The sequence below is a fragment of the Hymenobacter terrestris genome, assembly GCF_013377905.1.
GTDB classification, from domain to species: Bacteria; Bacteroidota; Bacteroidia; order Cytophagales; family Hymenobacteraceae; genus Hymenobacter; species Hymenobacter terrestris.
Genome location: NZ_JABKAV010000030.1, coordinates 1 through 40,939 on the forward strand (window position 1 = coordinate 1; position 40,939 = coordinate 40,939).

Genomic DNA, 40,939 nt, shown 5'->3' on the forward strand with positions numbered 1-40,939 from the left:
TTCAGCAGCCGCAGGGCGCGGTACTCGAAGGGCAGAGCCTCGCGCAACTGCCCGGTGCGCAGCCGCAACTCCGATTCCCACATCTGGGCCAGTACGGCCTGCAGCTTGGTTTTCACGGCAGGCTCCAGGAAGTCGGCCGTTTCCGAGTCGTCGTGGCGGTGCATGTAGGGCTCCATTAGCTCCGCTGTGCGCGCCTCGGCAGCCGACTGCCCGGCCCGCGCCGGCAGGCCGGCGCTGTGGTCGTGGCCGTCGTTTTCGTGGTGCTCGTCCTCCTTTTTGGCAGTGGCGGCGGTAGGTTCGGGGGTGGTGTGGTCTTCGGCTACCACCGAGCCCATGCCGGGCGGGTCGGCGGGCTTGGTGGCCCGGTCCTGCTCATCAGGGCGGGTGGCGCCGCCGATGCTTTCGTCGGTTTCCTCGCCCAGAAACTTGCCGTAGCGCATGCGCAACAGCTTCTGGTCGACGCCAATACTGTTGGCGCGCTCCTGCACTGTGGCGGCGGGTAGCTTGCTTTGCTCGGCCAGCAGCTTTTCGGTGTCGATGATAATCTGGCGCTGGCTGCGGAAGTAGGCTGGGGCCGTGTTCACGCCCAACGAGGCGTCGAGGGCGCTGGTCTGCACCGTGGTGTCCTCCCACTGCACCAGGTAGGTGTCAGAGCGGGTTAGCTGCTGCCGGTTATCCCAGGCCTGCAGGTAGAAGTACACTTCGTCGCCGTAGCTCAGGCCCAGCGCCCGCAAGTTGAGCACCGGGCGCAGCGTGGCGGTGCTGGGCTGACTACCCAGGCCGTTACTCAGTTCAGTTACCACTTCCGTAAACTTCACGGCCTCGCCCTGGCCCTGGGCCACGGTGGCTACCAAGCGGGCCCTGCTCAGGCCGTAATCGTCCTTCAGCTGGGCCTCAATGGCCACCCGCGGCGGCTGGCCAAACTCGACCAGCGTGTAGGCTTTGGGTTGAATGAGGCGAATAACCGGAGCCTGGTCGGCTACTACTTCAATCGAGTAATCGTCGGAAACCTGCCCACCCAGCCGCAGCCGGTACAGCACCGAAGCCGCCAGCACTTCCTCCCGACTGAAAGCCAGCGAATCGCCCGGCACCGGCTGCAATGGCAGCTTGCGGGCACCCAGCTCCAGCACCGGCGGCGCTTTCGAGGGTCGGCTCAGGCGCAGCTGCCAGCGCACGCGGCTACCCGCCGGGCACCGGAACGAGCCGGATTCGGGCGTAAATGCCGCCTGGCGGGTGTAGGCCGGCGGCTGCACCCGCACCCGGGTTTCCACGATGCGCGGGGCCGCCGCTGGCTGAGCGGGCGTTTCCTGGAAACGCAAGGCCACGGGCGCGCCAACTGCGGCCGTAGCCACGGCCGCGCCGGGCCGCTGCCACCACATCAGCGCCGCCAGCAGCAACAGCGCCACCGAAGCAAACAAGGCCGGCTGGAAGCTAACGGGCAGCAGTGGCCCGGTGGCGGCCAGAGCTGGCAGCCGCTCCTGCAGCCGTTGTTGCTGCAGGTGCTCCAGCAGGTTCAGGTCGGTGTTCGGGCGCAGCAGCAGCGCGGCACTGTCCTCCAGAGCGGGGTGCTGCTGGTTGAGGCGGCGGGCAGAAGTGGCGGGCGACTCTTGCCAGATGTGCCAGAGCGCCCAGCCAGCCAGCCCGAGTAGCGCCACCGCTACGCCCGCCACAGCGTAGCCCGTGCGGGGCCAGCCCGCAGCTACCGTCAGCAGCAACGCAGCGGCGGCCAAAACGGGCAGCAGCAGGGCCAGGGTGCGGCGGCGGGCCCGGCTGCGGCCGGCGGCCAGCACCAGCCCGGCGGGGGCAGCCGCTTCGGTAGCGACGGAGGCAACGGCTGGGCTCATGCGGGCTGGCGTTGGGTGGATGATGATTCGGAAGAACGTGCGCTAACTGGTGCAGAAAGGTTGCGCCGGGCAGCCAGTAGCCGCTCCAGCGCAAACAGCAACCCCGCAGCCAGCACCAGCCAGGGAGCCAGCTCCCAGCGCGGGGCTGTTGGTTCCATACCATCGGCTACCGCTGCTACCGGCCCGCGCAACTGGCTCAGGGCCAGCTGGCGCGAATCGGGCTGAAAGGTGGGCGGAGCAGTGGGCTGCAACAAGGGCAGCAGCAGTGCGGGTAGCTCAGGGCTGTCGGCCAGGGTGCTCCAGGCGGCATCGAGGCGGGAGTGCAGGCGGTAGCGACCAGGCAGCTGCCAGCTCAGCAGCGGCCGGCCGGCGGCGGTAATCCATACCGGTACGGCTCCCGGATCGGAAGTAGTATCGAGCCGGGAAATGGCGCTGGTTTCGGCGCTGGTGATGGGCTGGAATTCGGTGGCGAAGGCCTTAGTATCTGAACTGGCTTCCTGCCAGATGCGGACCGATGAATCGGTTGCCCAGCGGGCGGGCAGCGGGGCGTCGCGCAGCCAGAAAAGCCAGTCGAGCGAATCGGTGGGCACCGTTTCGGAAGTAGAGACTACCAACCGGGGCCGTAGGGGTAGGGTAGGGGCCACGGCCCGTAGCGCGGCCGCCAACACCCGGGCCGAGGCGGCGTGGGCAGCATCGTGGCTCATGTGCCAGCGCGCCGCCCGGCGCAACAGCGGCACCGTGCGGTGGCGGCCATTTTCGGTTATCAGTAGCTCGTTTGGGCTGCTTAGTATGATTTCAGCCCCGCCCCAGTTGCCCCCCACGAGTTGGTCGGCTGCCGGCCGCCGCACACGCACCTGCTGGTACGCAATGGCCGATTCCGAGCCGTTGGCCATCAGCACCAGCAGGCTATCGGGGTGCGGCTGCCAGGCTGCTACTGGCCAGCGGCTGGAATCGGGTGGGGGCAGCGGCAGCCAGCGCACGGCGGCTGGCAGCGCCGGCCGGGTCCCGCGGAAGTAAGCCACGCTCAGCGGCGCAACCACCACCAGCGGCCGGCCAGGCAGCGAATCGGCGGCCAGCTGCACAGTGCTCCAGAGGTTAGGGGCGGCCGCCAAAACGGAGTCGGTAGCCAGGCGCGCCGAGGGTTGCGCGGTGGTATCGCCAAGGCCCAGCGCCGCCCAGGGCCGGACCGCACTAACGGGGCGAGAATCGGAGAGCTGCCGCAACTCATAGCCGCGTTGCCGCAGCGAATCGAGCAGGGGACGCACCGGAGCCAAGGCTTCGGCCGATACGCCAGCAGCCAGCAGTACCTGACCGCGGGTGGGCGGCACCGGCAGCAGCTGCAACGGTTCGGCTACGGCCAGCCCCAGCAGCCCCAGCACGGCGGCCCGCAGCAGAAATAGCAGCAACTGCTCGGGCTTGATGTTGCGCAGGCGCTGATTGGCGGCCGCTTCCAGCCACCGCACACTGCCCACCTGCACCACCCGGCCCGGCCGACGGTTCCAGAGGTAAATAGCCAGCGGCACCGCCAGCCCCAGCAGGGCCAGCCAACCAGCGGCGGCGTTAGGGAAGAAAATCGGCGGCAAAAGGGTGGGCGCTACAAGTGGCAAGCCGCAAGCTACAGCCTTTGGACTGCCGCTTCGGTAATTGTCAATAAGTGGGAAATGCGAAAATACAGACGCGAAACGGTGGCAGTAGTTGCGGCAGATTATTACGCCTCTACGCTCCCCGGGCGCGGTGGCGCAGGAATTCGCGAAGGGCATCGGTGAGGGGTTCGGCGGTGCTTAGCAACTGGTAGTCGAAGCCGAGGGTGCGGGCGCGACGGGCGGTGGCCTGCAGCCAGGGTTGCAGCTGCTGCTGCCACACCTGACGCTGCTGGCCGGCATCGAGCTGGAGCTGCTGACCGGTTTCGAGGTCCTCGAACGTTACGGCCCCGCGAAACGTGAATTCCAGCTCGTTGCGGGCCATTAAGTGCAGCACCAGCACCTCGCCCGAGGCCGCCCGTAGCCGCGTCAGCAACTGCTCGACTTCGCCGTTTTCCTCGTACCAATCGGTCAGGCAAATAGTGAGGGCGGGCTGGCGGCGGGCGGTGAGGGGCGCGAGCGTGGCCGTATCGGGGAATTGGCCGGTGGCGTCGGTGGTAGCCAGGGCGTGGTAGAGGCGGGGCAGCTGGCGGGCATCGGCACGGGAGGGCAGGTGGCGCAGGCCGCTGGGGTGCAGCACCGTCAGGGCCACCGCGTCGCCCTGCTGGGTGGCCACGTGGGCCAGCGCAGCGCATAGCAGGCGGCCATATTCGAGCTTGCTCAGGCCGTTGTCGTCGCGGTGGTTCATGCTGGCCGTGGCATCGAGCACGAGGTGTACCGTCAGGCTGGTATCCACCTCCGATTCGCGCAGGTAGTAGCGGTCGGAGCGGGCCGCCAGCCGCCAGTCGAGGCGGCGCAAATCGTCGCCGGGCTGGTAGGGGCGGTATTGGCTGAACTCCATGCCCGCGCCCTTGCGGCGGCTCAGGTGGGCGCCGTGCAGCAGCCCCTCGGCCGCCTGCCGGGCAGCCAGCGGCAGGTTATGCAAAGCGTGCAGGTGTTCGGGAGTCAGCATTTTTGGTGGGTGATTTTTGATTTTTGACCTGTCATGCTGAGCGAAGCCGGAGGCGTAGTCGAAGCATCTCTACTGCAATAGGTAAACCCAACGACAAGATTAGCATTGCAGTAGAGATGCTTCGACTACGCCTCCGGCTTCGCTCAGCATGACATAGCCCTTGTTGCCCTTCTAGAGCCAACCCTAAGAAACTGCCTCCAGCAGGGCTGCTACGGCATCTTCCGTCGTCAGGCCCTCGGCTTCGGCGTTGAAGTTGAGCAGGATGCGGTGGCGCAGCACGGCTGGGGCCAGGGCCCGCACATCCTCCTGCGTAGCAGCGAAACGACCTTGCAGCAGGGCGCGGGCTTTGGCGCACAGTATCAGGGCCTGACCGGCGCGCGGGCCGGCGCCCCAGCGGCCGTAATCCTGGATAAACTTGACCTGCGACGTGGCCGGGCGGGTGGCGCGCACCAGCCGGTTCACGCGCTGCACCAGCTCCTCGCTGATGCTCACCTGGCGGGTCAGGAGCTGCAGCTGGCGCACATCGTCGCCGCTGAGGATGGGCTGCACTTCGGGGCGGGCGGTGCCAGTGGTGCCCGTCAGCACGGCCAGCTCCTCCTGCTCGGTGGGGTAGCCGATGCGCACGTAGAGCAGGAACCGGTCGAGCTGGGCTTCGGGCAGCGGGTAGGTGCCGCTTTGCTCAATCGGGTTTTGGGTGGCCAGCAGAAAGAACGGCTTGGGCAGCGCGTGCTCCTGGCCGGCGTAGGTTACGTGGCCCTCCTGCATGGCTTCGAGCAGCGCGGCCTGGGTTTTGGGCGGCGTCCGGTTGATTTCGTCGGCCAGCACTAGGCTGGCGAAAATGGGGCCGGGGTTGAACTTGAACGAGCGGTGCCCGGTGCCGTGGTCTTCCTCCAGAATCTCGGTGCCCAGAATGTCGGTGGGCATCAGGTCGGGCGTGAACTGGATGCGGCGGAAGGGCAGGTCGGTGGCCTGGGCGAGCGTGCGCACGAGCAGAGTTTTGGCCAGGCCCGGTACGCCTTCCAGCAGCGCGTGGCCGCCGGCCAGCAAGGCCACCAGCACTTCTTCCAGCACCTGCTGCTGGCCCACAATTACTTTCCCGATTTCGGTTTTCAGCAGCGGGATTTTCGCCAGCAGGCGCGTTACGTCTTGTTCGGTCATGGACAGCTAAAAAGCGTGGATGCGGGGTGGTTAGGATAAAGTCAGGTAAAAGGTAAGAAGGATGCGTTGGGAAGGTAGATTACAAACTGTTTTTCCATTTCCGTGAAGTCTGATTCGGTAGAAAGATGGTTGGGACTCTAATAAAATAAGGGCTTGGTTTGAGCTATGAAAGCACGCCTGTCTTTTGCCGTTCTGTTTTCGCTGCTGCTGAGCAGCAGCGCAGCCTTCGCCCAGACGCAACCCACGCCGCCCGATTCGCTACGACCTGCAGTGAGGGCGTACCGCAACGTAGTGCGGCTTGATGTCCTCGTATTACTGGTGCGCAATCTGTCTTATCTACTTGATGGAGGCACGGCGCTACCCCTGTTGGTGGGCTACGAACGGCAACTGGGGCCACATGTGAGCGGCAACGTGGAGGCACTGCTCGATGCGGGCAACGCCAAGGAACGAATAACGGGGCTGGCGCTGCAATTGCGCCATTACGTCGCCACGCCCCGCCACCCAACCGGACTTACGGGCCTCTACGTGGCTCCTATGGTTGGTGCGCGGCTGGTGAAGCGGGACTACCTGGCTTCCTTTGTATGGTATACGCCTTCCGGGTACATCCAACGTCGGGTGCTGGGCGGGGCGGGTGGCGCAATAGGGTGGCAGGCAGCATTTGGTCCCCAAAGCCGCCTAGTATTCGATGCTTCACTGGGGTTAATGGGTTGGAAGCAGCTTAATAATTCGGCTGTCCCGATCGGCTGCATTAGCTGCTCCGACGATCCGACGCATTATGAGAATAGCATTATTATGCCGGATGCCCGGTTCAGCCTGGGCTACCGTTTTTAGCTGACTATCGGCAACGCCATCAGGCCGTGAGGGCGTACAGGATGATGTTGACGCCGAACTTGGTGTTGTCTTCGGCCAGGAAGCGCTTATTGCGGAAGTCGTAGTCCCACTCGCAGCCGTAGTCTTTGTTGGAGTAGAGCACCCGTAGGCGGCCGTCTATTTCGATGCCCTTGAGGTAGTCGTGCACTAGGTCGTCGCCCCAGCCATTGAGCTCGAAGCCCGTGTTGGGCGGCCCGTCGGGGAAGGGGAAAAACTGTGAGTAAATCGGGTGCGACTTCGGCAGCTTCTTCAGCGCCCCGGCCCCGAAACACACGCGCATCTGCTCCTCAAACGAGCGCGCAAACAGCCCGTCGATGTCGTGGTTGCAGTCATCGACAAACACGAAGCCGCCGCCGCGCACGTACTGCTCAAAAATCTTCTTTTCGGCGGCCGAAAACTGTACCAGCCGGTGGCCCGAGAGGTAGCAGAAGGGGTAGCGAAACAGCTCTTCCGAATCAAGGGCCACTACTTTCTCTTTGGGTGCCACCGGTACTTTAGTGTACTGTACCAGTGAGTGCAGCAGGTTGGCCGGCATCCGTTCATCCACTGCATCCCAGTCGCCAGACTGATATTTAAGGCGCACGAAGGTAAAGGCAGCAGCGGGCATAAGAAGAGATAGGAGCGCCATAAGGCGACTGTTGGTAAAGGAAGCAGCGCGGCCCCCGGGGTTGCACTGCCGGGGGTATTTTCGCGGCCGGCTGCAGCAAAAAGCCCATCCGGCCAACTGCCGGATGGGCCCTTACATACGTAGGCAACGCGGCATCGGCTTACACCGCGTCCGAGAGGCTGGTAAACGTAAAGTCGCGGATTTTGAGCGGGGGCACCAGGTTGCCACCGATGCGCACCGGGCGGCCGATGGCCTCCACGTTGTTGAGCATAATCACGGGCGACTCGTTGAAGCGGAAGTTCTTCACCGGAAACTTGATCTGGCCGTTTTCGATGTAGAACGTGCCGTCGCGCGTGAGGCCGGTGTAGAGCAGCGTCTGCGGGTCCACGTCGCGGATGTACCACAAGCGCGTGACCAAGATGCCCTTGGCCGTGCCCTTAATGAGGTCCTGTACGCTCTGGGTGCCGCCTTCCATGATCCAGTTGCCGGGGAAAGCCGTGGCGGGCTTGCCGCTTTTCTGGCCCCAGTAGCGCGAGTAGTAGAGGTTGGAAACCTTCCCCTTATCAATCCAGGTCATGCGTTTCACGGGCAGCCCTTCGCCATCGAACACGCCGCTGGGTACCTCGGCATTCAGCGGGTCAGAGTAGATAGTGATGCGCTCATCGAAGAGCTTTTCGCCCACCTTATTTCCTCCCCCCTTTTTGCTCAGAAACGAGCGGCCTTCGTCGGCCTCGCGGGCCCCCAGGCTGTACATGAGGTTGTTGAGCAAGCCTTCATCCGAAGCCAGCGCGGCGGGCTCCAGAATCACGGTGTACTTGCCAGGCTCCAGGGCGCGGGCGTTGCGCGAACCGGCGGCTTTGTCGGCGGCCAGCTGGGTCAGGTTTTTGGCGTTGAACTTGGCCGCGTCGGTGTAGTCGGCCGTGGCGTAGCCCGAGCCGGTACCGTCGGGCGTGCGTACCGTGATGCTGAAATCGACGTTGGTGCTCTGCTGATAGGCTTCGAGGCCCTTATTGTTACGGATGGCCTGGAAGTAGGCGCCGTCTTCGAGGTAGCCGGCGGCGGTCAGGTTTTTGGCCGTGCATAGCGCGATACTGTCGCCGGCCGCTTGGGCCCGGAAATCGGGGCTAATGGCGGCGGTGCTGGCGGCGTAGGCCTTGGGTGTGAGGTACTGCTGGGGCCCGAGCAGGGGCATATACTCGGCATCTTCGGGGGCAAGGCGCGCAATTTCTTCGGCCCGTTGCACGCAACGCTTCAGCGTGGCGTCGTCGAACTCGTTGCAGGTTGCCACGCCCGAGCGTTTGCCGAAGCGTGCTTCCACGGCCAGGCTCACGTTGTCGGTGGCCCCGGCGGTACTCACCGAGTTACGGGCGTAGCGCACGTTGCCGGTGGTGCGCCCGCTCAGGTTAGCCTGGCACTCATCAGCTTTACTGAAGCCCAGCACCTTTTTCAGGATGGCCTGGGCTTCGTCTTTGGAAAGGATAGCCATGATTCTAGATTAAGCTGTTATATGACAGATGTTTTGAAAGGTGTCAATCGTAAGCAGCACGTCATACTGAGCATGTGGCGCTTAGAGCCAGTGTCCGAAGCATCTCTACCGCTTCTTTGCGGTAGTAATCCAACGAAGCGGCAGAGATGCTTCGGCAAACTCAGCATGACGTGCTTGAGACTTTCTAAACAGCTTAAATTTTCCGGGCGACGTTGATAACGTTCACGTTGTTGAAGCGCGTGGTGGCCGAGCCGTGGCTTACGGCCGAGCTCTGGCTGGGCTGGCCCTTGCCGTCGTTGAAGAAGCCCGCGAGCCGGTAGTCCGATTGGTCGCAGGAGCCGGCGCAGGAGTTCCAAAACTCGAGCGTGTTGGTCTGGTAGGCCACATCTTCGAGCATCTCCGTGATTTTGCCTTTGTCGATGGCGTAGAATACCTGGCCGCCAAACTGCGAGTTATAGCGCTGCTGGTCGATGGAAAACGAGCCGTTGCCGGCAATGTAAATGCCCTTGTCCACCTTGCTTACCATCTCATCCACGCTCATCTTGCTGGTGTTCGGCTTGAGGCTCACGTTGGGCATGCGCTGGAACTGCACATCCTGCCACGACTGCGAGTAGCAGCAGCCATCCGACTCCTTCTGCCCCACAATATGGGCCTGGTCGCGGATTTTCTGGTAGTCCACCAGCTTGCCGTCGTTGATGAGCATCCACTCCTTGGTCTTTACGCCTTCATCATCCCAACCTACGGCACCCAGCGAGCCGGGCTGCAACTTGTCGGCCATAATGTTTACCTGCTTCGAGCCGTAGGGCTGGCCCTTGGCTTTCCATTCCAGCGTAGCGAACGAAGTGCCGGCGTAGTTGGCCTCGTAGCCCAGCACGCGGTCGAGCTCCAGCGGGTGGCCTACGCTTTCGTGGATGGTCAGGCCCAGGTGGTGCGGGTCGAGCACGAGGTCGTACTTGCCGGCCGTTACCGACTTGGCGGTGAGCTTCTCCTTGGCCTGCTTGGCGGCCAGGGCAGCATCGGCCAGCATGTCGTAGCTATTGCGGTAACCGATGAGGCCGGTGCCGGCCGGGCCGGCAATCTTGTCTTCGGCTTTAGGCTGCAGGTACTCGTAGCCCAGGCCCATGGGGGCGCTGAGGGCCGAGCGCGAGCGGAATTTGCCCGAGGCGCGGTCCACTACCGTGACGCCGAACGTGGGGAAGATGCGGTGGATATCTTGGTCGATGTAGGAGCCGTCGGTGGAGGCGAAATACTTCTGCTCGTTCACCTGAAACAGCACCGAATTCACAAACGAGGCACCGTTGCTCAGGGCCGCCGCGTTGGTCGCCAGCAGCAAATCCACCTTGTCTTTGATAGGTACTTCGAAGGCGTTGACCTTGATAGGGGCCTTCCACGAAACCTCGCCGAAACCCTTCTGCGGAGCCAGTTGCACCTGCTCTTTCTGCACTTTGCTGTTGGCCTTGGCAATCTGCACGGCCAGCAGCGTGGCCTTGGCAATACCGGCCTCGGTTACCGTGTTGGTGGCCGAAAAGCCCCAGGTACCATTGGCAATGACGCGCACGCCCACCCCGAAACTCTCGGAGCTAACGATGTTCTGCACCTGCTTTTCGCGGGTGAACACGCCCTGGTTGAGGTAGCGCCCAATGCGCACGTCGGCATACGAAGCACCGGCCGATTTGGCTGTGTTCAGGGCCACATCGGCCAGGCGCTTTTTGGCGGCCACATCGAGGCCCGGCTCCAGCAGGCGCATGGGGTCTACAATGTCGCCGGCAAAACCCGGAATAGCGGGCAGCCACAGGGCGCTGGCCGCCAGGCCCGTGAGGCCCACAAAATCACGTCGTTTCATAAATCACAGATGGTGCAGATGCTGCAGATGAAAAGGATTTGTTCTGGTGATGGCGGCGCGGACGGGCCAGGGTCAGGGGGTAAGCAGGGTCCCGAAGGCACCTTTTTGTTCAAAAGCTTTAATGGTGGCGTCTTCCAGCGGAGTGCGCTTGACTACCGAGTTGTTCTGCCAGAAAGCCGCGTCGTAAGGCAGGGCTTTGATGGCTTGCAGGTCTGTTCCATCGCCCTTTTTGCCCCGCTGGTAAGATACGTTGGCCGTTGGTTTCAACTGGCCATCATAGAAGATGGTGAAGGCGGAAACCTGCACAGCTACATCCGGTTTTAGCTTCCGCTCCAAGGTTTGCTGATGGTCTATTTTGTAGTAATCTAGTATGGTAGAACCGTCGTCCAATGGCTTAAATACCCATTCGAGCGAGGTTCTACTGTCTTTGAATTTGAAAAGTGGGTTTTTAGTCCGCGAACCGAATGCTGGTGTTACAAAGCGGCAGCGTAACAACTGGTAAGTCTCGGTGTCAATCAGAAAGCTGCCAAACACCTTTTCCGGGTGGGTTTTAGAAGCAAAGCCAATATCAGCTAGCTCCCGTTTTCCGTCGGTGCTTAGCCCGATTAATCGAAGCGTCATATCAGCTGTAGGATTTAAGCTCAATATGGCGTCAGTTGCAGTAGAGTCAGTGCCTTGACTGATGAAGTTAATTGCGCGGGTGTAAAGTGAGAAGTCTTTGAACTTTAGGAGTGCCTTTTTCTCCGCGTACCGCCCCTGGTTAGGGGCGGTTTCCTCGATGCCCACCCCGTTAGCCTTGGTGTGCCAAACCATTTCCAGCACTTCGGCGGGCTCGTTGTCGAGGCGAGTGATTTGGCGGTAGAAGGCCTGTCCATAGCGCGGGCGGTTAACCCGTTGCAGGTGGCGATAAGCCTTTTTGAGCAGCTCGACGGTGTAGGCTCCCGGCACCACGTCGGGCAGTTCCACGGCCGCGGGCTGCAGGCGTACCACTAGTTGCTTCTGGCCGACGGCTACGGCCAGCGTATCAGCCCGGTGGCCCAGCTCCGAAACTATAAGCCGCACCGGCAGCTTCAGCGCCATTTCAAATTCACCTTCCGCGTTGCCGGTCGTGCCCTGGCTGGCGCCCGGTACGCTGATGCTGGCGTAGGGCACTGGCTGGCCGGTAACCGCGTCGAGCACCCGTCCGCTCAGTCGTTGGGCCGAGGCCCCAAAGCCGCCCAGCAGCAGTGCCAAAAAGAAGGGTAAACAACGGTAGCTTTTCAGCATATAGATTGATGCACGGACGCCGTAAGATACAGAACCGTTAGCGGTTGCGAAACACAGCAGTTTGCGTCCTGTAACCGCTAACGTAAAGCAGGCTCAACGTCTGCATCTGCGTAACGCGCGGTTTCATCTGCACCAGCTGTGATTTAGACGGCATCGGAAAGGCTGGTGAAGGTGAAGTCGCGGATTTTGAGCGGGGGCACGAGGTTGCCGCCTACGCGCACGGGCTTACCGAAGGCTTCGAGGTTGTTGAGCATGATAATCGGGCTCTCGTTGAAGCGGAAGTTCTTCACCGGAAACTTGATCTGGCCGTTTTCGATGTAGAACGTGCCGTCGCGCGTCAGGCCGGTGTAGAGCAGCGTCTGCGGATCCACGGCGCGGATGTACCACAGACGCGTCACCAGAATGCCTTTGGCCGTGCCTTTGATAAGGTCCTGCACGCTCTGGGTGCCGCCTTCCATAATCCAGCCACCGGGGCGGGCAATATCAGGAATGCTGGCTTTCTGGGCCCAATAGCGCGAGGAGTACAGGTTCTTTACCACGCCTTTTTCAATCCAGGCAGTCCGCTGCTGCGGCCGGCCATCGCCCGAGAAAACCAGGTCGGGTAGTTCGGCATTAGCCGGGTCGGAGTAGATGGTCACGCGCTCATCAAAGAGCTTTTCGCCTTTGCGGTTGCCCCCGCCTTTTTTGCCCAGAAACGAGCGGCCTTCGTCGGCGTTGCGGGCGTCGAAGGAGCCCATCATGTTGTTGAGCAGATCCACGGCCGCGGCGGGCTCCAGAATCACGGTGTACTTGCCGGGCTCCAGGGCCTTGGCGTTGCGCGAGCCGGATGCTTTGTCGGCGGCAATGCGGGTCAGGGTTTTGGCGTCGAACTTGGCCGCGTCGTTGTAGTCGGCCATGGCGTAGCCCGAGCCGGTGCCGTCGGGCGTGCGCACGGTTACGCTGAATTCCAGGCCCGACTGCTGCTGGTAGGCCTCCAGACCCTTGCTGTTGCGCTTGGCCACAAAACCGGACGAATCGTTGAGGAAAGCCGCCGAGCTGAGCTTGCGCTCGGCGCTGATGGCCATGCTGTTACCCACCTGCTCGGCGCGGTAATCGGGCGTAATGGCGGCCGTGGCCTTGGCGAAGCTGTTGGTGATGGGCAGGTACTTCTGGGCCCCCAGCAGGGGCATGTACTCGGGGCTTTCGGGGGCGAGGCGCGCAATTTCTTCGGCCCGCGTTACGCAGGTGCGCAGCGTGGCGTCGTCGAACTGGTTGCAGGTGGCCACGCCCGAACGCTTGCCAAAGCGGGCTTCCACTGCCAGGCTTACGTTGTCGATGCCGCCGCTGGTGCTGATGGCGTTGCGTGCCGAGCGCACGTTGCCGCCCGACTGCCCGCTAAGCGTGGCTTCGCACTCGTCGGCTTTGCTGAACCCGAGCACTTTGGTAAGAATCGCCTGCGCTTCGGTCTGAGAAATAATGGCCATGTTTTTTGTTTAAGCTGTTAGCTAATGGCTATTAGCTGTTAGCTTTTGACCTAGCCTCCTGAACAGAAAGCTAACAGCCAGCAGCTAACAGCTAACAGCTTAAATTTTACGGGCGGTGTTAATCACGTTCACGTTGTTGAAGCGCGTGGTAGCCGAGCCGTGGCTTACGGCCGACACCTGGCTGGGCTGGCCCTTGCCGTCGAAGAAGGAGCCGAACATGCGGTAGTCCGACTCGTCGCAGATAGCAGCGCAGGAGTTCCAGAACTCGAGCGTATTGGTCTGGTAGGCCACGTCTTCGAGCATACCCGATATCTTGCCTTTGTCGATGGCGTAGAATACCTGGCCGCCGAACTGCGAGTTGTAGCGCTGCTGGTCGATGGAGAATGAGCCGCGGCCGGCAATGTAAATGCCCTTGTCCACCTTACTGATCATCTCGTCCACGCTCAGCTTGCTGGTGCCGGGCTTCAGGCTGATGTTGGGCATGCGCTGGAACTGCACCGTGCTCCACGAGTCGGCGTAGCAGCAACCGTCCGACTGCTTCTGGTTTACTATGTGGGCCTGGTCGCGGATTTTCTGGTAGTCCACCAGCTTGCCTTGGTCGATGATGTTCCACTCTTTGGTCGGCACGCCTTCGTCGTCGTAGCCTACCGCGCCCAGCGAGCCGGGTTGCAGCTTATCAGCCACAATGTTCACGAGCTTCGAGCCGTAGGGCTGGCCCTTGGCGCGCCACTCCAGGGTGGCAAACGAGGTGCCGGCGTAGTTGGCCTCGTAGCCCAGCACGCGGTCCAGTTCCGTCGGGTGGCCTACACTTTCGTGGATGGTCAGGCCCAGGTGGTTGGGGTCGAGCACGAGGTCGTACTTGCCGGCCGTTACCGATTTGGCGGTAAGCTTCTCCTTGGCCTGTTTGGCCGCCAGCGCGGCATCGGCCAGCATGTCGAAGCTGTTGCGGTAACCGATGAGGCCGGTGCCAGCTGGGCCAGCTACTTTGTCGGCCGCCTTGGGCTGCAGGTACTCGTAGCCCAGGCCCATGGGCGAGCTAAGCGCATCGCGCGAGCGAAACTTGCCCGAGGCGCGGTCGATGGCCGTCACCGAGAAGTTGGGCCAGATGCGGTGGATATCCTGATCGATGTAGGAACCGTCGGTGGAGGCGAAATACTTCTGCTCATTCACCTGAAACAGTACCGAATTTACAAACGACGCGCCGTTGTCGAGAGCGGCGGCGTTGGCGGCCAGCAACAGGTCCACCTTGTCCTTCACCGGCACCTCGAAGGCGTTTACCAGAATCGGTGTTTTCCAGCTTACCACGCCCTGGCCCTTCTGGGGGGCCAGCTGCACGGGCTCTTTCTGCACCTTGCTGTTAGCCTTGGCAATCTGCACGGCCAGCTTGGCGGCTTGGGCAATGCCGGCCTCGGTTACCGTGTTGGTGGCTGCAAAGCCCCAGGTACCGTTGGCCAGCACCCGTACGCCGGCTCCGAAACTCTCGCCGCTGGCAATGTTTTGCACTTGCTTTTCGCGGGTGAATACACTCTGGTTGAGGTAGCGCCCGATGCGCACGTCGGCGTAAGTAGCACCGGCCGATTTGGCCGTGTTCAGGGCCACATCGGCCAGGCGTTTTTTCACGGCCACATCGAGGCCCGGCTCCAGCAGGCGGGCGGGGTCTACGAGCGAGCCACCGAAGCCCGGCACGGCCGGCAGCCACAGGGCTCCGGCAGCCAGGCCAGTCAGGCCCACAAAGTCACGTCGTTTCAAATCAGTACGGGTTTGGGTGAGTGGAGGAAGGAATTCGGCAAGAAGGTACAGCCTTCCTTGCGTTTGTTGCAACCCACAGACAAAAAACCCGTAGCGGGGCTGCATTTTGGTTGAAGTCAAATAAAAAAAGAACTGTCATGCCGAGCGAAGCGAGGAATGACAGTTCTTTTTTCTCTATATCTATCTACGCCACCAGGGCCAGCAAATCAGCTGCAATGCCTTCCCAGGATTGGTTTAAGTCGATGGTAACCACGCGCACGGGGTGGCCGCCGAGGGTATAGCGCAGGTCCACGGCCTGGGCCGCTGCCGGGTAGAGCAGGATGCCTTCGAGGGCCTGGCCGGGTTGCAGGGACTGGTTTTGCAGGTAGGCGTAGAGCTGGTAGAGGTGGGGCGAAATAAGCCGGGCCTGGTCGTGGTGGCGCCTGAGGGCGGCGGCGTAGTACTTGGTGTCGAGGATGATTTTGCGGGCTGGGCTTTCGAGCGAGGTATCCGTAATCATGGCCGGCAGCAGCGCCAGCGCCTCGGGCGTTTCGGCCGCCGCCTGCCAAGCAATTATTTCCGACGACACCCGAAACTGCCGCTGCTCAAGCCGGTAAAAGTTGCGCACAAACTGCTCGAACAGCCGGGCCATCAGCGGCTCGTCGCGCCGGAAGTCGCGGAACTGGGCCCGGCCGGCGGCATTGGGCGTGGGCAGAGCGCTCAGGTGCAGCAGCTCGCACACTTTCAGCAGAAACCCACCCAGCCCGGCCGGCCGCAGCCGTCGGGTCGCCCGCAGGCTGGCCGCGCCCAACGGCCGCGCTACCACCGCCGCCGGAAACCGCCGCAGCACCTGCCGGATCTGCTGGCGCTGCTCGCTTTGCAGCGCCCGGCTGCGGCTCAGCTGTTGCAAGGTGCCCAGTAGCAGCCCGGACAGCGGCGCATCCGGGCTCAACTCATCAAAAGCGCACACGGCCCGGCCCCGGCGCGGCAAATCCTGGCTGAGCGTGGGCGTGAGCAGCACCCGGCCGCGCAGCTCCGGCAGTTCGGCTACGCGCTCGGTATAGGCCACCGCCAGGCCCTGGCGCAACAGCCGGCGGGTGCCGCTCAGCAGCACCTGGGCCAGCAGCGGCAACGGCCGCTTAAACTCCTGCCCGCTCACCGCCCGTACCTCCGCTTCCTCGGGTAACCGGTTCCAGGCGTAGCACAGCAGGTAGTACAGGTTCTGGATGGGAATCATGGGAAAATCGTCCGTTTTTAGATGTCAGTACAGGACTGTCATTCAGAGCGTAGCGAAGAACCTCGCGGGCAGCCGTTGAATTGAAGACAACATCAGCCCGCGAGGTTCTTCGCTACGCTCTGAATGACGGTCCTGTACCAACCGCTACAGCCCGGCCAGCAGCTTCTTTTTCTGCTGGGTGGCCTTGGCGGGCTGGTCAAGCCAATAGTCGTCCAGCAGCGGGCCGATTTCCTGCTCCAGAATCAGGCGTAGCCAGGTGGCGGCTTCGGTGGGGTTGGTGGGGGGCTGGCAGAAGTAGCTGTGGCCCACGCAGAAATCGGGGCCCAACTCGGGGTCGTCGGCAATGGCTTGGTTGAGGTCGAGGAGGCGGGTGGTGAGCAGGACGACAAGGTCTGCCGGTACGCCGTGGGCCGCCAGCAGTGCCCGCAGCGGCTCGCCGAATTCGGGCCGCAGACGCACGAAGGCGAAGCGGCGGCGCAGGGCGTAATCGAGCGGGGACAGACTGCGGTCGGCCAAGTTCATAGTGCCGATGACGAACACGTTTTCGGGCACGAAAAAGGGCGGGCTACCGGTCGGAGCGTAGGGCAGGCGCACGGCGTGGGCGGGGCCGCGCTTGTCGGCTTCCAGCAGCAACAGCAGCTCGCCGAAAATGCGGGCCACGTTGCCCCGGTTCAGCTCGTCAATCAGCAGAAAATACGGCTGCTCGGGCTCCTGCGCGGCGCGGCGGCAAAACTCCACCAGCAGCCCGTCGCGCAGGCGGAACCCGCCCTGGCTGTCGGGTCGGAAACCCTGCACAAAATCCTCGTAGCTGTAGCTCGGGTGAAACTGTACCAGTTCGACGCGGGCTGTATCGGTGCTGCCCTGTGCCAGCCAGGCCAGCCGCCGGGCCAGGTAGGTTTTGCCCGTGCCCGGCGGGCCCTGCAGCAGCAGGTTGCGCCGCCGCGCCAGGGCTGCCTGCGCCGCCGCCAGCTCCTGATCAGCCAGAAACAGCTCGGCCCGCGCCATTTCCGGGGGGTAGGGCATAGGGGCCGGCCGCTCGTAGGCTACCGGCGGCTCGTGGGCCTCGGCCGCTTCCGTAGAAACGGGTTTGACGGGTGCTTTTTTGGCTGGTGCGGTTTCGCGGGGCGAGCCAGTGTACAGGTCCTCCGCCTGCTGCTGGGCCGTTACGTCGCCGTCGAGCAGCGGCGAATTTTCGAGGGTGGGGCGCTTGGTGGCAATCGTGAAATCCAGCGCCTCCAAGGCTTGGTTGGTGGGCGCTCCTGCCCGTAGCGGCCACTGTGCTTCGGGCTGCCCGGTAGCCAGCCGGTAAGCCAGTTGTGCCACCTGCCGCGGAGCGTAGCGCCGGCCCCGGTACACGAGGTCATATACGGTGCTCAAGGGCATCTGCAGGCCGTTCTGGTCCAGCTGGCGCAGGGCCCGGAGTACTTGGTCGCGGGTTAGAAGGGAAGCGGAAGGAGTGACCATGCGGTTAAATGTACGGGCAAAACCACTTGCCGGCCCGAGCCACAGGTTTCTTGTGGGCTGTGTGGTGGTGCTAGTTTTTGAGTTTTCCTTGTACTATTCGGCGTTACGAAAAGATGAATAAAATACTATTTTTGCGATAGTCGTTTACCTGGCTTGCAGTCTGCAATAAGCCACTGGCTTTCCCCAATGTATCATTTGGTTTACACGAGTATTACCACTGTTGCCTTCAATCCTGCCGATTTGCAGCAATTTTTGGTGTGGTGGCGGGCCAATAATAGCCAGCTTGGCCTAACGGGAATACTGCTCTACAGCAGTCAGGGAGATATTATTCAGGTACTAGAGGGTGTTCAGCCACAGGTAGAAGCCCTGTTTACCAAGATCGAGCAAGACTTGCGGCACCGCCAGGTTATTAAGCTGGCGGCCGGCCCCATCGAGCAACGGCTGTTCGGCGAATGGTCTATGGGCTTCCGGATGCTGGATTCGGCCGCCTTGCACTGCCTGGCCGGCTACGCCAACCCCAACGCTCCCGATTTCCTGGCCGCCGCCCTCGCCAATGCCGACGCTGACAACGAACTGCTAAGCCTGTTGCGCGAATTTGCCGACTCGCGCCCCGATGAGTTACCGCACTGAAACCCTGCTGCTGCCCAAATAGCTCCTAAAAACAAGCGCCCCCAACGTATCAACGTCAGGGGCGCTCAGTTTAAATAGTGCCGAGGGCCGGATGGGCGCCACTCTCACGTGGTGGTTCCGGTCGCGCCGGTTCACGCATTTACCGCTTACTGATACTGAATGTAGAGTGGCGAAGGCGTGAGGGCAATAACCTCCGAGGGCGTCATGATGTGGTGGGGCTTGGGCCGGGCGTCGTACTCGTAGAATATTTTGAAACCGGTGTACTGCACGGGCTCGTTGGCAACGTACGCCTTGTAAGAGTCCTTTTTGAGGGTAGGCTCGCCGTGGCCGTCCATGTGCATCACCACCTGCACGCGCGGGTCGAGCTTGATGTTTTTGTAGTTGCTCACCATCTTCCGGGTGAAGCGGTGCACGGTGAGCACCTTGGGCGGGAGCTTGTTTTCGCTCACGATGCGCGCCAGGAAGTTGATGGTGAAGTTGATATCCTTAGCGTCGAGCGTGCCGATTTTCTGGTTCGGGCGCACGCCGGGCATGGTAGCCAGCGAGAATTCGGGGTCGATGCCCAAGTGAACCATGGGGTCTTTGAGGTACTGCTCCAGCTTGGGCAGCTCGGCCTGCAGGGTGCTGTGGCCCGGCTGCACATCGAGGAACACAATGACATTGTGCTCCTTGCCCCAGCTGATAACCTCCTCAATAGTGGCTTTGGAGTTCATCAGGCGCCACTTACCGTCTTTGCCGGGTGTGCCCTGGGCCGTGATGGTTACGTTGTGGATGGCACCCTGCACGGGGCGGCTGGGGTCGGCGGCCTGCCACTCGCCCAGCACCTTTTTCAGCTTCCGAAACATCTGCTCCTTGGGCTCGCGGCCCAAAATGCCCATGCCTTTCGAGCGGATGTTGCCATAGAAAGCCACAATGCGCTTGCCCGGCAGAATGGCACCCGGCAGCTGCCCGCTCACCTTCACAATCGAGTCGGCCTTGAGCGAGTCGCGGCGCATAGCCAGGCGCTGCATAGCCGCCGAATCGAGCGGAGCGGGCTGCTGCACCGAGTCGGCGGCCAGGGTGGCAGCTTCGGAGTCGGTGGCCGAGCGCGAGCCGCAGCCGGGTAGCGCAGCAAGGGAGAAAGCGAGGCCCAGAGCAGCCAGTGCGGGGGCCGTGAGGCGGGTAAGGGTCGAGAGGTAAGCCACTAAAACAACGGGAATTGAAGGCGAATGGAACTACGAAGGTGCGGCTTTTGCGGCTTACTTTCAATTTCAATTGAACTTCCAGCCAATACGGCTACAAACAAAACGCCACCCGAAGCATTTCGGGCGGCGTTTTGGGCTTCTTGGATAGCAGGATACTACTTAACTGAAAACGTAATGGGAATCGTGTAATACACGGGCACCGGCTTACCGTTCTGGCGGCCGGGCGTCCATTTGCCGGGCAGGTTGCGCACGGCGTTTAGGGACGCCTCGTCGAGCTGTTGGGCCAGTGCTTTAGAAACGCTGGGTTTGTCTTCCCCCGCGCCCTTCTGCAACTCAGCCGCCTGAATTATGCCATCGGCACTTACCACGAATTTCACGAAGGCCCGGCCTTCTACCTTGGCCGCCGCCGCGGCGGGTGGGTATTTAACCAACTTGCCAATGTCGGCCAAAAGCTGCTCCTGACCACCCGCATACTCGGGCATCTGCTCCACGTAATTGTAGGGGTCGCCCGGCTGATGTTGCGCTGCCTCAACAGTAGAAGCAGCGGAAATTAAAGCGGGAGGGGGAGGAGGTGGTACGGAGTTGTCCAGTTCCTTCTCGCAGGCAACCAAGGTGAGCAGCAGGCAGGCGCTTAAAGGCAGTGGCAGCCAGCGTTTCCAGCGGCGTAAGGGGGCGGAGGTAGTCAGCATACGGATACGGGTTAAGGTGAAGGATTGCGTGAACGAATGAGCGAGGGGTAAATCGGGCTGGAACTGGCCCAGCGCCAGCCGGGCCAGTAGCGTGGGGTAGGCTGCCGGGGCGGTTTCGTTGCGGCCGGCCGGGGTACCGGCAGTTGCCTGGATTGCCGCCGCGTCGGCCAGAAACTCGTGAATTTGCGCCAGGGCTGGGGGCAGCAGATGCGCGAAGGGAACCGGCCAGAGCAGCGCCCGCGCCACTTCCAGCAGCAGCCGCTCGTAGGTGTGGTGGCCGCGCACATGGGCCAGCTCGTGGGCCAGCACCGCCCGGGCCTCGGCAGCCGTCAGGGGCGCGGTTTCATCCCAGAACACCAGCCGGCCAAACGAGCTGATGGGCCGCCGCCCGCCGGTGCGCACCAGCACGTAGCCAGGCCGGTCCTCGCGGGGCAGGTGGCGGGTGCTGCGGTGCAAGTGAAGGAGTTGGCCAGCCAGCCGCAACAGCAGCAGCGCTACTCCGGCCCCGTACAGCCCCAGCAACCAGGGCAACGGCCCGGCTAGCGGTCCGCCGCTCAGCTCGCGCACTGTTATGGCCGGCAGCAAACCACCGTTCAGCAGCCCCGAACCACCGGGCGCAGACTCCGGCAGCCAACTGCTCAGCCACGTGCCCGGCTCCGTGGCCGAAAGCAGCGGTGGAATCAGCATGGCCACCCAGGGTAGCCCCAGTAAAAAGCGCCGGTTGAAGTCGAAAAACCGCTCCTGCCGCAGCGCGTAGCGGTAAAGTAGCCAGCCCGCGCCCAGTAGCAACGTGCTTTGCAGGCCCCAGCTAAGCAGGGCGGCCGTCGTGGTCGGAAGCAGGGTCGGAGGCATCGGGCAGGTCGTTGAGGGTGGAGGGTTGGGCGTGGCGCAGCAGCTCTTCCAGCTGCGCGGCGTCGAGGTTTTCTTCCTGAGCGAAAAACGATACCAGCCGGCTGAACGAGCCGCCGAAGTAGCCGCCCAGCAGCTTGCCCAGCGAGAAGCGCCGGTACTCGTCGCGGGCTACCAGGGCGTGGTAACGGTGGGTCCGTCCGAAGGCTTCGTGGCCCACAAAACCTTTCTGCTCCAGAATGCGGATGATAGTGGACACCGTGGTGACGGCCGGGCGCGGTTCAGGCAGCGCGGGCACCACGTCCTTCACGAAGGCGGGGCCTTGCTGCCAGAGCACCTGCATCACTTGCTCCTCGGCGCGGGTCAGTTCGGGAAAGGTAGGGTCGGGCATGGGTTGATTGTTGTTCGGTTCTCGTTTGCCGGTGGCGGTCAGGCTCGATGCCAGCGCACAGCCTCAGTATGGGTAGCAGGTAAACCAAATATGAAACTAAATTTTTAGTTATACAACTAATATTTTGGCTGAGAGATAAAAAAGCCCTGTCCAGCTGCGGCCGGAACACAGAGGCAGTGGGCGGCGTTGGATAGATTCGTTTGATAATCAACCCGCTTATTTGTGCTGAATAAATTTATCTCCCGTCTTACCGCGCCCGGTTGGGCCGTAGCGCTGCTGTGGCTGACGATGCTGGGCGTAGTACCCGGCTGCAACAGTAGCTCGCCCGCGCCTTCCGTTGTAGCACCACCCACTACTCCGCCGCCAGTGGCGCAGCCTGCGCCGGTGCTGGTGAGTAGCAGCCTGATTGGCGAGTACACCCCAGCCGTGTTGGCAGCGCGGGTAGCCGATATTCCGCTGGTGGGCGCGCTGGCCCGCTATTCGGTGAAAGTGTACCGGCTCACCTATACCACCCAAAACACCGACGGGCAGGCGGTAACGGCCTCGGGCGCGGTGCTGGTGCCGGTAGCTCCGGCGGCAGTGCCCGTCATCAGCTACCAGCACGGCACGCTGCAGCCCGACGAGGAAAACCGCTCTCCTTCGTACTACAGCTCCCGCAGCGAAATCTGGTCGGCCGTGTCGGTGCTGGCGGCCACGGGCTACGTGGTTTCGGCCCCCGACTACTTGGGTTACGGCGCCTCCAAGGCCCTGCCGCACCCCTACGAGCATGGTGCCTCGCTGGCCTCGGCCTCGGCCGATATGCTACGGGCCACCCGCGAGTTCTGCGAGCAGCAGAAAATCAACGTCAACCAGAAAAACTTCCTGCTGGGGTACTCCGAGGGGGGCTACGCGACCATGGCGCTGCACCAGCTGCTGGAAGAAAACTACGCCGCCACGCTGCCCGTTACGGCCAGCGCCCCCGGGGCCGGAGCCTACCACAAATCGGCCTTCGCCAAGTACATCCTGAACTCGACGGAGCCGCTGAATTTCCTCAGCACCTACGTGTGGGTACTGCGCACCTACGACCGGGTGTACCAGCTCAACCGCCCGTTTAGCTACTACTACCAGCAGCCCTACGCTACCCGCCTCCAAGCCAACCCGTTCAGCGCCGTGCCCCAGCAGGCCGCCGAGCTGTTCGCCCCTGCCTTCCGCCAAGCCGTGCTCACCAACTCCGACCCAGCCCTTTCGGCCTCGCTCACCGCCAACGACGTGTACGACTGGCAACCCCGCGCGCCACTGGCCCTGTTCCACGGCACCCAGGACGACTACGTGCCCTTTTTCAACTCGGAAGACGCTTACAACGCCATGCGCGCCCGCGGGGCTACCAAAGTCGAACTGCGCCCCATCCAGGGCGGCACTCACTTCAGCGCCGCCCCGGTGTACACCCTGCAAGCCTACGCGTTTATCTCGCAGTTTTGAGTGGATAAGGGAGAACGAGTCATGCTGAGCGCAGCGGAGCGGAGTCGAAGCATCTCTACCGCTTCATTGCTAAACTGACCTAGCGTCGGATTAGTAATGCGGTAGAGATACTTCGACTTCGCTCCGCTGCGCTCAGTATGACTCGTTTTTATTCCCTCACCCTCAACCACGCGCCGGCCAGGGCCGCCAGCCCGCCTACCAGCCCGGCGAGCAAGCCGCCGAGCAGCACCAGCAGCCAGGAGTTGCCGCCCAATGGCAGAAGTGTGGCCACGCGGCTGGCCAGCAGGCCCGCGCCGTGCCCGTTCAGCCAGGCGGCGGGTAACCACCAGCTGAGCGCCACGCCCAGCAGTCCGGCCACAAAGGCGGCCCCGGCCGAGCCACCCCGCCACGCGGCCAGCCCCAGGCATATCGGCAGCACCACCCACCACGGCAGCAGCAGTTGGGCCAGGCTGGCCAGCACGAAAATCAGCAGGAAGAGAATAAAGAACGATTTCATAGAGATTGGGCTGGCCTACTTCTCTAGCCGCCAGGCGGCTTGTAGGCGGGGGTGGTTTTCGTCGGCGGCCTTCAGGAACACCAGTTCGTCGAGCTGACCGGTGCGCCAGCTTTCAAGCATGTCGTCGTAGTACACCGAGGCCGGGTTGCCGCTCTGGCCGCCGGGGAAGATGCCGTAGGCCCGCACCGGCGTGGCTAGGTCCACCACCATGCGCCAAGAGGGGCCATTGCGCGCGCCGGTAGCATTCACGCTGCCGGGGCTGCCGCCGCTCCATACGTCGGCGTGGCCGAAGCCGGGTAGCTGGGCCAGGTGGTTGATGTCGGTACTTTTCTGGTTGGCCCAGGCCCATTTCGGCCCCAGCGGCCCAAACTTGCGGGTAAGCGAGTCCATGGTGATCTGCAACGAAGCCGTGAGCAGGTTGTGGACGTTTTCCTGCTGGGCTGTGCGTCGGTCGTCAACCCAGAAGCTGGCTCCTTTAAAGCAGTTGGCACCGTCGCCCGACTGGTAGAGCAGCAGCCGGTTGGTCCGGTCGCGGGAAGGATAACGCATATCTAGGCCAGTGACCTGCTTGCCGAAGTTGTCTTCCCAGAGCGCCCAAGTTAATTGCTGGTACCACAGCTCGAAGATGGTTGCCCCAATGGCATCGGCGGTATAATGAAATTTCCACTGGCCCAGCACACGCATGGCAACTGCCACGGACGAGTTTGGATGAGGATAGCTGTAACAGTCACTGCTTTCTTTGGTGCCTTCCAAGCTATAGAGCATCCAAGGCAGCATCAGTTGCGCGTTCAGCCCTAAATCGTCGTTCTGCAGCACCCGTAGCGTGTCGGCGGTGGCGCGGTGCATGTGGGCCAACTGCCCGTTGATGCGGTGGGCCCGGTCCCAGGGGGCGTAATCCCAGCCCAGATAGTATGGATAGCCTAGCCCGGCCGAGTGCTGGTTGGCCGACGATACGTAGCCGCGGGCCGGATTGAGCACGCGCGGCGTCTGGCTCATCGGAATCCAGCCCTGCCAGTCCTGGCGCGGGTCCGAGCCATCGAGAATGAACTTGCCCTGCTCGGCGTATTTGAGCGGGAAGCGGCCGTTGGGCCGGATGGCCACGTCGCCCGAGCGGCTGGCGAAAATAAAGTTCTGGGCCGGCGAGGCGTAGGTGCGCAGGGCCCGGTCGTAGTCCTGGTAGTTTCGGGCGTGGTTGAGCTTCACGAAGGCCAGTACCTCGTTGGCGCCTGCGGCCTCGTGGGCGGTCCAGCGCAGGGCGTGCCGCACGGGTGTTTGTTTGTTGAAAACGGTTTCGTTCTGGTCGTACACCACCGGGCCGTGGTGGGTGTACAGCACGGTGTCGAGCCGGTCGGGGCGGCCGCGCACGGATATTCGCTCCACCACCCGGCGCACTGGTTTCCAGCGCCCGTCGTGCCAGTACTCGCGCTGGCGGGCGTCTTTGAACTTCAGCTGATACCAGTCGAGCACGTCGCCGCCCACGTTGGTTACACCCCAGGCCACATCGGCATTGAAGCCGATGATAACAGCCGGCGCGCCCGGAATGGTCACGCCATACACGTTCTGGCCCGGCCCGTGCAGCTGCACCTGGTACCAGATGCTGGGCAGATTGAGCTGCAGATGCGGGTCGTTGGCCAGCAGTGGCTTGCCTGAGGCGGTGCGCGAGCCGGCCACCGCAAAGTTGTTGGAGCCCAGCTCGGCATCGGGCTCGCGGCTGGGCACCAGGCCCGATATGGCGGCGGCAAACGGCACGGGCGGCGCTGGTGGCACCGGCAGCGGCTGGAAATCAAGCGGCGCACCGTTGGGCACGACCGGGTCGGCGCGGAAGGGGAAGTTGGGAAACAGGTCGCGCGTGACCTCGGGGCCGTATTTGCTCAGAATGTTGCTCAGGCGCAAGTCGTCGGAGCGGCCGCTCAAGTCCCAGGCCATTAACTTAAGCAGCAGCGCCGATTTAAGCGGCGTCCAAGGCTCGGGTGCGTAATCGAGCATCTTGTACTCAAACGGATACTCGCGGGGGCTCAGTTGGCCGATATAGGCATTCACGCCCGCCGCATACGACTCCAGCACCAGCCGGGTGGTGTCGTTCTTCAGCATTTCGCGCAGCGAGTTTTCGGCCCCAAACGGCAGGCCCATGCGGCGCTGAAACCGGTCGTACTCCAGAGCCCGCTCGCCTACTACTTCCGAAATCCGGCCGGCCGCCACGCGGGTCATAAATTCCATCTGCCAGAGCCGGTCGCGGGCCGTGAGGTAGCCCTGGGCATAGTACAGGTCGTGGTCGTTGTCGGCGAAGATGTGGGGCACGCGCCGGTCGTCGAAGCGCACGCGCACCGTTTGGTGCAGGCCGGGCAGGCGCAGGGTTTGCTGGGCGGGGAAGTCGGCGGCCGTTTCGCCGTTTTGCCAAAAGCCGCTGTAGGGGCTGAGCAGTCGGGCCACGGGGGGCACGTCGCCCTGTTTGGTATTCAGCACCCAGGCAAGCACAACGGCCGTGAGCAGGGCCAACACAGGTTTCAGCCAACGCAGCATAAGGTATCCGGATTTTCAGGGAGCCGGAAGGTAGCAAATGCCGGGTATTGTTTGGGTTGAAAGAAAGGTCTGCTGGCCGCCCGCTGCCCCAAAGGCACAGCCTGTCGGCAGCAAACACGTTGTACCAAAAGCCACGAAGCCCCGGCAGGAGGGCACCAACCGTTTTATGGTCGGTGCCGTCCCGCCATGGCTTTGGCGCGGTAGCTGCAGAACAGAGTGGGCCGCTTCTGCCCGCGTCTCCGTTAGTTTCGGGGCAGGTAGATGCGGAAGCCCAGGTTGAGGCCCAGCGCGCCGCTGCCGAAGGTGTTCTTGTCGCCGCTGTTGAGTTGGTAGGAGAGCAGGCCCTCTAGGCCCACCGCCGGAGTGATGAAGTAGGAGTAGCCCAGTCCGGCTTTGGCCAGAAGGTTTATGTCGGAACTAGTGCGCTGATTCGGAAAGGAATCTTCCCAAGCGCGACTGCGGTTGTACACCCCACCCGCGCTCAGCTCGCCAAATAACCGGTGCCGGCTTTCCGAAGGCAGGTAATAGCGAAGCCAGGGTAACAGCCCAATCGTCAATCCGTTGTTCCGGAAATTTGAGAGGGATTTTAATTTGAAACTCGAGTAGCCAAGCTGCACGGCGGCCCCCACGGCCAGGTTATCGGCCACGAACACGCCCACCGACGGAATCACGGTCCCGGAAAAACTCTTGCTAAAGCCATTGCTCTGGAACGTGAAGTCGCCACCACTCAAACCCAGTACGCGGGTGCCTTGGGTGGTTTGGGCCTGGGCAACATTACCAGCCAGTAGGCCTCCCGCCAGAAGTGAGAGGAAAAGAAATTTACGCATTGGTACTATATAATAGAAGATGAATGGATGCGCGAATAACGGCACTGAAAACTATAAATTGCCCTGTTCAGAAGCCTGAAAGCCCGTTGCGCCACTTTCCTGAGGTAGGAGAGTGGCGCAACGGGCTTTCGTAGGTGGTACCAGTGGTGGGCTGCGGCTGCTACAGGTTTTCGGTTTGGCGTACCAAACTGGCCACCCCGGCGCGGGCCAAACGCAGGCGCAGGGCGTTGGCCTCGGCGGCGGTGGCAAAGCGGCCCACAACTATCCGGTTAAGCGTTTTGCCTTGGGCCGACGTGCCGGTGACCGTGGTGATGAACATGGCCGGCTCCAGGCCCTGAATCTTGTCCATCACGGCGCGGGCATTGCGTATGTCGCCAAAAGTGCCGGCCTGCACCACAAAAGAAGCGGTTGGCTCGGCCTTCAGGGCCAGGTCGGCGGCTTCGGTGTGGCCGGCGGCAATGTTGGTATGCAGTTCGGCGGTTTCAATGGGGTCGGCGGCCAGGGCCTGCAGGTCGTCGGGGGCATCGGTGGGGCCCAGGGGCGTGGTTTCGGGCACCACTTCGGCCACTACCGATACGGCACCCTGCGTGATGATACCCAGCGGGCGGGCGGCTACTTCGGCCAGATCGAGGATGCGCTGGTGACGGAACGGGCCGCGGTCGGACACGCGCACCACGACTGCCTCACCGGTTTTAGGGTTCGATACGCGCAGCCGGGTGCCGAAGGGCAGGGTTTTGTGGGCGCAGGTGTACTTGTTGCGGTCGAACCGCTCGCCGCTGCTGGTGCGGCGGCCCTGAAACTCGCGGCCGTACCAGGAGGCGCGGCCCCGCAGAATAGTGCTCTTTTTGGCGGTAGTGGCGGCTTTTTCGTCGTCCGTTGGGCGGGCGGTGCCGGCGGTGGCCGGTTGCAGCGTTGAAAGGGCCATCAGGCCAACTAGCAGCAAGCTTGATACATACCGTCGGTAGAGCACTTTCATCCGGGAACCAGTTGGTGAGTGCGACAAATCTATAAGCGTCTACCAAAGCGTCGCTATTAGGTCAAATCGTGTTGGTACACATTTGCATCATAATTTGTCTTTTTTTTATAAACGTTGTATTTAATTAATCTGGAATGAAGCCGTCAAATGAGCGTTTGTGTTTAGTTGATACACATTTTGTACTCTTTTCAGACGATGTAACAGTCCCCTGAAAAATGCGACTATCCGCTGGTGAAAAAAGTCGGGCTTCCGGCAGCCGAAGTAGTCGGCAGGGTGGTTGCAAATGTCCGGTAATTGTGGTAAGAGGAGTAAGCAGTTGGTGGGTTTCCGGCCTGTCATTCAGCGCTTCAGGAAGAATCGTGCATGCTGACACTACGACGACAAACAAACGGCAGCACGCGAGATTCGTCGCGGCGCGCTGAATGACAAGTTGCTCACTGGCAACCGCCAACTGATGCTTACCTTCGGGAATGGATTTTGGCCGCCTTTCCGACCTGCGCTACGTTGATTTCCGGCTGCCCGCCGACCACCCCGAAACGGCCGCCGTGCTGGCCCGCGCCCTACCCGCGCAGCCGGCTCCGCCGGCCGTGTACGTGGGCTGCCCCATCTGGACCAATAAGGCCTGGCTGGGCTCCTACTTCCCGCAGGGCATTAAAGACGCTGACTACCTGCACCACTACGCCCGGCAGTTCAACAGCATTGAGCTCAACACCACCCACTACCGCATCCCCGACGCGCCCACCGTGCGCAAGTGGCGCGACGCGGTACCCGAGTCGTTCCGGTTTTGCCCCAAAATCCCGCAAGTCATCAGCCACGACCGGGCTTTGTATAACGCCGACGACCTGACTGTGAGCTTCTGCCGCGCCATTGAGGGGCTGGGGCCCACGCTGGGCCACGCGTTTCTGCAGCTGCCGCCCACTTTCGGGCCCGAGCACCTGCGGCGGCTGGAGCGCTACCTGCTCGATTTTCCGGCCTTCGTGCCGCTGGCCGTGGAGCTGCGCCACCCCGGCTGGTTTTCCGATGCCGGCCTGCTGGCTACTGTCACTGCCATGCTCGAAGCCCTGGGCAAGCCGCTGCTCATCAGCGACGTGGCCGGCCGCCGCGACGCGCTGCACCAGCGCCTAACCACCCCCACCGCTTTCGTGCGCCTCAACGGCCACGGCCTCATCGACTCCGACTTCCGCCGCGCCGACGACTGGGCCGCCCGCGTGGCCGGCTGGCTCGAAGCGGGCCTACACACGGCTTACATCTTCATCCATCAGAAAGACATATTGCACTCCCCGCTGTGGGCCGAACACTTCCTGCGCCGCCTGCACGAACTGACTGGTATGGCCGTGCACCCGCCCCGCGTAATTCCGCAACCGGTGCAGGGTAGCTTGTTTTAAAGCGTGTTGATTGAGAGAAAATCAGATGAAAGACACGACGGCCCGCCGGGGCGAAAACGGGGATAAAACTGGGAAATACGAGCTGATAGCCCGGATTTACGATGCCAACATCGACCCCGGCGATACGGTAGTCGTCGATATTTACATCACGGGCTACGGGAAAATTGCCAATTCCAAGCTGGCCCTCTACCCGCCGGTTTCTATTCTGGACGATTCCGGCTCGGCCGTCAGCTACGGCTTCGATTACGGGCAGGAGCGGGTGCGTTGGGGTGGGCACACCACCCCTATATCGGAGCGGGGCATCGTGCTACCCACCATGGAATCTGCCGATGAGTCGGGGCCCGGCTATACCCGCTTCTTCGACGTGAGCGACGACCCGACGCCCAGCATCGTTACGGAAGCCTCGGAAGGCGAAGGCGGCACCGCACCCTACACGCTCAACATGCAACTTAGCTCACGGGCCAAACCCGGTGAGTATAAAACCACGCTGGTGTTCACCTACTTCAACGGCGAAACCTGGCAAACTTCCCGCGTCGACCCCAAATTCACTGTCCGCAACATGTTCGAGCGCAACGAGCGGGTGGTATCCATTTTAGGCATACTGGCCGCCATTGGCTCAATTCCGCCTATTTTCCGGGTTGGCTACAGTATCTGGGAGTGGCTTAGCAACTGAGGTATAAAAAACCGGGCGACGCTTAGCGCCCCGGCAGCTCATTTGTTGGTCAGGCTGATTTTGACGCCCAGCTCCAGGCCCAGGCTCAGGTTGCGCCGGTACTCGGGCATTGCGCCGATGTAGCTGTGGTAGGTGCGGGGGTTGGCCAGCCCGCCGCCGATGTAGGCATCGAGCAGGCCCCGGCCGCCCAGGCGGCGTTGCACGCCCCAGCGCGCCGTGAGGGTGCTGTAGTCGTAGTTCAGGTCGCTACGGGTGTAGCTGTACATAGGACCATAGTTGTAGGAAAAGCGGCGGTCGAAGTAATTGCCGAAATGCAGGGCCACGTAAGGACCCTGATAGGGGCCCGTCCGGCGGCCTTTGGCTTGGCGCTTTTCCTGGTGGTAGTAGTGGCGGATGCCCACATCGACTCCCAACTGCCGCAGGTTCAGCCCGTCGCGTTCGGAGGAGCCAAAGCCGCGGCGCTGGCCGATGTTCCAGAGGCTGGTGCCGTTGAGCGTAGCCGACCAGCCGGGGGCCAGCTGCTGCTCGGCGCCCAGCACCAGCGGTAGCGTCAGACCCCGGTAGTCCCCGAAACCCGCGCCGTCGGTAAGGCCCGTACCGAGCTTGAACAGCGGCCGGGGCCTCCTGGGCAAGGGCGGCCGGACTGGGTAGGAACAGGGCGGCCGCGGTCAGGCCGGCGGCAGTCAGTAAAGAATTACGCATAACGAATAGGGAAGGAAGAACTGATTTGACAGTAAGAGTTCAGGCAGATAGTGCGCGGTTGCACCGGGCAGCCAGTTGCGCTGCAAAACCAGCGTAAGCCCTGAAATTTAGCACGATGAAATGCCGTAATTTGACAGCCCGCCGGCCCAACTTTTCCCGTATGTATTCCGGTATGAAATTTTCCGATCTATTCCTTCTACCACTCCTGGCGTTGTCGCTGCCGGCTGCAGCCCAAACGGCAACTCCCAGTACTTCGGCTTCTGCCACCCATTGCCTGCTGGAACCGCTCGATCCCGCGCTCCGTGCTGCCCGCGCCGTCCGCATCGTGGAGGCCGTGGTGGTGGGTAGTGAGGGCGTGCAGGCTGCCAACGGCCACCTGTATACTCGCCACCAGCTGCGGGTATTTCGCCAGCTGAAGGGCACACCCGATTCAGTGCTGACGGTGTTTACGGAGGGAGGGACGTTGGGCCTACGCCGCGAGGTGCTTACTAACACGCTGCAGCTGGTGCCCGGCGAGCAAGGTATTTTTTTTCTGGAGCCAACTACTGTGCCCGCGCAAGCCAGTTGGCAGGTGTTTGGCAGCCAGCAGGGATTCATTCGATATAACCTAGCCAACCTGACGGCCGCCGAGCCGTTTCGGCGCTATGACAGCCCTGCTGCGGCCGTGGCTACGGTGGCGGCCGCGCCGCGCGAGGTGCAGCCTAACCCGGCCTTGGCGGCAGCGCGCTTGCGGCGCAGCCAGATGGCCGCTGCCCGGCCGCAGGTGGCGGTTATCAGTGGAATAGGGCCGCTGCGCCTGTCGGCCGGCACGGGTGCGGTGCTTACCATTACGGGCAGTGGTTTCGGCCCCAGCCGGGGTACGGGCACCGTGGAGTTTCGCAATGCTGATGATGGCGGTGCCACTTTCACCCGAGTAAACGACGACGATTATGTGAGCTGGACCGATACCCGGATTCAGGTGCGGGTGCCGGCCTTGAGCGCGACCGGCAACCCGGCCGGTACCGGGCCGGTGCGCGTAACGCCCGCCGGAACGGGCCAACTGGCAACGTTGAGCCTGCAAACGGTGCTCATCGAATTTGCCGCCACCAACGTGCGCGATACCAACACGGGCCAACGCGCCGTGCCTGCCCACCGCGACCAGAATGGGGCCGGGGGCCTCACGTTTCGCTTCGAGCCCGGCTTCGTGGCCAACGCTGCGGCCGCTGCGGCCTGGCAGCGGGCGCTTACCGGCTGGCGCTGCCAAACCGGTATCAACTGGGAGTTGGGCCCGCCGCGCACCACTACCGGCGTGGCCAACGATGACATAAACTCGGTGGGCTTCGATACCGGTGCCCAGCTACCGGCTGGTGTGCTGGGCCGCACTACCAGCTACTACGAGGGCTGCTACCGCCCCGATGGCACAGTGGCTTTCTTTGTGAAGGAAATCGATACCCAGTATGACGATGCCGCCGCCTGGCAGTTTGGGCCGGCCAACCCAGCCAGCACCCAGCTCGATTTCGAGTCGGTGGCGGTGCACGAGTTGGGCCATGCCCAACAGCTTTCCCACCTGATTATGCCCAGCGCCGTGATGCACTACGCCATTGCCCGCGGGCAGCGCAGCCGCACTCTGGCCCCGGCCAGCGACATAGCCGGGGGGCGCTACGTGCTGCGCGTCCGCAGCTTCCGGCCCGATGTGTGCGGCCCCACGGCCATGTTGCCTGCCCCGCTGATAAGTCAGCAGGCCACGCCTAGCCCCGCCGGTGTTGAGGTGCAGTGGGCCACCAGCGCCGAATGCTACCTGAACGGCTTTGTGCTGGAGCGCGCCCCGCTCGACACAACGGGCGGCTGGCAGCCCGTAGCGGAAGTGGCCGCCGGAGCCGGTCCGTACCGCGCCCTCGACCTGCAGCCGCTGCCCGGCCTGAGCTACTACCGCCTGCGGCTGAAGCGGCCCGATAGTTCGCTTGATGCGGCTCGGCCAATGCTGGTAAGCCGCGACGCCACCGCCCAAACCGGCCTGACAGTCTTTCCCAACCCCTTCGACCGAAACGGGCCGGCGCTACGCCTGCAGTACGGCGCCGGAGCTGCTGCCGGCTCCCTCACGTTGCGCTTCTATGATGCCGTGGGCCGCTATTACGGTGGCAGCCGTCTCGATTATGCGCCCGGCCTCAGCCTGCTGAGTCCCACGCTTTCCGACCTGCGCCCCGGCTTTTATTTGCTCCGCTGGACCGATTCGAACGGGCCCAGCGGCACTGTGCGGCTGCTGGTGCGCTAAGGTATGTGAGTGGGTAAGAAAGTTAAAAAAGCCGGACTTCAGCACAGCTCAAAGTACCGAAAGGCGCAGCGCCCCTGACTCCAAAATGAGTTCAGGGGCGCTGGTGTGTTCTGGCCTCATTAGTTCGAAAAGTCTGGTTGGCCTGTTGCGCGTAAGTGCTGGCTGATGCCCAGCTTACCGCTCCAGCAGCATGGCTCCGTAGGAGTAGCCGCCCCCAAAAACCGTAACCACTACTTGGTTGCCGGGCTGCAGGTCTGGCCAAGTGCTACCCAAAGCAATGGCCGCACCCGCGCAGCCGGTATTGCCCAGATCCTGGATGTTCGACACGGCACGCTCATCGGGCAGGCCCAACTGCTGCAGCACGTTTTTGGTGATGCGCAGGTTGGCCTGGTGCGGAATCAGGTAGGTTAGCTCCTCTACCGGCACGTTGTTCCGAACTAAGATTTCCTGGGTTACCCGCGTCATGTAGGTGCAGGCGTGAATGAAAACATCTTTGCCGTAGGGCATCACAATGCCCTTTTCCACGGGCTTGAGCGTCACCGATTCGTCGGCCTTGCCGATGTTGCCGGCCCCGCCGGTACGGATGTCGCGCACCCGCAGGTCGGCGGGGGCAAGGCGGTCCAGCGAAACCAGCAGCGCCGCCGCGCCGTCGCCCCACAGGTGGCCGGCTACGGTGTCGTCCTCGTTGTTGTAGGCCGTGTTGTGCTCACTCACAATAACCAGCGCCCGGCGAGCCTTGCCCATGGCGAAGTAGCCCTCCACAATTTCCAGCGCATTCAGCAACGACGAGCAGGCCGAGGAAATGCTCACCACCGGAATATCCGACACGTTGATTTCGCGCTGCACGGCGTGGGCCACGGTGTAAATCGTGTCGTGGGGCGTGTAGGTACCGGCCACAATTAGGTCCACGTCGGTGGCCACGAAATCGGGCGTCTGGGCCAGCACCCGGCGAGTGGCCTCGACGGCCATGGTGTTAGTGTTTTCGCCGGGAGCCGCTTTCCGGCGCGTCCGGATACCGGTGCGCTCGGTTATCCACTCACTCGAAAGACCGTTAAGGCGAGTGAAATGGGCATTATCGATGACTTCGGCGGGCAGGTAGGACGCGACCTGATGAATATACACGGGGGAGTGGAGCGGTAGGGGGCGGGCGAAAATAAAGGCCGCAAGTTACGTGGTTTGCACAGAGCACGACGTTATTGCGCCCTACCGACGTACTTTGTACCTCCTTGGTTGCCTCAACGCGCAGCCCTGCGCCGGGTTCAACTACCCCTTTATAAGATTATGACCTTTCCGTTTTTCGCCTGCCCGGCCCGGCCCCGCGCCGGCCTGTTGGCCGGCCTGCTGCTAACAACGGCTGTCGCTTTTCTGGCCCCATCGGCCGCTCACGCCCAGAAATACATTACTGCTGCCGGCCTCCGGGTAGGTGGGGGCCAGTATGGCCTCACGGTGCAGCAAAAAATTCTGCCCAAAGCCACGCTCGAGGGCTTGGCGCTGGTCAGCTCGCGCGAAATCAGCGGCACGGTGCTGGCCGAGCGTCACTTCGGTATTCTGGGCCCCAGCCTCAACTACTACCTCGGGGCGGGCGGTCACCTTGGCCACCACAAAGACGACGGCACGTTCGGCGGCTTCGATGCCATTATCGGGGCCGAATACAAAATAGCCTTCGCGCCTCTCGTCGTCAGCGTCGATTTCAAGCCCACCGTCGAAATCAATTCCGCCGACTGGGTCCGTTTCCCCACCGCCTTCTCGGTGCGCTACATCATCATCAAGGAGAAAACCAGCTTCATGGGCGGCATTTTTGATGGCAAGGACCAGAAGAAGTCCAAGAGCAAGAAGAAGGATAAAGGCAAAGGCGGCGGGTTATTCGGTCTTTGAGGAGGCGAGCGTATCGGCACGCTGTAGGGGCGGGGGCAAGCCCCGCCCCTACAGCGTCCTCCACAACCTCTGTTTTCTAATTCCTTACAACTTATGCACCCGGCCGCTGCCGGCCGTAGAGCTGCTTACGCGAGGGTTGCCGCGCACGTACACGCCGCCCGAGCCGGCCAGGCGGGCATCGAGGGTTTCAGTGGCCTGCACCCGGCAGCTACCCGAGCCGGCCACGCGCACCTCGCAGGTTTTGGAGGTCAGTGCCTCGGCTGATACGCCGCCCGAGCCGCTGATGCTGATTTGCTGGCTCGTGGCCGAGCCGCCGCCAATTTTGAGGCTGCCCGAACCCGCCACCGAAGAGTCGATGGTTTCGGCTGTTACGCTGGCCAGCACCAGGCTGCCCGAGCCGCCCACGGCCAGCCGCAGCTTCTCGGCCCGGATGGGCTCGGCGGCCCGCAAGCTGCCCGAGCCGCCCACGCTCAGGGCCGTAACGGTGGGCGCGGTTACGTAGATGGTTACTTTGCCCTTCAGATTGGACCATTTAAGGTTTCCTCCCGGCTTGGTTTGGATGCGAAGCTTGCCGTTTTCGACTACGGTTTCAATCTGAGCTAGATCCTCCGTGTCACCCTGCACTTCCACTTTCTGGGGGCTGCCCTGGCGGTACACGACCTGCATGGAGCCGCCCAGGCTCACGGCGGTAAAGGGCGCTACGGTGCGGGTTTCGCGGGTGTCGGCGGCGAAGGTCTGGAAGGCAGTCAGCAGCAGCGCGAGCAGCAAACCGGGCAGCAGGAAACGAAGGCTTTTCATAGCGTAGGGGTGAAAGTGGAAGACTTGCGGGGGTAGATGCAGGGCTGCCGCGCACAGTTGCCCGAGGGCGACAAATAAGTGGAGCAGATTTCGAAAAGCGACGACTACCAGATTTTCACCCGGGCCGAATCGGGCCGGTAGAGCTTGTCGCCGGGTTTTACACCGAAGGCCTCGTAGAAGGCGGGCACATCGGCGAAGGGGCCGTTGATGCGGTACTGGGCCGGCGAGTGCACATCGGTGAGCAGGGCCTGAGCCAGCCGCTCGGGGCGCTGGTGGGTTTGCCAGCCCAGCGCGTAGCCCAGAAAGTAGCGCTGGACCGGCGTCAGGCCCCCAATTTTCTCGCCCTTCTTGTACTGCTCGGTTTTCTTGAATGCATCGAGCCCGATGACGATGCCGCCCAAATCAGCAATGTTCTCGCCGGCCGTGGCCTTACCGTTGATGCGCAGCGAATCGAGCACCTGATAGCTATTGAACTGGCGCACAATGCCGCGCACGCGCGCATCGAAGGCTTTGCGGTCGGCCTTGGTCCACCAGCTGCGCAGGTTGCCCTTCTCATCAAACTGGCTGCCTTCATCATCGAAGCCGTGGGTGAGCTCGTGGCCGATGGTGCTGGCCCCGGCGTAGCCGTAAATAATGGCGTCGTCGGCCTCGGCATCCACCAAACCGGGGATGGAGAAGATGGCGGCCGGCAACACGATTTCGTTGTTGCTGGGGTTGTAGTAGGCGTTGTAGGTCTGGGGCGTCATGCCCCACTCGGTGCGGTCGACGGGCTGGCCCAGCTTGCGGGCCTCGTAGCGGTAACGCCACTGGTTGGCCCGCATCACGTTGGCGGCGTACGAGTCGCGCTTGATTTCGAGCGACGAATAGTCCTTCCACTTATCGGGGTAGCCCACTTTACGCGTGATTTTGGCCAGCTTCACCAGCGCCTTCTGCTTGGTCGAGTCGCCCATCCAGTCCAGCGCCCCGATGTGCTCGCGGAACGAAGCCGTGATGTTCTCGGTGAGCTGCTCGTAGCGCTTTTTGGTTTCGGGGGTGAAGTATTCTTTCACGAACTGCTGGCCCAGTACCTCGCCCAGAGCGGCTTCTTCGGCATCGAGCACCCGCTTCCAGCGCGGGCGCTGCTCGGTGGCGCCTTGCAGCACGGTACCATAAAACCGGAAGTTTTCCTGGTCGAACTCCTGGCTTAGCGTGGGGGCGTAGGTGTGCACCAACTGCCACTGCAGGTAGGCCTGCCAGTCGGCGAGCGGGGCGGTGCGCAGCAGGCGGCTGGCTTCCTGGTAGAACTCGGGCTGGCCCACAATTACGGTATCAGCCTTGGCAAAAGCCATTTCGGCCAGCCAGGGCTTCCAGTTGAGGCCGGGCGTGAGGGCGTCGAGCTGGGCCAGGCTCATCTTGTTATAGTTGGCGTAAGGGTCGCGCAGGGCTTCGAGTTTGCGCGAGGCCCCGGCCAGCTTGGTTTCCAGGGCCAACACGCGCTGGGTGCTGGCCTGGGCCGTGGCCGCATCCTGGCCCAGCAGCCCGAACATGGTGCTCAGGTGCTTCTCATACTCTTTCCGGATGTTGGCGGTGCGGGCATCTTTGTTGAAGTAGTAGTCGCGGTTGGGCAGCCCCAGGCCTGCCTGCCAGAGGTGAAGGGCCATTTTGTCGCTGTTCTTGGCGTCCTGCTGCACGTAGCCGCCCAGCAGCGCGTTCACGCCCAGCTGCTGCAGCCGCGCAATGGCCGCCTGCACGCCCGTTACGGTACTGATGTTCTGGATGCGCGTCAGCTCGGCCTGCAGCGGCGCTAGGCCCTGCTTGTTTATAGCCGCGCTGTCCATGCCCGTGGCCCAGAAGTCGCCGATTTTCTGCTCTGTTGAGCCGGGGGCGGCGGTAGCCTTGGCGGCGTCCTGGTTAAGCTTGCGCAGGCGGCCGTAGATTTCGTTCTGTACCTGCTTGCCGATGCCCCAGTTGCTTTCGGAGGCCGGAATCGGGTTTTGCTTGAACCAGGTGCCGTTGGCGTAGTTGTAGAAATCGTCGCCGGGCCGCACGGTGGTGTCGAGGTTGGCGCTCAGCAAATCGGGCTTGGCGGCGTCGGTTTTGCCGTTGGGGCCGCAGGCGGCCACGGCCAGCCCCAGCAACGGGGCCACCAGCAGGCCCGGACGAAGAAAGTGCTTCATGTTTTTCCGTTATTTATTTTCTGTGGCTCGTTATTCTTTTTCAGTGGAAAGGTAGCAGTAACGGCCGGCTAATCAAGTCCTGCCAAAACACGAAACCCGGCCCGCAGAAAAACGAATAACGAAAACCAAACAGCGAAAAGTGAATCATCTGCTCCTGCTCAATTTCGGCCTGGCGGCCTACCTCACCGGCCTCATCTGGACGGTCCAGCTCGTGCATTATCCCGGCTTTGCCCGGGTGGCGTCCGAGCAGTTCGCGCAGTTTCACCGCGAGCATTCTACCCGCATGGGCTGGGTGGTAATGGGGCCGATGCTGCTGGAACTGGGCGCGGCCGGCTGGCTGGCCTGGCAGGGCACGAACCTGAGTCCGGCCGCTCGCTGGGGCCAGCTGGCGCTGGTGGGGGTAGCCTGGGCCAGCACATTTCTGCTCAGCGTACCCTTCCACAACCGCCTGGCCCGCGACGGCTACAACTACGTAGCCATCGACGGCCTCGTGCGCACCAACTGGCCCCGCACCCTCGCCTGGACCGCCCGTTTGGGTTTGCTCGGCTATCTGCTGTGGTGAGCGGAAAACCGCCGCTCAGGATGACAGTATATTTACCTTCTCATTCCTCACAGTTCAACCCCATGCTGTCTCCCGCCGCCGACTTCCTGCCCGAATTGCAGTTCCAGACCAGCCGCAGCAGCGGGCCGGGCGGGCAAAACGTGAACAAGGTGGAAAGCCGCGTCGAACTGCGCTTCCGCGTGGCCGACTCGCAACTGCTCACCGACGAGCAGAAGCAGACACTGCTCGAAAAGCTGGCCTCGCGCCTCACCCAGGAGGGGGAGCTACTGGTAACGGCCCAGGAAGACCGCAGCCAACTGCGCAACCGCGAAACGGCGCTGCTCAAGTTTTATCAGTTGCTCGTCAAAACCCTGCACCGCCCCAAAACCCGCCGCCCCACCAAGCCCGGCAAAGGGGCCGTGCGCAAACGCCTGGAGTCCAAGAAAAAGCACGGCGACAAAAAGACCAACCGCGGCCGAGTAGATTTTTGAATCAGCTGCCAGCTACTTACTGCTCACTTGCCGCAATTGCGTACTCTCACCACCGGAAGCGCAATTATGTTAGGAGTAAAATCCTGATGGCCAGACTTCCCGGTAATGACTATTGGAAGGGCTCCCTGCGTTATTTGGGGCGTAAGCGGCGCTGATGTCAGCGTAGCGGCATCGGTAGTAAAAGAGCAAACCTCACCGCCGCGCTGGTCGACTTTAAATAGCCGAAAATGGTTGGGAGTTATACTGGTTGTCGCAATGGAGGAAGAGGAAAACAGGCTGCCTACGCCATACACGTAATTGCCGCCCGGGGCTACTACTTGGGGCAAATCCTTCAACAGGCCTAAGGTGTCGGCTTCCAGCGAGTGCAGTGAGCCGATAGGTTGGGCTTGAGCATCGAGCTTGCCCGCAAATGTTCCCTGGCCATCAAAATTATAAAGTTTGAAGCCGCGGCCCAGTAGTACTGTTTCCCCCTGCGGCGATACGGTAATACCCCCTTTCGATACCCTTAGGCCATCGTAGCGGTTGCTAAATAATAGCCGGCCGTCGATGTTGAATCGCAACAGCGCAAAGCTGGCGGAAATGGTTGGAATACCTAACTGTAATGATCCGTCGGGCAGCAAATGGAAGGCCATGAAGGTTGTGCCGAAATCGGGCACTGCAATTGTCTGGCTCCAGAGTGGCTGGCCGATTTCGCTGAAACGCGTTAGAAAGGTATTAGGGGCAACTACCCGGTCGCCTGCGATAACGAAGCTGTTATCTGGTAAGCTTATAATTTGCGCCGTGAAAGGTTGTTCGAACGGGTCCGTGCCATTGAGGGGGTATTTATACTCCCGCATCCACAGAACCTCACCGAGTGCTGACACGTGCGCTAGTAGTATTTGCTCTCCGTAGTCAACCCTGGTAGCACCTGCCAGCAGCACGCTGCCATCGGCCCGTAGCGCCAAGTCGTTGATTTGCACTCGTTGCGGAAAGTCGTACCCATATTCTAGCGTGTGCGCCCATACTACCGAACCGTCGGCCCGGAGGCGCAGCAGCTTATCACCTCCGCCAATCCAGCAGCCGCCATCGGCAGTCGCCCGTATTACGCTGGTCAAATTACCCGTATAAATGTGGCGGGCTAATACTACCTGGCCAGTGGTATCCAGCCGAACAAGGTTATTTTCAGACGGAAAAGATGGAGTAAAGTCACGAATGCCCAACCAAAGCGGCAGGCCTGGAGCAGCCGAGCTAAGGCCAACGTAACTGTCTCCTAACATCCCGAGTAACTTGGGCGAGCTTGGTTTGGGTGAATTGTAAATATAGCGAGAGCCGCTAATGCGCACGCTACTATCCGGACCGGAAGCGTCGGATTCGTCTTTAGTGCATCCCAGCATCAGCAAACCGCTTAGTAGTAATATTACGATACGAACCATAGAATGCGGGAATATGGAGTCAGGGTGAGTTTGATGCACCAACTGGAGCGTTAAAAGCGGCCTAAATTCAATAGAGAACCGTTGCGCAGAGCATCGCGTGTTAAGACATAAAAGTAAGGTTCGTTCTTCACTTGCCCCAACTAAACTTTGAACTGCTTAAAGTAGGATTATACTTCAGCAGCTTTACCCGGTAGTTGCCCCTGCTGTTGCACTGCTAAGGGGTACAAGCCGGCGATTTTTTGTCGCCGGAACGCGAAAAAGCCCCCGACCACTGCCATAACAGGCACAGCCGGGGGCTTCAATCTGCAACGACATTCGAGTTACACCCGCTGGAAGTGCGAGGCCTGGCGGAGTGTCCGCTCGCTGCCCGAGTTGGGGTCGTTGTAGGTGTAGTCGCCTACTTCTACCGACAGCTTCTTGCCGATGAGCTGCTTGGTGTCGAGGTCCTGGCCGGCTTTGGGCTCGATGCCGACTGTATCGTAGAGGCCCATGATGACAGGGCGGCCGGCGTCGGAGAGGTAGAAGCGCTGAAGCACAAAGCCTTCCTCGTTTTCCATACGGGCAGCGAAATAGGGAATGCCCTGATTTTCGCTCTTGCCCTCCTCGATTTCGGTGATTTCAACTGTATGACGGCCGTCAGATAGAAAGCCTTTCTCCTGACCTTTTTCAACTGGAATTTTCATGGCGATAATGCTGGGTAAGATTCAATATTGCTAACGAAAATGGGTAGCGTAAGGTTTGGCTAAAATTTATAGTAGCATCAGCTTCGAGTTGCCAGCTGGTAGTCGCTAGTCAACCCAGGTTGCCAAGTGGTTTGCTGGAACGCTGTAGGGGCGGCGGGTGGGCCCCCCCCCCCCGCCCCCCCCGCTCTCGGTCTTGGTTTTCCGCCATCGGGACGGGGGGGGGGGGGGGGGCGGGCGGCGGGCCCCCGCCGTTGTTGGTGGCCCGGGGGTGGGGGGTGGTGGGGGGCGCGTTGTGGAACACTTTCTTTTGGCCCCCCCCCGCTGCCACGTTTCGACGTCTCGAGGTGCCAAAGCCCAACCTTAACGACTTCGACCGGCCGGCCCCGCCCGACCG

The 40,939-nt window shown here is 62.0% G+C and carries 34 protein-coding genes; 9 read left to right on the top strand and 25 right to left on the bottom strand.

Annotated elements, in window-relative coordinates:
* The 4 genes from HW556_RS11140 to HW556_RS11155 all read right to left on the bottom strand — a co-directional run.
* A partial coding sequence (locus HW556_RS11140; RefSeq protein WP_176900102.1) for a hypothetical protein occupies positions 1–1,844 on the bottom strand: 1,844 nt, incomplete at its 3' end.
* A complete protein-coding gene (locus tag HW556_RS11145; protein ID WP_176900103.1) occupies positions 1,841–3,427 on the bottom strand; it encodes a BatA domain-containing protein in 1,587 nt (528 codons plus the stop codon). The genes HW556_RS11145 and HW556_RS11140, both read right to left, overlap by 4 nt.
* Positions 3,428–3,560: 133 nt before the next feature.
* Positions 3,561–4,436, bottom strand: coding sequence for a DUF58 domain-containing protein (locus tag HW556_RS11150; protein ID WP_176900104.1), 876 nt, complete (start codon positions 4,434–4,436; stop codon positions 3,561–3,563).
* Positions 4,437–4,619: 183 nt separating this feature from the next.
* Positions 4,620–5,594 carry an AAA family ATPase gene (locus HW556_RS11155; RefSeq protein ID WP_176900105.1) on the bottom strand — a complete coding sequence of 325 codons (975 nt, stop codon included), beginning with the start codon at positions 5,592–5,594 and terminating at the stop codon, positions 4,620–4,622.
* Between the two features lie 165 nt (positions 5,595–5,759).
* On the opposite strand from HW556_RS11155, the gene HW556_RS11160 reads away from it, so the two are divergent.
* Positions 5,760–6,425, top strand: coding sequence for a hypothetical protein (locus tag HW556_RS11160; RefSeq protein ID WP_176900106.1), 666 nt, complete (start codon positions 5,760–5,762; stop codon positions 6,423–6,425).
* A gap of 19 nt (positions 6,426–6,444) precedes the next feature.
* On the opposite strand, the gene HW556_RS11165 is transcribed toward HW556_RS11160, so the two are convergent.
* From HW556_RS11165 to HW556_RS11200, 8 genes are all read right to left on the bottom strand, one after another.
* Positions 6,445–7,071, bottom strand: coding sequence for a DUF4159 domain-containing protein (locus tag HW556_RS11165; RefSeq protein ID WP_176900107.1), 627 nt, complete (start codon positions 7,069–7,071; stop codon positions 6,445–6,447).
* A 160-nt stretch (positions 7,072–7,231) separates the two neighbouring features.
* Entirely contained in the window at positions 7,232–8,557 is a 1,326-nt protein-coding gene (locus HW556_RS11170; RefSeq protein WP_176900108.1) for a TldD/PmbA family protein, read from the bottom strand.
* Positions 8,558–8,750: 193 nt separating this feature from the next.
* Positions 8,751–10,400, bottom strand: a complete 1,650-nt coding sequence (locus HW556_RS11175; protein ID WP_176900109.1) for a TldD/PmbA family protein — start codon at positions 10,398–10,400, stop codon at positions 8,751–8,753.
* Between the two features lie 72 nt (positions 10,401–10,472).
* Positions 10,473–11,633, bottom strand: a complete 1,161-nt coding sequence (locus tag HW556_RS11180; RefSeq protein ID WP_176900110.1) for a carboxypeptidase-like regulatory domain-containing protein — start codon at positions 11,631–11,633, stop codon at positions 10,473–10,475.
* A 176-nt stretch (positions 11,634–11,809) separates the two neighbouring features.
* Entirely contained in the window at positions 11,810–13,129 is a 1,320-nt protein-coding gene (locus HW556_RS11185) for a TldD/PmbA family protein (protein WP_176900111.1), read from the bottom strand.
* 99 nt (positions 13,130–13,228) lie between these two features.
* On the bottom strand, positions 13,229–14,878 hold the full coding sequence (locus tag HW556_RS11190; RefSeq protein ID WP_176900112.1) for a TldD/PmbA family protein: 1,650 nt from the start codon (positions 14,876–14,878) through the stop codon (positions 13,229–13,231).
* A 184-nt stretch (positions 14,879–15,062) separates the two neighbouring features.
* Complete coding sequence (locus HW556_RS11195; protein WP_176900113.1) at positions 15,063–16,094, bottom strand: 5-methylcytosine restriction system specificity protein McrC; 1,032 nt, start codon at positions 16,092–16,094, stop codon at positions 15,063–15,065.
* A gap of 144 nt (positions 16,095–16,238) precedes the next feature.
* Positions 16,239–17,558, bottom strand: coding sequence for an AAA family ATPase (locus HW556_RS11200; RefSeq protein ID WP_176900114.1), 1,320 nt, complete (start codon positions 17,556–17,558; stop codon positions 16,239–16,241).
* A gap of 186 nt (positions 17,559–17,744) precedes the next feature.
* Here HW556_RS11200 and HW556_RS11205 point away from each other — a divergent pair, with 186 nt between their 5' ends.
* Positions 17,745–18,188: a BLUF domain-containing protein gene (locus HW556_RS11205; RefSeq protein ID WP_176900115.1), complete on the top strand. Its 444-nt coding sequence runs from the start codon at positions 17,745–17,747 to the stop codon at positions 18,186–18,188.
* Positions 18,189–18,334: 146 nt separating this feature from the next.
* On the opposite strand, the gene HW556_RS11210 is transcribed toward HW556_RS11205, so the two are convergent.
* The 3 genes from HW556_RS11210 to HW556_RS11220 form a co-directional block, all read right to left on the bottom strand.
* Positions 18,335–19,372 carry a hypothetical protein gene (locus HW556_RS11210; RefSeq protein WP_176900116.1) on the bottom strand — a complete coding sequence of 346 codons (1,038 nt, stop codon included), beginning with the start codon at positions 19,370–19,372 and terminating at the stop codon, positions 18,335–18,337.
* Between the two features lie 155 nt (positions 19,373–19,527).
* Positions 19,528–20,913, bottom strand: coding sequence for a M56 family metallopeptidase (locus tag HW556_RS11215; RefSeq protein ID WP_176900117.1), 1,386 nt, complete (start codon positions 20,911–20,913; stop codon positions 19,528–19,530).
* On the bottom strand, positions 20,870–21,301 hold the full coding sequence (locus HW556_RS11220; RefSeq protein WP_176900118.1) for a BlaI/MecI/CopY family transcriptional regulator: 432 nt from the start codon (positions 21,299–21,301) through the stop codon (positions 20,870–20,872). The genes HW556_RS11215 and HW556_RS11220 overlap by 44 nt, the downstream gene beginning before the upstream one ends.
* A 222-nt stretch (positions 21,302–21,523) precedes the next feature.
* Between HW556_RS11220 and HW556_RS11225 the strand changes: the two genes are divergently transcribed.
* Positions 21,524–22,759: an alpha/beta hydrolase family protein gene (locus tag HW556_RS11225; RefSeq protein ID WP_176900119.1), complete on the top strand. Its 1,236-nt coding sequence runs from the start codon at positions 21,524–21,526 to the stop codon at positions 22,757–22,759.
* 148 nt (positions 22,760–22,907) lie between these two features.
* Here HW556_RS11225 and HW556_RS11230 read toward each other — a convergent pair whose 3' ends face one another.
* The 4 genes from HW556_RS11230 to HW556_RS11245 form a co-directional block, all read right to left on the bottom strand.
* Positions 22,908–23,255, bottom strand: coding sequence for a hypothetical protein (locus HW556_RS11230; protein ID WP_176900120.1), 348 nt, complete (start codon positions 23,253–23,255; stop codon positions 22,908–22,910).
* A 15-nt stretch (positions 23,256–23,270) separates the two neighbouring features.
* On the bottom strand, positions 23,271–25,775 hold the full coding sequence (locus tag HW556_RS11235; RefSeq protein ID WP_176900121.1) for a penicillin acylase family protein: 2,505 nt from the start codon (positions 25,773–25,775) through the stop codon (positions 23,271–23,273).
* A 242-nt stretch (positions 25,776–26,017) separates the two neighbouring features.
* A complete protein-coding gene (locus HW556_RS11240) occupies positions 26,018–26,602 on the bottom strand; it encodes an acyloxyacyl hydrolase (protein WP_176900122.1) in 585 nt (194 codons plus the stop codon).
* Positions 26,603–26,762: 160 nt separating this feature from the next.
* The gene (locus tag HW556_RS11245) at positions 26,763–27,527 is read right to left on the bottom strand and encodes a septal ring lytic transglycosylase RlpA family protein (protein ID WP_176900123.1); all 765 of its coding nucleotides are present in this window, start codon (positions 27,525–27,527) and stop codon (positions 26,763–26,765) included.
* 521 nt (positions 27,528–28,048) lie between these two features.
* On the opposite strand from HW556_RS11245, the gene HW556_RS11250 reads away from it, so the two are divergent.
* Complete coding sequence (locus tag HW556_RS11250; protein WP_176900124.1) at positions 28,049–28,963, top strand: DUF72 domain-containing protein; 915 nt, start codon at positions 28,049–28,051, stop codon at positions 28,961–28,963.
* Between the two features lie 25 nt (positions 28,964–28,988).
* Positions 28,989–29,636, top strand: a complete 648-nt coding sequence (locus tag HW556_RS11255; RefSeq protein WP_176900125.1) for a hypothetical protein — start codon at positions 28,989–28,991, stop codon at positions 29,634–29,636.
* A gap of 38 nt (positions 29,637–29,674) precedes the next feature.
* Here the strand turns inward: HW556_RS11255 and HW556_RS11260 are convergent, their stop codons facing one another.
* On the bottom strand, positions 29,675–30,268 hold the full coding sequence (locus tag HW556_RS11260; RefSeq protein WP_176900126.1) for a hypothetical protein: 594 nt from the start codon (positions 30,266–30,268) through the stop codon (positions 29,675–29,677).
* Positions 30,269–30,510: 242 nt separating this feature from the next.
* Between HW556_RS11260 and HW556_RS11265 the strand changes: the two genes are divergently transcribed.
* On the top strand, positions 30,511–32,589 hold the full coding sequence (locus HW556_RS11265; protein ID WP_176900127.1) for a matrixin family metalloprotease: 2,079 nt from the start codon (positions 30,511–30,513) through the stop codon (positions 32,587–32,589).
* Between the two features lie 174 nt (positions 32,590–32,763).
* On the opposite strand, the gene HW556_RS11270 is transcribed toward HW556_RS11265, so the two are convergent.
* Positions 32,764–33,711: a 3-oxoacyl-ACP synthase III family protein gene (locus tag HW556_RS11270; RefSeq protein WP_176900128.1), complete on the bottom strand. Its 948-nt coding sequence runs from the start codon at positions 33,709–33,711 to the stop codon at positions 32,764–32,766.
* Between the two features lie 159 nt (positions 33,712–33,870).
* Here HW556_RS11270 and HW556_RS11275 point away from each other — a divergent pair, with 159 nt between their 5' ends.
* Entirely contained in the window at positions 33,871–34,464 is a 594-nt protein-coding gene (locus tag HW556_RS11275; protein WP_176900129.1) for a hypothetical protein, read from the top strand.
* Positions 34,465–34,548: 84 nt separating this feature from the next.
* Here the strand turns inward: HW556_RS11275 and HW556_RS11280 are convergent, their stop codons facing one another.
* The gene (locus tag HW556_RS11280) at positions 34,549–35,262 is read right to left on the bottom strand and encodes a head GIN domain-containing protein (protein WP_176900130.1); all 714 of its coding nucleotides are present in this window, start codon (positions 35,260–35,262) and stop codon (positions 34,549–34,551) included.
* A gap of 104 nt (positions 35,263–35,366) precedes the next feature.
* On the bottom strand, positions 35,367–37,418 hold the full coding sequence (locus tag HW556_RS11285; protein WP_176900131.1) for a M13 family metallopeptidase: 2,052 nt from the start codon (positions 37,416–37,418) through the stop codon (positions 35,367–35,369).
* Between the two features lie 139 nt (positions 37,419–37,557).
* Here HW556_RS11285 and HW556_RS11290 point away from each other — a divergent pair, with 139 nt between their 5' ends.
* Complete coding sequence (locus HW556_RS11290; RefSeq protein WP_176900132.1) at positions 37,558–37,980, top strand: hypothetical protein; 423 nt, start codon at positions 37,558–37,560, stop codon at positions 37,978–37,980.
* 62 nt (positions 37,981–38,042) lie between these two features.
* Positions 38,043–38,450, top strand: a complete 408-nt coding sequence (arfB, locus tag HW556_RS11295) for an alternative ribosome rescue aminoacyl-tRNA hydrolase ArfB (protein ID WP_176900133.1) — start codon at positions 38,043–38,045, stop codon at positions 38,448–38,450.
* Between the two features lie 23 nt (positions 38,451–38,473).
* Here the strand turns inward: arfB and HW556_RS11300 are convergent, their stop codons facing one another.
* Positions 38,474–39,862 carry a hypothetical protein gene (locus tag HW556_RS11300; protein ID WP_176900134.1) on the bottom strand — a complete coding sequence of 463 codons (1,389 nt, stop codon included), beginning with the start codon at positions 39,860–39,862 and terminating at the stop codon, positions 38,474–38,476.
* Positions 39,863–40,182: 320 nt separating this feature from the next.
* Entirely contained in the window at positions 40,183–40,545 is a 363-nt protein-coding gene (locus tag HW556_RS11305) for a hypothetical protein (protein ID WP_176900135.1), read from the bottom strand.
* Positions 40,546–40,939 lie beyond the last annotated feature (394 nt).

What these genes read in the sequence shown, in the direction of transcription:
- HW556_RS11150 (WP_176900104.1), bottom strand. Translation starts at nt 4,436, where the DNA reads ATGCTGACTCCCGAACACCTGCACGCTTTGCATAACCTGCCGCTGGCT.
- HW556_RS11155 (WP_176900105.1), bottom strand. Translation starts at nt 5,594, where the DNA reads ATGACCGAACAAGACGTAACGCGCCTGCTGGCGAAAATCCCGCTGCTG.
- HW556_RS11160 (WP_176900106.1), top strand. Translation starts at nt 5,760, where the DNA reads ATGAAAGCACGCCTGTCTTTTGCCGTTCTGTTTTCGCTGCTGCTGAGC.
- HW556_RS11165 (WP_176900107.1), bottom strand. Translation starts at nt 7,071, where the DNA reads ATGCCCGCTGCTGCCTTTACCTTCGTGCGCCTTAAATATCAGTCTGGC.
- HW556_RS11170 (WP_176900108.1), bottom strand. Translation starts at nt 8,557, where the DNA reads ATGGCTATCCTTTCCAAAGACGAAGCCCAGGCCATCCTGAAAAAGGTG.
- HW556_RS11175 (WP_176900109.1), bottom strand. Translation starts at nt 10,400, where the DNA reads ATGAAACGACGTGATTTTGTGGGCCTCACGGGCCTGGCGGCCAGCGCC.
- HW556_RS11185 (WP_176900111.1), bottom strand. Translation starts at nt 13,129, where the DNA reads ATGGCCATTATTTCTCAGACCGAAGCGCAGGCGATTCTTACCAAAGTG.
- HW556_RS11195 (WP_176900113.1), bottom strand. Translation starts at nt 16,094, where the DNA reads ATGATTCCCATCCAGAACCTGTACTACCTGCTGTGCTACGCCTGGAAC.
- HW556_RS11200 (WP_176900114.1), bottom strand. Translation starts at nt 17,558, where the DNA reads ATGGTCACTCCTTCCGCTTCCCTTCTAACCCGCGACCAAGTACTCCGG.
- HW556_RS11205 (WP_176900115.1), top strand. Translation starts at nt 17,745, where the DNA reads ATGTATCATTTGGTTTACACGAGTATTACCACTGTTGCCTTCAATCCT.
- HW556_RS11215 (WP_176900117.1), bottom strand. Translation starts at nt 20,913, where the DNA reads ATGCCTCCGACCCTGCTTCCGACCACGACGGCCGCCCTGCTTAGCTGG.
- HW556_RS11220 (WP_176900118.1), bottom strand. Translation starts at nt 21,301, where the DNA reads ATGCCCGACCCTACCTTTCCCGAACTGACCCGCGCCGAGGAGCAAGTG.
- HW556_RS11230 (WP_176900120.1), bottom strand. Translation starts at nt 23,255, where the DNA reads ATGAAATCGTTCTTTATTCTCTTCCTGCTGATTTTCGTGCTGGCCAGC.
- HW556_RS11235 (WP_176900121.1), bottom strand. Translation starts at nt 25,775, where the DNA reads ATGCTGCGTTGGCTGAAACCTGTGTTGGCCCTGCTCACGGCCGTTGTG.
- HW556_RS11240 (WP_176900122.1), bottom strand. Translation starts at nt 26,602, where the DNA reads ATGCGTAAATTTCTTTTCCTCTCACTTCTGGCGGGAGGCCTACTGGCT.
- HW556_RS11245 (WP_176900123.1), bottom strand. Translation starts at nt 27,527, where the DNA reads ATGGCCCTTTCAACGCTGCAACCGGCCACCGCCGGCACCGCCCGCCCA.
- HW556_RS11250 (WP_176900124.1), top strand. Translation starts at nt 28,049, where the DNA reads ATGGATTTTGGCCGCCTTTCCGACCTGCGCTACGTTGATTTCCGGCTG.
- HW556_RS11255 (WP_176900125.1), top strand. Translation starts at nt 28,989, where the DNA reads ATGAAAGACACGACGGCCCGCCGGGGCGAAAACGGGGATAAAACTGGG.
- HW556_RS11265 (WP_176900127.1), top strand. Translation starts at nt 30,511, where the DNA reads ATGAAATTTTCCGATCTATTCCTTCTACCACTCCTGGCGTTGTCGCTG.
- HW556_RS11275 (WP_176900129.1), top strand. Translation starts at nt 33,871, where the DNA reads ATGACCTTTCCGTTTTTCGCCTGCCCGGCCCGGCCCCGCGCCGGCCTG.
- HW556_RS11280 (WP_176900130.1), bottom strand. Translation starts at nt 35,262, where the DNA reads ATGAAAAGCCTTCGTTTCCTGCTGCCCGGTTTGCTGCTCGCGCTGCTG.
- HW556_RS11285 (WP_176900131.1), bottom strand. Translation starts at nt 37,418, where the DNA reads ATGAAGCACTTTCTTCGTCCGGGCCTGCTGGTGGCCCCGTTGCTGGGG.
- arfB (WP_176900133.1), top strand. Translation starts at nt 38,043, where the DNA reads ATGCTGTCTCCCGCCGCCGACTTCCTGCCCGAATTGCAGTTCCAGACC.
- HW556_RS11300 (WP_176900134.1), bottom strand. Translation starts at nt 39,862, where the DNA reads ATGGTTCGTATCGTAATATTACTACTAAGCGGTTTGCTGATGCTGGGA.
- HW556_RS11305 (WP_176900135.1), bottom strand. Translation starts at nt 40,545, where the DNA reads ATGAAAATTCCAGTTGAAAAAGGTCAGGAGAAAGGCTTTCTATCTGAC.